The 57671-nt window shown below is 71.2% G+C and carries 46 protein-coding genes (2 of these 46 running past the window's edge); 25 read left to right on the top strand and 21 right to left on the bottom strand.

Annotated features, from left to right (window positions below; all coding sequences use genetic code 11):
* The 3 genes from OG456_RS23350 to OG456_RS23340 all read right to left on the bottom strand — a co-directional run.
* A protein-coding gene (locus OG456_RS23350; RefSeq protein ID WP_100594118.1) for a citrate synthase crosses the window boundary here: on the bottom strand, positions 1-646 show its 5' portion. The gene continues 644 nt to the left of window position 1, outside the view; only the first 646 of its 1290 coding nucleotides appear in the window; its start codon is at positions 644-646; its stop codon lies off the left edge, out of view.
* A 134-nt stretch (positions 647-780) separates the two neighbouring features.
* Positions 781-3084, bottom strand: coding sequence for an ATP-dependent RecD-like DNA helicase (locus OG456_RS23345; protein WP_266564046.1), 2304 nt, complete (start codon positions 3082-3084; stop codon positions 781-783).
* Between the two features lie 55 nt (positions 3085-3139).
* A complete protein-coding gene (locus tag OG456_RS23340) occupies positions 3140-3727 on the bottom strand; it encodes a hypothetical protein (protein ID WP_266564044.1) in 588 nt (195 codons plus the stop codon).
* 247 nt (positions 3728-3974) lie between these two features.
* Here OG456_RS23340 and OG456_RS23335 point away from each other — a divergent pair, with 247 nt between their 5' ends.
* The 6 genes from OG456_RS23335 (at position 3975) to OG456_RS23310 (ending at position 10608) form a co-directional block, all read left to right on the top strand.
* Positions 3975-5030: a LacI family DNA-binding transcriptional regulator gene (locus OG456_RS23335; RefSeq protein ID WP_266564042.1), complete on the top strand. Its 1056-nt coding sequence runs from the start codon at positions 3975-3977 to the stop codon at positions 5028-5030.
* Positions 5027-6616 carry a sugar ABC transporter ATP-binding protein gene (locus OG456_RS23330; protein WP_266564040.1) on the top strand — a complete coding sequence of 530 codons (1590 nt, stop codon included), beginning with the start codon at positions 5027-5029 and terminating at the stop codon, positions 6614-6616. Before OG456_RS23335 ends, OG456_RS23330 begins: the two co-directional genes overlap by 4 nt.
* A complete protein-coding gene (locus OG456_RS23325) occupies positions 6606-8552 on the top strand; it encodes a substrate-binding domain-containing protein (RefSeq protein ID WP_266564038.1) in 1947 nt (648 codons plus the stop codon). The genes OG456_RS23330 and OG456_RS23325 overlap by 11 nt, the downstream gene beginning before the upstream one ends.
* Positions 8553-8636: 84 nt before the next feature.
* Positions 8637-9536: a ribokinase gene (locus OG456_RS23320; protein WP_266564036.1), complete on the top strand. Its 900-nt coding sequence runs from the start codon at positions 8637-8639 to the stop codon at positions 9534-9536.
* A complete protein-coding gene (rbsD, locus tag OG456_RS23315) occupies positions 9533-9922 on the top strand; it encodes a D-ribose pyranase (RefSeq protein WP_266564035.1) in 390 nt (129 codons plus the stop codon). Before OG456_RS23320 ends, rbsD begins: the two co-directional genes overlap by 4 nt.
* Before the next feature lie 221 nt (positions 9923-10143).
* A complete protein-coding gene (locus OG456_RS23310) occupies positions 10144-10608 on the top strand; it encodes a DUF937 domain-containing protein (RefSeq protein ID WP_266564034.1) in 465 nt (154 codons plus the stop codon).
* 45 nt (positions 10609-10653) lie between these two features.
* Here OG456_RS23310 and OG456_RS23305 read toward each other — a convergent pair whose 3' ends face one another.
* From OG456_RS23305 to OG456_RS23295, 3 genes are read right to left on the bottom strand one after another with little or no spacing between them, the layout of a single operon-like run.
* A complete protein-coding gene (locus OG456_RS23305) occupies positions 10654-11451 on the bottom strand; it encodes a sugar phosphate isomerase/epimerase (protein WP_266569399.1) in 798 nt (265 codons plus the stop codon).
* 32 nt (positions 11452-11483) lie between these two features.
* Entirely contained in the window at positions 11484-12635 is a 1152-nt protein-coding gene (locus OG456_RS23300) for a dihydrodipicolinate synthase family protein (protein WP_266564033.1), read from the bottom strand.
* Positions 12632-13789, bottom strand: coding sequence for a Gfo/Idh/MocA family protein (locus OG456_RS23295; RefSeq protein WP_266564032.1), 1158 nt, complete (start codon positions 13787-13789; stop codon positions 12632-12634). The genes OG456_RS23300 and OG456_RS23295 overlap by 4 nt, the downstream gene beginning before the upstream one ends.
* A 165-nt stretch (positions 13790-13954) precedes the next feature.
* Between OG456_RS23295 and OG456_RS23290 the strand changes: the two genes are divergently transcribed.
* Entirely contained in the window at positions 13955-15013 is a 1059-nt protein-coding gene (locus tag OG456_RS23290; protein WP_266564031.1) for a LacI family DNA-binding transcriptional regulator, read from the top strand.
* 378 nt (positions 15014-15391) lie between these two features.
* A complete protein-coding gene (locus tag OG456_RS23285; RefSeq protein ID WP_266564030.1) occupies positions 15392-16192 on the top strand; it encodes a sugar phosphate isomerase/epimerase in 801 nt (266 codons plus the stop codon).
* Here OG456_RS23285 and aroA read toward each other — a convergent pair.
* Positions 16176-17426 (bottom strand): 3-phosphoshikimate 1-carboxyvinyltransferase, encoded by a 1251-nt coding sequence (aroA, locus tag OG456_RS23280; protein WP_266564029.1) that lies wholly within the window; start codon positions 17424-17426, stop codon positions 16176-16178. The two genes, OG456_RS23285 and aroA, sit on opposite strands and share 17 nt — an antisense overlap.
* Positions 17413-18348 carry an EamA family transporter gene (locus OG456_RS23275; RefSeq protein WP_266569398.1) on the bottom strand — a complete coding sequence of 312 codons (936 nt, stop codon included), beginning with the start codon at positions 18346-18348 and terminating at the stop codon, positions 17413-17415. Before OG456_RS23275 ends, aroA begins: the two co-directional genes overlap by 14 nt.
* Positions 18349-18469: 121 nt before the next feature.
* Here OG456_RS23275 and OG456_RS23270 point away from each other — a divergent pair, with 121 nt between their 5' ends.
* The 3 genes from OG456_RS23270 (at position 18470) to OG456_RS23260 (ending at position 22387) form a co-directional block, all read left to right on the top strand.
* Positions 18470-19456 carry a LysR family transcriptional regulator gene (locus tag OG456_RS23270; protein ID WP_266564028.1) on the top strand — a complete coding sequence of 329 codons (987 nt, stop codon included), beginning with the start codon at positions 18470-18472 and terminating at the stop codon, positions 19454-19456.
* Between the two features lie 369 nt (positions 19457-19825).
* Complete coding sequence (locus OG456_RS23265) at positions 19826-21643, top strand: glycoside hydrolase family 3 protein (protein ID WP_266564027.1); 1818 nt, start codon at positions 19826-19828, stop codon at positions 21641-21643.
* A 168-nt stretch (positions 21644-21811) separates the two neighbouring features.
* A complete protein-coding gene (locus OG456_RS23260) occupies positions 21812-22387 on the top strand; it encodes a hypothetical protein (protein ID WP_266569397.1) in 576 nt (191 codons plus the stop codon).
* A 9-nt stretch (positions 22388-22396) separates the two neighbouring features.
* On the opposite strand, the gene OG456_RS23255 is transcribed toward OG456_RS23260, so the two are convergent.
* The 7 genes from OG456_RS23255 to OG456_RS23225 all read right to left on the bottom strand — a co-directional run bounded on the left by OG456_RS23255 (position 22397) and on the right by OG456_RS23225 (position 33732).
* Positions 22397-23824, bottom strand: coding sequence for a S28 family serine protease (locus OG456_RS23255; RefSeq protein WP_266564026.1), 1428 nt, complete (start codon positions 23822-23824; stop codon positions 22397-22399).
* A 101-nt stretch (positions 23825-23925) separates the two neighbouring features.
* Positions 23926-24318, bottom strand: a complete 393-nt coding sequence (locus tag OG456_RS23250) for a hypothetical protein (RefSeq protein ID WP_266564025.1) — start codon at positions 24316-24318, stop codon at positions 23926-23928.
* Between the two features lie 95 nt (positions 24319-24413).
* The gene (locus OG456_RS23245; RefSeq protein WP_266564024.1) at positions 24414-28145 is read right to left on the bottom strand and encodes an ABC transporter ATP-binding protein; all 3732 of its coding nucleotides are present in this window, start codon (positions 28143-28145) and stop codon (positions 24414-24416) included.
* 134 nt (positions 28146-28279) lie between these two features.
* Positions 28280-29206, bottom strand: a complete 927-nt coding sequence (locus OG456_RS23240) for a serine hydrolase (RefSeq protein WP_266564023.1) — start codon at positions 29204-29206, stop codon at positions 28280-28282.
* 226 nt (positions 29207-29432) lie between these two features.
* Positions 29433-31106 carry a thiamine pyrophosphate-binding protein gene (locus OG456_RS23235; protein ID WP_266564022.1) on the bottom strand — a complete coding sequence of 558 codons (1674 nt, stop codon included), beginning with the start codon at positions 31104-31106 and terminating at the stop codon, positions 29433-29435.
* Positions 31107-31209: 103 nt separating this feature from the next.
* Positions 31210-32181: an agmatinase gene (gene speB / locus OG456_RS23230; RefSeq protein ID WP_266564021.1), complete on the bottom strand. Its 972-nt coding sequence runs from the start codon at positions 32179-32181 to the stop codon at positions 31210-31212.
* Positions 32182-32253: 72 nt separating this feature from the next.
* On the bottom strand, positions 32254-33732 hold the full coding sequence (locus OG456_RS23225; RefSeq protein ID WP_266564020.1) for a sodium:solute symporter: 1479 nt from the start codon (positions 33730-33732) through the stop codon (positions 32254-32256).
* A 178-nt stretch (positions 33733-33910) separates the two neighbouring features.
* Here OG456_RS23225 and OG456_RS23220 point away from each other — a divergent pair, with 178 nt between their 5' ends.
* Both OG456_RS23220 and OG456_RS23215 read left to right on the top strand, forming a co-directional pair.
* Complete coding sequence (locus OG456_RS23220; protein WP_266564019.1) at positions 33911-35419, top strand: PucR family transcriptional regulator; 1509 nt, start codon at positions 33911-33913, stop codon at positions 35417-35419.
* 62 nt (positions 35420-35481) lie between these two features.
* The gene (locus tag OG456_RS23215; protein ID WP_266564018.1) at positions 35482-36273 is read left to right on the top strand and encodes a phosphatase; all 792 of its coding nucleotides are present in this window, start codon (positions 35482-35484) and stop codon (positions 36271-36273) included.
* 102 nt (positions 36274-36375) lie between these two features.
* Here OG456_RS23215 and OG456_RS23210 read toward each other — a convergent pair whose 3' ends face one another.
* The 4 genes from OG456_RS23210 to OG456_RS23195 all read right to left on the bottom strand — a co-directional run bounded on the left by OG456_RS23210 (position 36376) and on the right by OG456_RS23195 (position 40183).
* A complete protein-coding gene (locus tag OG456_RS23210) occupies positions 36376-37374 on the bottom strand; it encodes a cation diffusion facilitator family transporter (RefSeq protein ID WP_266564017.1) in 999 nt (332 codons plus the stop codon).
* Positions 37375-37421: 47 nt separating this feature from the next.
* Complete coding sequence (locus OG456_RS23205) at positions 37422-38303, bottom strand: acyl-CoA thioesterase II (RefSeq protein ID WP_266564016.1); 882 nt, start codon at positions 38301-38303, stop codon at positions 37422-37424.
* Positions 38304-38339: 36 nt separating this feature from the next.
* Entirely contained in the window at positions 38340-39497 is a 1158-nt protein-coding gene (locus tag OG456_RS23200) for an acyl-CoA dehydrogenase family protein (RefSeq protein WP_100594312.1), read from the bottom strand.
* A gap of 92 nt (positions 39498-39589) precedes the next feature.
* Complete coding sequence (locus OG456_RS23195) at positions 39590-40183, bottom strand: TetR/AcrR family transcriptional regulator (RefSeq protein WP_266564015.1); 594 nt, start codon at positions 40181-40183, stop codon at positions 39590-39592.
* Positions 40184-40294: 111 nt separating this feature from the next.
* Between OG456_RS23195 and OG456_RS23190 the strand changes: the two genes are divergently transcribed.
* From OG456_RS23190 to OG456_RS23145, 10 genes are all read left to right on the top strand, one after another.
* Positions 40295-41917 carry a carboxyl transferase domain-containing protein gene (locus OG456_RS23190; RefSeq protein WP_266564014.1) on the top strand — a complete coding sequence of 541 codons (1623 nt, stop codon included), beginning with the start codon at positions 40295-40297 and terminating at the stop codon, positions 41915-41917.
* Positions 41918-41936: 19 nt separating this feature from the next.
* Entirely contained in the window at positions 41937-43874 is a 1938-nt protein-coding gene (locus OG456_RS23185; RefSeq protein ID WP_266569396.1) for an acetyl-CoA carboxylase biotin carboxylase subunit, read from the top strand.
* Complete coding sequence (locus OG456_RS23180; RefSeq protein ID WP_266564013.1) at positions 43871-44839, top strand: hydroxymethylglutaryl-CoA lyase; 969 nt, start codon at positions 43871-43873, stop codon at positions 44837-44839. Before OG456_RS23185 ends, OG456_RS23180 begins: the two co-directional genes overlap by 4 nt.
* A gap of 5 nt (positions 44840-44844) precedes the next feature.
* Positions 44845-46005, top strand: coding sequence for an acyl-CoA dehydrogenase family protein (locus tag OG456_RS23175; RefSeq protein WP_266564012.1), 1161 nt, complete (start codon positions 44845-44847; stop codon positions 46003-46005).
* Between the two features lie 104 nt (positions 46006-46109).
* On the top strand, positions 46110-47159 hold the full coding sequence (locus OG456_RS23170; RefSeq protein WP_266564011.1) for an ABC transporter substrate-binding protein: 1050 nt from the start codon (positions 46110-46112) through the stop codon (positions 47157-47159).
* 5 nt (positions 47160-47164) lie between these two features.
* The gene (locus tag OG456_RS23165; RefSeq protein ID WP_266564008.1) at positions 47165-48052 is read left to right on the top strand and encodes a siderophore-interacting protein; all 888 of its coding nucleotides are present in this window, start codon (positions 47165-47167) and stop codon (positions 48050-48052) included.
* Positions 48053-48204: 152 nt separating this feature from the next.
* Positions 48205-49656 carry a lysine decarboxylase DesA gene (desA, locus tag OG456_RS23160; protein ID WP_266564006.1) on the top strand — a complete coding sequence of 484 codons (1452 nt, stop codon included), beginning with the start codon at positions 48205-48207 and terminating at the stop codon, positions 49654-49656.
* Positions 49640-50920 (top strand): lysine N(6)-hydroxylase/L-ornithine N(5)-oxygenase family protein, encoded by a 1281-nt coding sequence (locus OG456_RS23155; RefSeq protein ID WP_266564004.1) that lies wholly within the window; start codon positions 49640-49642, stop codon positions 50918-50920. Before desA ends, OG456_RS23155 begins: the two co-directional genes overlap by 17 nt.
* Positions 50917-51477 carry a GNAT family N-acetyltransferase gene (locus OG456_RS23150; RefSeq protein WP_266564002.1) on the top strand — a complete coding sequence of 187 codons (561 nt, stop codon included), beginning with the start codon at positions 50917-50919 and terminating at the stop codon, positions 51475-51477. Before OG456_RS23155 ends, OG456_RS23150 begins: the two co-directional genes overlap by 4 nt.
* Entirely contained in the window at positions 51474-53246 is a 1773-nt protein-coding gene (locus OG456_RS23145; protein WP_266564000.1) for an IucA/IucC family siderophore biosynthesis protein, read from the top strand. The genes OG456_RS23150 and OG456_RS23145 overlap by 4 nt, the downstream gene beginning before the upstream one ends.
* A gap of 82 nt (positions 53247-53328) precedes the next feature.
* Here the strand turns inward: OG456_RS23145 and OG456_RS23140 are convergent, their stop codons facing one another.
* The gene (locus tag OG456_RS23140) at positions 53329-54948 is read right to left on the bottom strand and encodes a beta-N-acetylhexosaminidase (RefSeq protein ID WP_266563998.1); all 1620 of its coding nucleotides are present in this window, start codon (positions 54946-54948) and stop codon (positions 53329-53331) included.
* 318 nt (positions 54949-55266) lie between these two features.
* The gene (locus OG456_RS23135; protein WP_266569395.1) at positions 55267-56847 is read right to left on the bottom strand and encodes a metallophosphoesterase family protein; all 1581 of its coding nucleotides are present in this window, start codon (positions 56845-56847) and stop codon (positions 55267-55269) included.
* Positions 56848-57059: 212 nt separating this feature from the next.
* Between OG456_RS23135 and OG456_RS23130 the strand changes: the two genes are divergently transcribed.
* Both OG456_RS23130 and glmS read left to right on the top strand, forming a co-directional pair.
* Positions 57060-57317, top strand: a complete 258-nt coding sequence (locus OG456_RS23130) for a hypothetical protein (RefSeq protein ID WP_100594082.1) — start codon at positions 57060-57062, stop codon at positions 57315-57317.
* A 16-nt stretch (positions 57318-57333) separates the two neighbouring features.
* On the top strand, positions 57334-57671 hold the start of the coding sequence (gene glmS / locus OG456_RS23125; protein WP_266563995.1) for a glutamine--fructose-6-phosphate transaminase (isomerizing). Its footprint extends 1480 nt past the window's final position; 338 of the gene's 1818 nt are visible here — the first part of the coding sequence; the start codon lies at positions 57334-57336; the stop codon falls past the right edge of the window.

Here is a 57671-nt window from a genome sequence, read left to right as displayed (position 1 = left end):
CGACCGGGTCGAGGTCGTACTCCTGCGCCGGCACGGAGAACGTCATGCGCAGGAAGTTCTCGACGTAGCCGAGGTCGTTGCGCGGGTAGACGAACGGGTGACCGATCGACTTCTTGTACGCGTACGCCGCGATGGTCGGCAGCTTGGCGAGCAGCCGGATCGTCGACAGGTGGCGCTGCTGCTCATCGAACGGGTTGTGACTGTCCTGGTAGAACGTCGACAGCGCGCTGACCACGGAGGACAGCATCGCCATCGGGTGGGCGTCACGCGGGAAGCCGTCGAAGAAGCGCTTGACGTCCTCGTGGAGCAGCGTGTGCCCGGTGATCTCGTTCTTGAAAGTGGAGAGCTCGTCGACGGTCGGAAGCTCGCCGTTGATCAGCAGGTAGGCCACCTCGGTGAAGGTGGAACGCTCGGCCAGCTGCTCGATCGGGTAGCCGCGGTACCGGAGGATGCCCTGCTCACCGTCGAGATAGGTGATCGCGGATTTATAGGCGGCGGTGTTGCCGTATCCGCTGTCGAGGGTCACCAGACCGGTCTGGGCCCGGAGCTTCCCGATGTCGAAGCCCTTGTCACCGACGGTGCTGTCGATCACCGGGTAGGTGTACTCGCCATCGCCGTACCGCAGTACTACAGAGTTGTCGCTCACGTCATCCCTCACCGACGTAGTGCCTCTTCTTCGAGGTGCCCTGACTGTTCTCTACCATCCCCCACTTGGCCCAGCAGAGTGCACTCGGGGTCGACCATTGGGCCTATTCGCGGCACTGAGTGCCGCCAACCTGCTCATCCTGCCCCCTTCGCCCCGCTTCCGGAAAGCCCGTGTGACGTTTCCGACTCATTTGATCGATCGAAAGTTACCAAACCGAAGGATGTGCCCCCGGAGAGCCGGAAACGGAGCGCCGTACAACGCCTTCCCGCGGAGACCGTGCGCACCGCCTGGCCGAGCGCCTTGCGTGAACCGACGAGCACCACCAGCTTCTTGGCCCGCGTGACCGCCGTGTAGAGGAGGTTCCTCTGCAGCATCATCCAGGCGCCGGTCGTCACCGGGATCACGACGCACGGATACTCACTTCCCTGGGAGCGGTGGATCGTCACGGCATACGCGTGAGCCAGCTCGTCCAGCTCATCGAATTCGTATACAACTTCCTCGTCCTCGTCGGTGAGCACGGTCAGCCGCTGCTCGTCCGCGTCGAGGGAGGTGACGACGCCGACGGTGCCGTTGAACACGCCGTTCTCCCCCTTCTCGTAGTTGTTCCTGATCTGGGTGACTTTGTCGCCCACGCGGAAGACCCGGCCGCCGAAGCGCTTCTCGGGGAGGTCGGGGCGGGCGGGCGTGACGGCCTGCTGGAGCAGGCCGTTGAGGGTGCCGGCGCCGGCCGGGCCGCGGTGCATCGGGGCGAGAACCTGGATGTCGCGCCGCGGGTCGAGGCCGAACTTGGCGGGGATGCGGCGGGCGGCGACATCGACGGTGAGCCGGCCCGCCTCCTCCGTGTCCTCCTCCACGAACAGGAAGAAGTCCTTGAGGCCCTGGGTGAGCGGATGCTGACCCCCATTGATGCGGTGCGCGTTCGTGACGACGCCGGACTCCTGGGCCTGGCGGAAGATGCGGGTGAGGCGGACCGCGGGGACCGGGCCGCCCTCGCCGAGCAGGTCCCGCAGCACCTCGCCCGCGCCGACGCTCGGCAGCTGGTCGACGTCGCCCACGAACAGCAGATGGGCGCCCGGCGGCACGGCCTTGGCCAGCTTGTTGGCCAGCAGGAGGTCGAGCATCGACGCCTCGTCGACCACGACGAGGTCGGCGTCGAGCGGCCGGTCCCGGTCGTAGGCCGCGTCACCGCCCGGCTTGAGTTCGAGCAGGCGGTGGACCGTGGACGCCTCGGCGCCGGTCAGCTCGGCCAGGCGCTTGGCGGCGCGGCCCGTGGGGGCGGCGAGGACGACCTTCGCCCGCTTGGCGCGCGCCAGTTCGACGATCGAGCGGACCGTGAAGGACTTGCCGCAGCCGGGACCTCCGGTGAGGACGGCGACCTTCTTCGTCAGGGCGAGCTTCACCGCCTCCTCCTGCTCGGGCGCGAGCTCGGCCCCCGTGCGCCCCGCGAGCCAGGTCAAAGCCTTGTCCCACGCGACGTCCCGGAACCCCGGCATCCGGTCCTCGTCCGTGCGCAGGAGGCGCAACAGCTGGGCGGACAAGGAGAGTTCGGCGCGGTGGAAGGGGACGAGATAGACCGCGGTCACCAGCTCTTCCCCGCCGTCCGGGCCCGGCACCCGCTCCCGTACGACGCCCTCCTCCTCGCCCGCCAGCTCGTCCAGGCACTCGATGACCAGGCCCGTGTCGACCTGGAGGAGTTTGACCGCGTCGGAGATCAGCTGTTCCTCCGGCAGGAAGCAGTGGCCCTGGTCGGTGGACTGCGAAAGCGCGTACTGCAGGCCCGCCTTGACGCGCTCGGGGCTGTCGTGCGGGATGCCGACGGACTGCGCGATGCGGTCGGCGGTGAGGAAGCCGATGCCCCAGACGTCGGACGCGAGCCGGTAGGGCTGGTTCTTGACCACGGAGATCGACGCGTCGCCGTACTTCTTGTAGATGCGCACCGCGATCGACGTGGACACCTCCACGCTCTGGAGGAAGACCATCACTTCCTTGATGGCCTTCTGCTCCTCCCAGGCGTCGGCGATCTTCTTGGTGCGCTTGGGGCCGAGGCCCGGCACCTCGATCAGGCGCTTCGGCTCCTGCTCGATGATGTCCAGGGTGTCCAGGCCGAAGTGACGGGTGATCCGGTCGGCGAAGACCGGGCCGATGCCCTTGACCAGGCCGGATCCGAGATAGCGGCGGATGCCCTGGATGGTGGCGGGCAGGACCGTCGTGTAGTTCTCCACGGTGAACTGCTTGCCGTACTGCGGGTGGGAGCCCCAGCGGCCCTCCATGCGCAGCGACTCGCCGGCCTGCGCGCCAAGCAGCGCGCCGACGACGGTGAGCAGATCACCGCCGCCGCGGCCGGTGTCGACGCGGGCGACCGTGTACCCGCTCTCCTCGTTGGCGTACGTGATCCGCTCGAGGACCCCCTCGAGCACCGCCATCCCCGGGTTCGACATGAGGCGACCGTACCCGTGGGGTCGGACACCCGGGGAGCGGTACCCGGGTTACGGACTACAGGCCGCCGCCCATGGGTTCGATGTCCACCTTGACGGGCGTGCCCCAGACCCGCACCACCTCGTAGTCCGTGAACGCGTGGACCAGGCGGTACGCCGAGGCCGCGCGGGGCTCCCTGCGCTGGGCCGCGAGATAGTGCTCGGCCTCCCTGCGGTCGTGCCGCGGGGTGCCGCACAGCTGCCACACCTGCCCGTTCCACTTCTCGGGGAGCCAGCGCTGCTGGGGCTGCGGGCGGTCCTCCCGGACGCCGTACCGCGACATCGCCGGGGCGTCCGCGCTCTCCCCCTGCCGGGGTCTCGTGGGATATGTGCCATTGATCTCGGAGCGGCGGGCGACGCGGCGACGGGTCTCGCAGAGCAGGCACAGGTCCTGCGCGTTCTCGTCGACCGGGCCCGTGGGGTGCTCCGGGCAGCGCGTGGTGGGCGGGTCGCCGGTGACGGAGTCCTCGATGAGGTCGAGCGCGCGCTTCACGTCCGCGCGCATCTCGTGCAGCTTGCTGTCGGGGGTGTCGGTGCTGAGGCCCTCGCCGTGCTCGCCGAGGAGGCGCAGGGCCCGGCCGAGCGCGGTGAGCTGTGCGTGGTTCACGGGCGTGTGCCCCTTCCGTGCGGGTTCCGTGGCTGACTCCGCCAGCGTCTCACGCACCACTGACACGGCCGTCCGACACCGGCCGCGAGGGCGGCGTACATCACGATCCGGTCTCGATAAGCGGAACGGGGGTTGCCAACAGTCCGTGTAATCGATTCCAATTCTCCGTGTAATCGATTCCATGACGGTGTCGAACCAGGTTTCGGATCCGTTCCGGACCAAGCAGCCACAAGGAGGTGGTCCTGCGATGGCGAGCATCAAGGACGTCGCCGCGGCGGCGGGTGTCTCCGTCGCCACGGTCTCGCGGGTGCTGAACAGCCACCCGTCCGTGAGCCCGGACGCGCGCGCCCGCGTGCTCGGCGCGGTCGACTCGCTCGGCTACCGCCCGAACGCCGTGGCCCGCTCCCTGCGCACCGCCCAGACCCGCACGCTCGGCCTGGTCATCAGCGACGTACTCAACCCGTACTTCACCGAGCTGGCCCGCTCCGTCGAGGAGGAGGCCCGCGCGCTGGGCTACAGCGTCATCATCGGGAACGCGGACGAGCAGCCCGACATCCAGGACCACCACGTACGCACCCTCGTCGACCGGCGCATCGACGGCCTCCTGGTCTCCCCCACCGACGGCGGCTCGCCGCTGATGCTGGAAGCCGCGCGCGCCGGTACGCCGATGGTCTTCGTCGACCGCTGGATCCCGGGCGTGGACGTGCCCGTGGTCCGCTCCGACGGGCGCGCCGCGGTGCGCGACCTCGTGGCCCATCTGCACGCCCTCGGCCACCGCCGCCTCGCCATCATCGCGGGGCCCGCCGCCACCACGACCGGCAGCGAGCGCGTCGAGGCGTTCCGCGAGGCGCTCGCCGCGTACGGGATATCCCTGCCGGACGCCTACATCGGGCAGGGCGACTTCCAGGCGGACAGCGGCCGGCGCGCGACGGAGCGCTTCCTGGCCCTGTCCGAGCCGCCCGAGGTCGTGTTCGCCGCCGACAACCTGATGGCGCTCGGCGCGCTCGACGCGATCAGGGCCGCCGGGCTGCGCGTCCCGCACGACATCGGGCTCGCGGCCTTCGACGACATCCCCTGGTTCGTGCACACCGACCCGCCGGTCACGGCGATCGCCCAGCCGACCAAGGAGCTCGGCCGGGCCGCCGTACGGGCCCTGATCGACCGCATCGAGGGCAGGCCCCCGCAGTCGGTGACACTGCCGGCGCGCCTGGTCGTCCGGCGGTCCTGCGGCGAGACAAAGAGCCCGGCTCCGGCTCCCGCAGACACCCCCACCGCCACGACCTCAACGAGGAGGAACCCGTGAGCAACCCGGAAGAGCGGCAGGCCCAGGAGTCGGCCGGGCCGCCCGAGGAGCTGCTGCGCATCGAGGGGATACGCAAGACGTTCCCCGGCGTCGTCGCCCTCGACAGCGTCGACTTCGATCTGCGCCGCGGCGAGGTGCACGTGCTGCTCGGCGAGAACGGCGCGGGCAAGAGCACCCTCATCAAGATGCTCTCCGGCGCCTACCGGCCCGACGCGGGACGGATCGTCGTCGACGGCCGGGAGACCCGTATCCACGGGGCCCAGGACGCCGAGCGCCTCGGGATCGCCACCATCTACCAGGAGTTCAACCTCGTCCCCGATCTGACGGTCGCCGAGAACATCTTCCTGGGCCGCCAGCCGCGACGCCTCGGGATGATCGACCGGAAGAGGATGGAGGCCGACGCCGAGGAGCTGCTGCGGCGCGTCGGCCTGACGGTGTCGCCCCGGACCCGGGTGCGCGAACTGGGCATCGCCCGGCTCCAGATGGTCGAGATCGCGAAGGCCCTGAGCCTGGACGCGCGCGTCCTCATCATGGACGAGCCGACGGCCGTGCTCACCTCGGAGGAGGTGGACAAGCTCTTCGGGATCGTGCGCGCGCTGCGCGAGGACGGTGTCGGCGTCGTCTTCATCACCCACCACCTTGAGGAGATCGCCGCGCTCGGCGACCGCGTCACGGTCATCCGCGACGGCAAGAGCGTCGGCCAGGTCCCCGCGTCGACCCCCGAGGCCGAGCTCGTACGGCTCATGGTCGGCCGCAGCATCGAACAGCAGTACCCGCGCGAGCGGCCCGAACTCAACACCACGGACGCTCCGTTGCTGCGGGTCGAGGGCCTGACCCGCGACGGGGTCTTCCACGACGTGCACTTCGAGGTGCGGGCCGGCGAGGTCGTCGGCATCGCGGGCCTCGTAGGTGCGGGCCGCACCGAGGTCGTCCGTGCCGTCTTCGGCGCCGACCCGTACGACAAGGGCACCGTCGAGGTCGCGGGCGCACGGCTGCCGCGACACGACGTGAACGCGGCGATGGCCGCCGGCGTCGGGCTCGTGCCCGAGGACCGCAAGGGGCAGGGCCTCCTCCTGGACGCCTCCGTCGAGGAGAACCTGGGCCTGGTCACCCTGCGCTCGGCGACCCGCGCGGGCCTGGTGGACCGCAGGTCGCAGCGCGTCGCGGCCGCGCGCATGGCCGAGCAGCTCGGCGTGCGCATGGCCGGGCTCGGCCAGCATGTGCGGACCCTGTCCGGCGGCAACCAGCAGAAGGTCGTCATCGGCAAGTGGCTGCTCGCCGACATCAAGGTCCTCATCCTCGACGAGCCGACACGCGGCATCGACGTCGGCGCGAAGGTCGAGATCTACCAGCTCGTCAACGAACTCACCGCGGCCGGGCACGCCGTCCTGATGATCTCCAGCGATCTGCCGGAGGTCCTCGGGATGAGCGACCGGGTCCTCGTCATGGCGCAGGGCCGGATCGCGGGCGAGCTCGCGGCCGGCGAAGCGACCCAGGACTCCGTGATGGCGCTCGCCGTCAGCACCGCGGCATCCCCGGCAACCACCCCCGTACACAATGAAGTGGAGGGCTCCCGTGGCCACTGACACGCTCAAGAGCAGCACGGCCGGCGCGGGTGGCCTGCGCCGCGTCCTGCTCGACAACGGCGCGCTGAGCGCCCTGGTCGTCCTGGTGATAGCCATGTCGCTGCTGTCCGGCGACTTCCTGACCACGCAGAACCTGCTCAACGTCGGCGTGCAGGCCGCCGTGACCGCGATCCTCGCGTTCGGCGTCACCTTCGTCATCGTCTCGGCGGGCATCGACCTGTCGGTCGGCTCCGTGGCCGCCCTGTCGGCGACGGTCCTCGCGTGGGCCGCGACCAGCGAGGGCGTCCCGGTGTGGATCGCCGTGATCCTCGCCGTCGTCACCGGTATCGCCTGCGGATTCGTCAACGGCGCGCTGATCTCGTACGGCAAGCTCCCGCCGTTCATCGCGACGCTCGCGATGCTGTCGGTGGGGCGTGGTCTGTCGCTCGTCATCTCGCAGGGCAGCCCGATCCCGTTCCCGCAGTCCGTCTCGCGCATCGGTGACACGCTCGGCGGCTGGCTGCCGGTGCCGGTGCTCGTGATGGTCGTCATGGGGCTGATCACGGCGCTGATCCTGGGCCGTACGTTCATCGGCCGGTCCATGTTCGCGATCGGCGGCAACGAGGAGGCGGCGCGCCTGTCCGGGCTGCGCGTCAAGCGGCAGAAGGTCGTCATCTACGCCCTGTCGGGCCTGTTCGCCGCCGTCGCGGGCATCGTCCTCGCCTCGCGTCTGACCTCCGCGCAGCCGCAGGCCGCGCAGGGCTACGAACTGGACGCCATCGCCGCGGTCGTCATCGGCGGCGCCTCGCTGTCCGGCGGCGTCGGCAAGGCTTCGGGCACGTTCATCGGCGCGCTGATCCTCGCGGTGCTCAGGAACGGTCTCAACCTCCTTTCCGTGTCGGCGTTCTGGCAGCAGGTCGTCATCGGCGTCGTCATCGCGCTCGCCGTGCTCCTCGACACCGTGCGCCGCAAGGCGGGCGCGACCCCGACGGCCGCCGGCGCCACGTCCGGGCCGGGCGGCTCCAAGGGCAGACAGGCCGCCCAGTACGTGATCGCGGCCGTCGTCGCCGCGGCGATCATCGGCGGCATCTCCCTCTGGAACAACGGCTCTTCGGGTAAGTCGACCAAGCTCGGCCTGTCCGTCTCGACGCTGAACAACCCCTTCTTCGTGCAGATGAAGGCGGGCGCGCAGGCCGAGGCGAAGAAGGAGGGCGTCAAGCTCACGGTCACGGACGCCCAGAACGACGCGTCCCAGCAGGCCAACCAGCTCCAGAACTTCACCAGTGAGGGCATGAGCTCGGTCATCGTGAACCCCGTCGACTCCGACGCGGTCGGCCCGGCCGTGCGCGGCGCCAACAAGGCGGACATCCCCGTCGTCGCCGCCGACCGCGGCGTCAACAAGGCGAAGACGGCCACGCTCGTCGCCTCCGACAACGTCGCGGGCGGCCGGCAGGCGGCGAAGACACTCGCCGACAAGCTCGGCGGCACCGGCAAGATCGTGATCCTCCAGGGCACGGCCGGCACCTCCGCCAGCCGGGAGCGCGGGCAGGGCTTCGCCGAGGGCATCAAGGCGTACCCCGGCATCAAGGTCGTCGCCAAGCAGCCCGCGGACTTCGACCGCACCAAGGGCCTCGACGTCATGACGAACATGCTCCAGGCCAACGCGGGCGTCGACGGCGTCTTCGCCGAGAACGACGAGATGGCCCTCGGCGCGATCAAGGCGCTCGGCTCCAAGGCCGGCAAGTCCGTCGCCGTCGTCGGCTTCGACGGCACGCCGGACGGCCTGAAGGCCGTCGAGGCGGGCACGCTGTACGCGTCCGTCGCGCAGCAGCCGAAGGAGCTCGGCCGGATCGCCGTACAGAACGCGGTCAGGGCGGCGAAGGACAAGAAGGTCGCGGAGATGGTGAAGGTGCCGGTGAAGGTGGTCACCTCGAAGAACGTCGCGAGCTTCAAGTAGCCGTCGCGAGTTCCGGGTCACCGGCCGGGGCGCCCGACCGGCCCATCGAGAACGCCCAACCAGAACACGGAGAAAGTGACAGCGATGCACGACTACGACCTGTTGGTGGTGGGGTCGGCCAACGCCGACCTGGTGACCGTCGTCGAGCGCCGCCCGGGCGCCGGGGAGACCGTCCTCGGCTCGGACCTGGCCGTCCACCCGGGCGGCAAGGGCGCCAACCAGGCCGTCGCCGCCGCGCGCCTCGGGGCCCGTACGGCGCTGCTCGCGCGGGTCGGTGACGACGGGCACGGACGGCTGCTGCTCGACTCGATGGAGCAGGCGGGAGTCGACCCGGTCGGTGTCCTCGTCGGCGGGGCGCCCACCGGGGTCGCCCTGATCACGGTGGACCCGTCCGGGGACAACAGCATCGTCGTGGCACCGGGTGCCAACGCCCGGCTCACCCCGCAGGACGTCAAGGCCGCGGGCAGCCTCTTCCAGGCGTCGCAGGTGGTCTCGGCGCAGCTGGAGATCCCGCTCGACACGGTCGCCGAGGTCGTACGGGCGCTGGCACCGGGCAGCCGGTTCGTCCTCAACCCGTCCCCGCCCGCTCCCCTTCCCGCCGAGGTCCTCGCGGCCTGCGACCCGCTCATCGTCAACGAGCACGAGGCGCGGGTCGTGCTCGGCGCGGACGTCACCGGGGAGCCCGAGGACTGGGCGCGGGCGCTGCTCGCCCTCGGGCCGCGCTCCGTCGTGATCACGCTGGGCGCCGAGGGCGCGCTGGTGGCCGACGGCACGGGGACGCGCCGCGTGCCGTCCGTCAAGGTCACGGCCGTGGACACGACCGGTGCGGGGGACGCCTTCACGGCGGCCCTGGCGTGGCGGCTCGGCGCGGGCGAGAGCCTCGCCGACGCGGCGGCCTTCGCGGCCCGCGTCGGCGCGGCGGCAGTCACGAAGGAGGGCGCCCAGGCGTCCTACCCGACGACCGCCGAGGTCGCGGCGCTGTGAAGAAGGCCGGAATACTCCACCGCCACCTGGCCGGCGCGCTCGCCGAGCTGGGCCATGGCGACGGCGTGCTCGTGTGCGACGCGGGCATGCCGATCCCGGCGGGGCCGCGGGTCGTGGATCTGGCGTTCCGGGCCGGCGTCCCGTCGTTCGCCGAGGTCGTCGACGGGCTCCTGGACGAGCTGGTGGTGGAAGGCGGGACGGCCGCCGCGGAGATCCGGGCCGCGAACCCCGAGGCCGCGGGGCTGCTCGCGGAGCGCCTTCCCGCGCTCGCCTTCGTCCCGCACGAGGAACTGAAGGAGCTCTCGCGGGACGCGCGGCTCGTCGTCCGTACGGGAGAGGCGCGTCCGTACGCGAACGTGCTGCTGCGCTGCGGGGTCTTCTTCTAGTTCCAGGCAGGTCCTGCTTGTGGGCATGCAAAAGGGGGCCCGGTCGGCGGACCGGACCCCCTGACGCTTCCCCTCCCCATCAGAACCCCCGCGATCCCCCCGGATCCCCCTCCAGAAGTCCTGATGCCACATACGACCCGCAAACCGCGGAAAGGGTTGCACCGTCCGCCCGGAAACTTTTCGGGGTGCCGACGCAGTGGGGCAGACGTAGCGTTTCCGGCATGAGCGAAAACACCGGATCTGCCGAACCCTCCCTGAAGGAGGACGTACTCGACGAGCTCGGCGACGACCGGCTCGTCGAGATCGCCGACCTGCTCGGTACGGACGCGGCGGGTGCGCAGGACGTCGTGGGCAGCACCGTCTCCGAGCTCTCCGGAGGGCTCAGGGAGAAGGCGACGGCCGATCCCGCGCAGGCCGAGGAGGTCCGGCAGGCGCTCGCCGAGACACAGGAGCAGCAGCCGTTGCGGGGCGTGGCCACCCTCGGCGGGCTCGGCGGTCTGGCGGCCGGCGGGCTGATGTCCCGGCTCCTGACGAAGATGAGCAGGCCGGTCGCGAACGCCGTGGCGAAGAAGACGGGCCTGCCGCCCGCGACGGTGTCCCGGGTCGTCGAACTCCTGATCCCGGTGCTGCTGACGGTCTTCACCAAGCGGGCCGCGGGCAGGAAGGCGGGCGGCGGCCCCAGGTAGCCGCCCCTCCGCCGCTGCCCCGAAGCCGGCCGCTGCCGGGAGGCCTCAGCCGGCGTGCCGCACGAAGCGGTCCGCCGTCTCCGCGAGGACCTCGCGCCCGTCGCGTGCCCACAGCCCGTCGTTGAACAGTTCCACCTCGATGGGCCCCGCGTATCCGGCGTCCTCGACGAGGCCACGCCACGCGCGCATGTCGATCGCGCCGTCGCCGATCTGCCCCCGCCCGTTGAGGACGCCCTCGGGCAGCGGCGTGGTCCAGTCGGCCAGTTGGAAGGCGTGCAGCCGCCCACCCGCCCCGGCACGCGCGATCTGCGCGGGCGCTCGGTCGTCCCACCAGACGTGGTACGTGTCCACGCACACGCCGACCTGCTCGGCGGGGAAGCGCTCGGCCAGGTCGAGCGCCTGCGCCAGCGTCGACACGACGCAGCGGTCGGAGGCGTACATCGGGTGCAGCGGCTCGATGGCGAGCCGGACCCCACGCTCGGCGGCGTACGGGCCGAGCTCCGCGAGCGCGTCGGCGATCCGCTCCCGCGCGCCGTGCAGGTCCTTGCTGCCTTCGGGGAGGCCGCCGGAGACCAGGACGAGGGTGTCCGTGCCGAGGGCGGCCGCCTCGTCGACGGCCGCGCGGTTGTCGTCGAGGGCCCGCACGCGCGCGTGCACGTCGATCGCGGTGAGGAAGCCGCCCCGGCACAGCGTGGTGACGGCGAGCCCGGCCTCCCGCACGAGCTTCGCCGCGGCCTCGACCCCGTACGTCTGCACGGGCTCGCGCCACAGGCCGACGCCCGGCACCTCCAACTCGGCGCAGACCGCGACCAGTTCTTCGAGGCCGAGCTGCTTGACGGTCATCTGGTTGATGGAGAAGCGGTCGAGGGCGTGGCTCACTGGTCGACTCCGTACAGACTGAGCAGGGACTTCATCCGGGTCTCGGCAAGGGCGGGGTCCGGGAACAGGCCGAGGCCGTCGGCGAGTTCGTAGGCGCGCGCGAGGTGCGGGAGCGGGCGGGCCGACTGGAGGCCGCCGACCATCGTGAAGTGGGACTGGCGGCCCGCGAGCCAGGCGAGCAGGACGACGCCCGTCTTGTAGAAGCGGGTCGGCTTCTCGAAGAGGTGCCGCGACAACTCGACCGTCGGGTCGAGCAGTTCACGGAACTTGGCGGTGTCCCCCGTGTCGAGGACACGCACCGCCTCGGCCGCGAGCGGGCCCAGCGGGTCGAAGATGCCGAGGAGCGCGTGGCTGAAGCCCTGCTCGTCGCCCGCGATCAGCTCGGGGTAGTTGTAGTCGTCCCCCGTGTAGCAGCGCACGCCCTGCGGGAGGCGGCGGCGCAGCTCGACCTCGCGCCGGGCGTCCAGGAGCGAGACCTTGATGCCGTCGACCTTGTCGGGGTGCGCGGCGATGACGTCGAGGAAGGTCTCGGTGGCGGCGTCGAGGTCCGGCGAACCCCAGTAGCCGTCCAGGGCGGGGTCGAACATCGGGCCGAGCCAGTGCAGGATGACGGGCTCGGCGGCCTGGCGCAGCAGATGCCCGTAGACGTCGAGGTAGTCCTCGGGTCCGGACGCCGCGGCCGCCAGGGCCCGCGAGGCCATGAGGATCGCCTGCGCGCCCGTCCCCTCCACGAGCGCGAGCTGTTCCTCGTAGGCCGCGCGGACCTCGGCGAGCGTGGCGGTCCCGGTCAATTGGTCGGTGCCCACCCCGCACGCGATGGCGCCTCCGGCCGACCTTGCCTCGGCGGTCGAGCGCCGGATCAGCTCGGCCGCGCCCGCCCAGTCGAGGCCCATGCCGCGCTGGGCGGTGTCCATGGCCTCGGCGACGCCCAGGCCGTGCGCCCACAGATGACGGCGGAAGGCGAGCGTCGCGTCCCAGTCGACGGCGGCCACGTCGGGGCCGGCGTCGGCGAGCGGGTCGGCGACGACGTGCGCCGCCGAGAAGACGGTCCGCGAGACGAGCGGCGCGCCCGTGGTGAAGGAGGCCGGCTCGGCGCGCGGGGTGTAGTCGCGCAGCGAACCGCCGGGGCCGGGGAGTCGGATCGTCACAGCGAGATCTCCGGGACGTCCAGGCGGCGGCCCTCGGCCGACGACTTCAGGCCGAGCTCGGCGAGCTGGACACCGCGGGCGCCGGCGAACAGGTCCCAGCGGTAGGGCGCGTCGGCGTACACGTGCTTGAGGAACAGCTCCCACTGCGCCTTGAAGCCGTTGTCGAACTCCTGGTTGTCGGGGACCTCCTGCCACTGGTCACGGAAGGAGTACGTGGCCGGCAGGTCCGGATTCCATACGGGCTTCGGGGTCGAAGCGCGGTGCTGGACACGGCAGTTGCGCAGTCCGGCGACGGCGGAGCCCTCGGTGCCGTCCACCTGGAACTCGACGAGTTCGTCCCGGTTGACCCGCACCGACCAGGAGGAGTTGATCTGCGCGACCGCGCCGCCGTCGAGCTCGAAGATGCCGTACGCCGAGTCGTCGGCCGTCGCGTCGTAGGGCTTGCCGCCCTCGTCCCAGCGCTGCGGGATGTGCGTCGAGGCCAGCGCCTGGACGCTCGTCACGCGGCCGAACAGCTCGTGGAGCACGTACTCCCAGTGCGGGAACATGTCGACGACGATGCCACCGCCGTCCTCCGACCGGTAGTTCCAGCTCGGCCGCTGCGCCTCCTGCCAGTCACCCTCGAAGACCCAGTAGCCGAACTCGCCGCGCACGGAAAGGATCCGCCCGAAGAAGCCGCCGTCGATGAGGCGCTTGAGCTTGAGCAGGCCCGGCAGGAACAGCTTGTCCTGGACGACGCCGTGCTTGATGCCCTTCGCCTTCGCCAGCCGGGCCAGTTCGAGCGCGCCGTCGAGGCTCGTCGCCGAGGGCTTCTCCGTGTAGAGGTGCTTTCCGGCGGCGATGGCCTTCTTGAGCGCCTCCTCGCGGGCGGACGTGACCTGCGCGTCGAAGTAGATGTCGATCGTGTCGTCGGCGAGGACGGCGTCGAGGTCGGTGGAGACGTTCGCCGGGTCGAGGCCGTGCTGCTCGGCGAGCGCCAGCAGCGCGTGCTCGCGGCGGCCGACGAGCACCGGTTCCGGCCACAGCACCGTGCCGTCGCCCAGGTCGAGGCCGCCCTGTTCGCGCAGGGCGAGGAGAGAGCGGACGAGGTGCTGGCGGTAGCCCATGCGCCCCGTCACCCCGTTCATGGCGATGCGCACCGTCTTGCGTGTCACGAGAGTCCCTTCGTACAGACGCCGATGAAGAACACGCTCGCGTAGCAAGCGCTTTCTACACGTGAAGAAGCTAGCCTCTGCACAGCCGGTCGGACAAGACCGGGGGCTGATGAAACGGGATGCGAGGCCGGACGGGGGACCGGACGGCGACCGGAGGATGATGCGATGACCGTGACCCTGGCGGACGTGGCGGCCCGCGCCCAGGTCTCCCCCGCCACCGTGTCCCGCGTACTGAACGGCAACTACCCCGTGGCCACGGCCACGCGCGAGCGGGTGCTGCGCGCGGTGGACGACCTCGACTACGTGCTGAACGGGCCGGCCAGCGCCCTGGCCGCCGCCACCTCCGACCTGGTCGGCATCCTCGTGAACGACATCGCCGACCCGTTCTTCGGGATCATGGCCGGGGCCGTGCAGTCCGAGATCGTGGGGCCCGGCGGCCGCGCGGGCGGCGAGCGGCTCGCGGTCGTGTGCAACACCGGCGGGTCGCCCGAGCGCGAGCTGACCTATCTGACGCTCCTCCAGCGCCAGCGGGCGGCGGCCGTCGTCCTCACGGGCGGCGCCGTCGAGGACACCGAGCACGCCAAGGCGATCTCCGGGAAACTGCGGCGCCTCGCGGACGCCGGGACCCGGGTCGTCCTGTGCGGCCGGCCGCCCGTGCCGGACGCGGACGCGGTGGCGCTCGCCTTCGACAACCGCGGCGGCGGCAAGGCCCTCACGGACCACCTGCTCGACCTCGGCCACCGCAGGATCGGCTACATCGCGGGCCCCGAGGAACGGACGACGACCCGCCACCGCCTCGAAGGGCACCGCGCGGCGCTGGCGGCGCGGGGCGTGCCCGACGACGCCGGGTGGACCGTACACGGCCCGTACGACCGGCGGTCCGGCTATGAGGCGACGGTCGAACTCCTGCGCCGCGAACCGTCGTTGACGGCCGTGGTCGCCGCGAACGACACGGTGGCGCTCGGCGCGTGCGCCGCGCTGCGGGAGGCGGGCCTGAGCATTCCGGGCGACGTGTCGGTGGCCGGCTTCGACGACCTGCCGTTCAGCGTGGACGCGGTACCGGCTCTCACGACGGTCCGGCTGCCGCTGGCGGAGGCGGGGGCCCGCGCGGGCCGCATCGCCATGGGCCGCGAGGCGGCTCCCGCCGGAGGGATGGCAGTGGTGCAGGGGGAGTTGATGGTGCGGGGGTCGACCGGGGTGCCGTCCAAGGGCTCCGGCGGTTGAGCCAGGCGCCGCCCTCGGCTCGGGGATCCCTTCATGCGACGGACGCCATGACCTCCCGCGCACCGATGGGACAGCTGGGGTTCCGGCCGCCCATGGGTGTGCGGGGGCACGTGCGTTCCGGTGAGCCGCCGACCAGGGCCTAGGCGACCCGCCTGGAGCGGGCGGTGAATACGTGGCCAACGCACGGAATCGGCTTGGCGCAGCCGTGACCCGCTTGGCGGGCGCGTTGCCGAAGCTTGGGCCGTGGAGCGGATTGCGCCCGGCGCCGTCAGGTGTCGTCCCGTCATCGGAGCACGTCGCGCGGCTCCTTCACCCGGCCGCCGCACGCGCGCCCGGCGCGCCCTTGACCCCTGCCCGGGGCCCGGTAGCGTCCCCGCCATGAAACTGGCCTTCTCCACGCTCGGGGTTCCCGGGCTTCCCCTCGCCGACGTCGTCCGGCTCGCCGACGATCACGGGTATCACGGTGTCGAGCTGCGCGCCCATCCCGAGGAACCCGTACACCCGGGGCTCGGGCTCACCGAACGGGCCCGCGCCGCCGCAGAGTTCAAGGCCACCGGGGTCGAGATCCTCGGGCTCGCCGGGTACGCGCGGGTGGCGGCTCCCGGCGAGGACGAACCCGTGATCGCGGAGATCAGGTCACTCCTCGAACTCGCCCGCGACGTCGGAGCGCCCTACGTACGCGTCTTCCCGGGCGGCGGAACGGAGCAGAGCCGCGCCGAGGCCGACGCCACGGCCGCCCGGCGCCTGGGCACCGCCGCCGAGTACGCCGCGGACCTCGGCGTGCGCATCCTCCTGGAGACGCACGACTCGCACCGCACCGGAGCCGACGCGACCCGCGTGCTCGGCCCGGTCGGGCACCGGCAGGTCGGCGCCCTGTGGGACGTCATGCACACATGGCTCGGCGGCGAGCAGCCCGTTCAGTCGTACGCGGCGCTGTCCCCGCACCTGGGCTACGTACAGGTGAAGGACATCGCGGGCGCCGACGACAGAACGCCGCTCGCGCTGGGCGCGGGCGTGCTGCCGCTCACCGAGGTCGTGGACGTGCTGTGCCGCGAGGGCTGGGACGGGTGGCTGTGCTGGGAGTACGAGAAGCGCTGGTACCCGGACGCCGCCCCGCTGCCCGGGCTTCTGACGGCCGGGCGCGAGCATCTCGCCCAGCTGCTCAACGAGTCGGCGTAGACGGCTGTCCGAACACCTTCGCGAAGGCCTCGTGGAAGTCGGGGAACGTCTTCCGCACGCACCCCGGGTCGTCGAACGTGACGCCGCCCGGGATCCGCAGGCCCGTCACCGCGAAGGACATCGCGATGCGGTGATCCCCGTACGTGGTGATCTCCGCCGGAGCCGGGGTGCCCGGCTGGATCTCGATCCAGTCGGGTCCCGTCGCCACCGTCACCCCGAGCGCGCGCAGGTTCTGCGCGCAGGCGTCCAGGCGGTCGCACTCCTTGACGCGGGTGTTGTGGACGTCCTCGATGCGGACCGGGCCGCTCGCGTACGGCGCGATCGCGGCGAGGGTCGGCATCGTGTCGGAGATGTCCCGCATGTTGACGGTGATGCCGGACAGGCCTGCGGGGGCGGTGACCGTGGTGCGGTCCGCCGTCGTCGCCACCCCGGCGCCCATGCGCCGCAGTACGTCGACGAACCCCAGGTCGCCCTGGAGCGCGTCCTTCCCGAGCCCTTCGACGGTGACCTCGGCGCCGGTGACGGCCGCCGCCGCGAAGAAGTAGCTCGCGGTCGAGGCGTCGGGTTCGATCGCGTAGGTGGTGGCGCGGTAGCCGCCGGGCTCGACCGTGAACACACTGCCGTCGCGGCGGACTTCGGCCCCGAAGCTGCGCATCATCGCGAGGGCGATCCCGATGTACGGCGCCGAGACCAGGTCGGTGACCGTGATGCGCAGACCGGTCCTGGTCAGCGGGCCGAGCAGCAGGAGCGCGGTGAGGTACTGGGAGGACTGGCCCGCGTCGAGGGTGACGTCGCCGCCCCGGACCCCGCGCGCCGTGACCGTGAGCGGATGATGCCCCTCGGTCTCCTCGTGACGGAGGTCCACACCCAGGTCGCGCAGGGCCCTGGTGAGCGGCGCGAGGGGGCGGCGGCGCATCTGGGGCGAGGCGTCGAAGCGGTACGTGCCGTGCGCAGCGGCCGCCGTGAGCGTGGGCAGGAAGCGGGAGGTGGTCGCGCCGTCCCGGCAGTACACGTCGGCGTCCGTGGCGGCGGGGCCCGTCGGGCGGCCCTCGATGCGCCAGGCGTCCGGGCCGCGTTCCACGCCGTAGCCGAGCCGGAGCAGTCCTTCGGCGAAGCCCTCGGTGTCGTCGGAGCTGAGGGGGCGCACGAGGGTGGTGGTGCCCCGCGCGGCCGCGGCGAGGAACAGGGCCCTCGCCGTCACGGACTTGGAACCGGGGATCTCAACGACTGGCATGCGCTTCATGGTCCTCGACGGGCAGCGCGGGCGCCGGAGTGTCCACACGCTGGACGGCCCGGTTCTGGGGAGGGGGCGCGAGCGACGCGAGGGCGACACCGCCGACGAGCAGCGCGGCGGCGCACCAGCGCAGGGGGCTGACGCTCTCGCCGAGGAAGAGCACGGCGGACGACATCCCGAACACCGGGACGAGCAGCGTGAACGGGGCGACCGACGAGGCGGGGTGGCTGCGCAGCAGGAAGCTCCAGGCGCCGAAGCCGAAGAGCGTGGTGACCCAGGCGACGAACGCGATGATGCCCGCGCCGGTCCAGTCGAGCGACGCGAGCGCCTGTGTGTCGCGGTCCCAGCCCTCGAAGGTGAGGGAGAGCGCGAGCAGCGGCAGGACGGGGACGGCCGACGTCCACACCATGAAGGTGAACGGGGCGGACGGCGCCGCCTTACGGGTGAGGACGTTCGAGACGCCCCAGCCGACGGCGGCCACGACGACGAGCGTGAAGCCGAGCAGGGGGCCGCTCGCGCCCTCGTCGGCGGCGGCGACCCCGATCCCGGCGAGCGCGACGACCATGCCGGCCAGGCGGATCCGGCCGGGCCGTTCGCCGAGCGCGACGAAGGCGAACAGGGCGGTGAACACGGCCTGGATCTGCAGGACGAGGGAGGAGAGCCCGGCGGGCATCCCCTGGTTCATGCCGACGAAGAGGAGGCCGAACTTCATGACGCCGAGGGCCAGTCCGACACCGACCACCCACTTCCACGCCACCGTGGGCCGCCCCACGAAGAACACGGCGGGCAGTGCCGCGACGAGGAAGCGCAGGGCCGAGAAGAGCAACGGCGGGAAGTGGTCGAGGCCGACCTCGATGACGACGAAGTTGACGCCCCAGATGGCGGTGACGAGGACGGCGAGCGCGATGTGGGACGGGCGCATGGGGAGCGTAGGAACCATGCGTCGAGGATCACCGGGCACGACTGTGTAGCACCAGCGCGAATGTCTGCATGGTTGAATTCAGTAACGCTAATGAATACCCCAGGCCCACCGGGAGGCCGGCATGCTCGATCTCCAGCGGCTGCGCGCGCTGCACGCCGTCTCCGTGCACGGCACGGTCGGAGCCGCCGCGGCGGCGCTCGGCTACACGCCCTCCGCGGTCTCGCAGCAGATCTCCAAACTGGAGCGGGAGACGAGGACCGTACTCCTCGAACGGCACGGGCGGGGCGTCCGCCTCACCGACGAGGCCCTCGAACTCGCCCGTACGGCACAGGACTTGATGGTGATCGTCGAGCGCGCCGAGACCGATCTGGAGGAGCGGCGCGGGCTCCCGGCCGGGCGGCTGACGATCGCCGCGTTCGCCTCGGCGGCACGCGGTCTGCTGCCGTCCGTCCTCGCGGATCTCGCCGTACGGCATCCCGCGCTGGACGCCCGGCTCACGGAGGTCGACCCGCATCTGTCGGTCGATCTGGTCGCCAAGGGGGCCGTCGACCTGGCCGTCGCGCACGACTGGGACATCGCGCCGCTGCCGGCCCCCGCCGGCGTGGAGCAGGCCACCATCGGGGACGACCTGTGCGACCTGCTCGTGCCGGCCGGCCATCCGCTCGCGGGACGTGACGCGGTGCGCCGCGAGGAGCTCGGCGGCGAGCGGTGGGTGTCGCAGCCACCGGGGCGCGTGTGCCACGACTGGCTGGTGCGGACGCTGCGGGCGGCGGGCTTCGAGCCCGACATCAGGCACCAGGCCGAGGAGAACCCGACGCTGACCGCGCTCGTCGCGGCCGGGCTCGGCGTCGCACTGATCCCCCGGCTCGGCCGCGGTCCGCTGCCGGACGGCGTCGTCGCCGTGCCGCTCGACCCCATGCCCGTACGGCACTTGTACGCGCTGTGGCGGACAGGGGCGTCACGCAGGCCGGCCATCGCGGAGGCGGTACGGACACTGCGGGAGCGGTGGGCCGAGGCCACCCGGGAGCCGGAACAGATGGATCGGACCGATCGGACGGATCAGACACATCAGACGGATCAGACGGATCAGACGGCTCAGACCCGCTGACCGGTACTCAGGAGCGGTGCCGCCCCCCTGGTTTCACCGGCGCACCACTTTCCGGCAATCCTCGGGAAGCGGGGAACCCGCCCGCGTGCCGCTCCGTCAGAACGGCATGCTGCCGGAGAGTCTCCGCAGAGCGGTGTCGGCCTCGCTGCTGGCTGCGAATGCTGACCACCCTCTCCGCCGCCTGCGGCCGGCAGCACGCCGTCACCGGCGCACCCCCTTCCTTCGCGCCGGTGACGGCCCCTCCCCCCACCCTTCTGCCGCCCCGACTGCGCGCACCCTTGACTGGCAGAAACTTTCCGGATAATCGTGACCCTCGGAAGTTTCTTTCAGGGTATGGATCACCAGTTCTCCTCCGGAAGGAGTGCGCACGTGCACCACAGCCTGTCCAGACGCACCCTGCTCGCCGCCGCCACCGCGGGCGCCGCCGCGGTCACCCTGTCCGGCGCCCCGGCCCAGGCCGACGACACGTCACGCAAGGGCAAGGACGCGCGACTCAAGCAGCTCATCTCCCGGATGAGCCTCGAGGAGAAGGTCGGCCAGCTCTTCGTGATGCGGGTCTACGGCCACTCCGCCACCGACCCCGACCAGGCCGACATCGACGCCAACCTCGCCGAGATCGGCGTCCGCACCGCGGCCGAACTGATCGACAAGTACAAGCTCGGCGGCATCATCTACTTCACCTGGGCGCACAACACCCGTGACCCGCACCAGATCGCCGACCTGTCGAACGGCATCCAGCGCGCGGGCCTCGCCCAGCCGAGCCGTATCCCGCTGCTCATCTCCACCGACCAGGAACACGGCATCGTCTGTCGCGTCGGCGAGCCCGCGACGCTCTTCCCGGGCGCCATGGCCATCGGTGCGGGCGGCTCCCGCTCCGACGCCCGCACCCTGGGCCGGATCGCCGGCGCCGAACTGCGCGCGGTCGGCATCCGCCAGAACTACGCGCCCGACGCCGACGTGAACATCAACCCGGCCAACCCGGTCATCGGCGTGCGCTCCTTCGGCGCCGACCCCGAGGCCGTCGCGGGTTTGGTCGCCTCCGAGGTCAAGGGCTACCAGAGCGCCGACATCGCCTCCACGGCCAAGCACTTCCCCGGCCACGGCGACACCGCCACCGACAGCCACTTCGGCTTCCCGATCATCACGCACACGCGCGAGCAGTGGCAGAAGATCGACGCGCCGCCGTTCAAGGCCGCGATCGCCGCGGGCATCGACTCGATCATGACCGCGCACATCATGGTCCCCGACCTCGACGGCTCGGGCGACCCGGCGACGCTCTCGCACCCGATCATGACGGGCATCCTGCGCCAGGAACTCGGTTTCGAGGGCCTCATCGTCACCGACTCCCTCGGCATGCAGGGCGTACGCGACAAGTACGGCGACGACCGCGTGCCGGTGCTCGCCCTGAAGGCGGGCGTGGACCAGCTCCTCAACCCGCCCTCCCTGGAGGTGTCCTGGAACGCCGTCCTCGACGCCGTGAAGAACGGCGAGCTCACGGAGGAGCGCCTCGACGAGTCGATCCTGCGCGTCCTGCGCCTCAAGGAGAAGCTGGGCCTGTTCGACGAGCCGTACGTCACCGGCCGCGGCGTCGACAAGACCGTCGGCACCCGGGAGCACCTGGCTGCCGCCGACCGCATCGCCGAGGCCACCACGACGCTCCTGCTCAACAAGAACGGGCTGCTCCCGCTGTCGCGCCGCACCCACAGGAACGTCCTCGTGGTCGGCGCCGACCCGGCCTCGCCCTCCGGCACGACGGGCCCGCCGACGACGACACTCGGCCAGGCCCTGACCGAACTCGGCTTCACCGCCACGGTGTTGTCGACCGGGACGGCACCGAACCAGGCGAAGATCGACGAGGCGGTCGCCGCCGCCCAGGGCAAGGACGCGGTCCTGGTCGGCACGTACAACGTCACGGCGGGCAGCGCTCAGCAGCGGCTCGTGAACGCCCTGGCCGCCACCGGCGTCCCGGTCGTCGCGGTCGCGATCCGCAACCCGTACGACATCGCGCAGGTGCCCGGCGTCGGGGCCTCGCTCGCCTCGTACTCGTGGACCGACGTCGAACTGCGGGCCGCGGTCCGGGTGATCGCCGGCCGGGCCAGGCCGCGGGGCAAGCTGCCCGTGCCGGTGCAGCGGGCCGACGATCCGGCGCAGGTGCTGTACCCGATCGGCTACGGGTTGTCGTACTAGACGTACGCCGCACACCCGGCGCACCACCCCCAACTGGCCCAAACCCCCCTGTACGCCTGGCGTGCGCCCGCCCCGGCGGGTCACGCTGAGGTGTGTATCGGGGGGATTGCCATGCTTGCGTGGAACAGGGCGCGGTGGGTGGGGGCGGTGTGCGCGGCGTTGCTCGCCATGACGCTCGCGGCGTGTCAGGGGTCGCCGAATCCGGGGTCCGGCGGGCCTTCGCCGGGGGCCAGCCGGTCCCCGTCGGGGTACGGGGCGGTGTTCCTCGCCGTGGACGAGTGCAGCTCGCGGGGGCGCGACACGTTCACCGAGGTGCCGTGCAGGAGCGAGCGGGCGGTGGCGCGGGTCACCGCGCGCTACGAGGGAAAGGTGGCGGACGGGCCGACGTGCCCGGCCCGCACCGACTTCGTCCTGCACATCAGCGAAGACCGGCCCTCGCTCGTCGGGAGCGACGGAACCACCGCCGGGGAGATCCCGCAGGGCTACGCCTGCATGCGCAACCTGGAGCCGCCGCACCCCGGGGATCCGGGGGGCGGCGGCGGGCCCCGCACGATCGTCGGGGACTGCGTGTACGCGGCGGGCCGCGGCCAGGTCCGCGAGACCGCCTGCGACGGCTCCGGCCGGGAGAAACCCCGGTACCGGGTGGCCGCCGCGGCGGTCGACCGCGCCGAGTGCCCTGCGCTCACGGCGTTGTACGTGATGCTGGGCGGGTCCGAACCGGTGGGATGCGCGGTCCGGGTGTAGCCCCGGCGGTTACGGCCGCAGGGTCAGCTCGCGCTGGACGTCACGCTTGTCGAGCCTGGCGTCGTACGGGGCCAGCGGCTTGGCGGCCTGCGCGGCGGGGGCGGAGACCCCGGCCCACTTCAGGATCCGCTCCGTGGCGAACGTCTTGTCGTCGGCGTTCAGACCGGCGACGTTCGCCCCGTGGTTGGCGCCGGGGGCGGTGAGCACGTACGAGTCCGTCGAGCCCTTGCCGGGACGGAACCTCTCGGCGCCCCACGGGTCGTTGGAGCCGTAGACGTACAGCATCCGCGTCGCGTGGTGGCGCACCCAGGAGTCCACGTCGCGCATCGCCGACGGCTGGAACTTCATCGGGATGGAGCGCGGCACGAAGTTGCGCGGCGGCTGGTAGCCGTAGCGCGACAGGTTGCCCAGCCAGGGCTGCTTGATGTCGGGCGAGCCGAGCTGCGTACCCGCCTGGTAGTAGTACGGCGTGTACGTGGCGAGGCTCTGGTCCGCGTACGAGGACCAGCCGCCGACCGCGTCGACGTAGTCGAAGAGCGCCTGGTCCGTGACCGTCGCGGCGTCGGGCACCTCGGCGCACGCCGTCTGCGACGGCTGGTACTGCCAGAAGCCCCACACCAGGTCGAGGACGGTGGCCTCGTAGGCCTTGTCCAGCGAACCGACCGTGTCCAGCGTGTAGTTGTTGGCCTTCAGGTACTCCGCGTACTTCTTCTCCAGGGCGTCGCGGCGCACCAGCGTCTCGCGCTGCACGTTCTGCAGCGCCACGCGGCAGTCCTTCGGGCCGACCGTCTTGAAGAAGTCGTCGTACGCCGAGTCCTCCTTGTTCACGACGTCGTTCGGGGCGACGTACGCGACGACGCCGTCCATGTCGCGCGGGTAGAAGCGCTCGTAGTACGTGGCCGTCATGCCGCCCTTGGAGCCGCCGGTGGTCAGCCAGTTCTTGCCGTAGATCGGCTTGAGGGCCTCGTAGATGCCGTGCTGGTCACTGGCCGCCTGCCAGATGTCGAGCTTGGACCAGTCGGCCGGGGCGGGCCGGGAAGGGGTGAAGTAGCGGTACTCCACGGAGATCTGGTTGCCGTCGACGATGCGGGTCGGCTCGCTGCGGCTGGGCGTCGTGGACACGTTGTAGCCGCTGGTGAACATGACCGTCGGGCGGCTGACGTCCTTGTGCAGCACGGTGATGCGCTGCTGGAACGTGCCCTTGGACGGGTGCCGGTGGTCGACCGGCTGGGTGTAGTTGAGGACGAAGTAGCGGTAGCCGGTGTAGGGCTTCTCCTCCACCAGGCTCATGCCGGGTATGGCGAGGAGCCGGTCCTTGATATCGGTACTGGTGTCGGCGGCCGCCGGCCGGGCCTGAGCGGCGGTGGCCGCTGTGGCCGTACTCGCGGTGCCTATCAGCACCACGAGCGCCAGCAACCATCTCAGCGCATTGCGCATGCATACTCCCCTGTAGAACACAGATGCGCACCGGAACCTAGCGGAGGAACATCCGTTCTGTCAGGGGTTCTTGGTGTTCTGTGAGCGCACGGGGCACGCGTTCAGCAGAAGATCCAGCCCGAGCTCACCGACGCCCCTCCGACCGCGCCCCTCACCCACACGCAGCGGTGGCCCGTGTGGACGGTCACCGGTCCCGCGTGGTGGGTGTAGCGCCCGCTGTCCTGAACGGGCCTGCTGCCGCGCGCCTGCACGCTGACCGACATCTTCTGCCGTACGCCTTCGCGCTTGGGGAGGGTGACCGCGCAGAGGTAGTTGCCGCTGCGGTAGAGGACCGTCCTGCCGGTGGAGAACGGCAGGGTGCGCACCTTGTGGCCGGGACAGAGCGCCGCTGCCTGGGCCGTGCCCACGGCCGGCCCCGCGAGGGCCAGCAGCGCCGAGGAGGTCAGTACTGCTGCCGCGGCCGCCAGCCGTCTGCGTATGGCGCCCTCGCTCATGCCTCCACCCACCGTCGCCCCTCCAGTCACGTGTGCCACAGCGTACTGATGAACGGACGCCGCACACACACCCGGTGGTTGCACCGGTCCCGCCGTCAGAGCGAAGAGCTGATCTCCGCCTCGGGCTCGGGCTCGCCGGCGAAGGTCCGCCACAGCTCGGCGTACCGCCCGCCGAGCGCGAGGAGCTCGGCGTGCGTGCCGTCCTCCGCGACGCGCCCGTCGGCCATCACCACGACCCGGTCGGCGCGGGCCGCGGTGGTGAGGCGGTGCGCGACGACGAGGGTCGTGCGCTTGCCCGCAATCCGGTCCGTGGCCTGGTTGACCTGGGCCTCCGTAGCAAGGTCGAGCGCGGCGGTCGCCTCGTCGAGCAGCAGGATGTCGGGGTCGACGAGCTCGGCGCGGGCCAGGGCGATCAACTGCCGCTGCCCGGCCGACAGGTTGCGGCCGCGCTCCGCGACCTCATGGAGGTAGCCGCCCTCAAGGGTGGCGATCATCTCGTGCGCGCCGACCGCGCGGGCCGCCGACTCCACCTGGGCGTCGGTCGCGTCGGGACGGCCGTAGGCGATGGCGTCGCGCACGGTGCCCTGGAAGAGGTACGCCTCCTGCGGCACGACGCCGAGGCGGTGGCGGTAGCTCGTCAGGTCGAGGGCGCGCAGGTCGGTGCCATCGACGGTGACGCGGCCCGCCGTCGGGTCGTAGAAGCGGGCGACGAGCTTGACGAGGGTCGACTTGCCCGCGCCGGTCTCGCCGACGAAGGCGACGGTCTGCCCGGCGGGGATGCGCAGGGCCACGTCGCTGAGCGCCGCCTCGGAGCCGTCGGCGGCCCCGTACGCGAAGTCCACGTCCTCGAAGGCGATCTCGCCGCGCAGGGAGAGGACGTCGAGGGGTTCCTCGGCGTCCTTCGTGGACGTCGGCTCCTGGAGCAGCTCCTGGATGCGGCCGAGCGAGACGGTGGCCTGCTGGTAGCCGTCGAAGACCTGGGAGAGCTGCTGCACGGGCGCGAAGAACAGGTCGATGTAGAGGAGGTACGCGACGAGCGCGCCGGTCGTCAGGGTGCCCGCCTCGACCCGGCCCGCGCCCACCATCAGGACCGCGGCCGCGGCGACGGACGACAGGAACTGCACGAACGGGAAGTACACCGAGATCAGCCACTGGCCGCGGATACGGGCGCTGCGGTAGGCGCCGCTGCGCTCGGCGAACCGCTGGGCGCCCGAGCGCTCGCGCCGGAACGCCTGCACGATCCGCAGCCCGGCGACGGACTCCTGGAGGTCGGCGTTGACCACCGAGACACGCTCACGGGCGAGTTCGTACGCCTTGACGCTGGAGCGGCGGAAGAAGAACGTGCCGACGATCAGCGGCGGCAGCGTCGCGAAGACGACCAGGGCGAGCTGGACGTCGATGACGAGGAGCGCGCCCATGATGCCGAAGAACGTGACGACGGAGACGAACGCGGTGACGAGACCGGTCTGGAGGAACGTCGACAGGGCGTCCACGTCGGTCGTCATCCGGGTCATGATGCGCCCGGTCAGCTCCCGCTCGTAGTAGTCGAGCCCGAGCCGCTGGAGCTGGGAGAAGATCTTCAGGCGCAGCGAGTAGAGGACCCGCTCGCCGGTGCGTCCCGTCATGCGGGTCTCGCCGATCTGCGCGCACCACTGGACGAGGACGGTGACCAGGCCGAGCCCGGCGGCCGCCCACACGGCGCCGATCGCGAGCTGCGACACGCCCTCGTCGATGCCGTGCCGGATCAGCACGGGCAGCAGCAGGCCCATGCCGGCGTCGAGGGCGACGAGCACGAGGCTGATCAGCAAGGGCGCGCCGAATCCGCGCAGCAGGCGGCGCAGCCCGTACGACTCCTCGGCCGTCACCGCGCGCGCCTCGTCGATGTCCGGGGCGTCGGTCGCGGCCGGCAGGGCATCGACCTGCGCGAGCAGTTCCGGCGTCGCGGGCATCCCGGAGAGCGCTGTGTCCTTCGGCTCCCGGTCACCCGTCCACAGGGTGGGGGTGATGCCTCGCTCGGCGTCGAACTCGGCGTCCAGCTCGTCGCGTACGGAGGTGTCCTCGTCCCGGAGCGCGGGCGCGATGTGGCCCGGCGAGACCCCGCCGAGCTCGTCGGGGTCGGTGAGCAGGCGCCGGTAGAGGGCCGATCCGGCTTCCAGCTCCTCGTGGGTGCCGATCGCGGCGAGGCGCCCGCCGTCGAGGACGGCGATGCGGTCGGCGAGGCCGAGGGTGGAGCGGCGGTGGGCGATGAGGAGGGTGGTGCGGCCGGCCATGACGCCGCGCAGCGCCTCGTGGATCTCGTGTTCCACGCGCGCGTCGACGGCGGACGTGGCGTCGTCGAGGACGAGGAGGCGGGGGTCGGTGAGGATGGCGCGGGCGAGCGCGATGCGCTGGCGCTGGCCGCCGGAGAGCGTGAGGCCGTGCTCGCCGACGGTCGTGTCGTAGCCGTCGGGGAGCTCCGCGATGAAGCGGTCGGCCTGGGCGGCGCGGGCCGCGGTCTCGATCTGCTCGTCGCTCGCGTCGGGGGCGCCGTACGCGATGTTCGCGCGGATGGTGTCGGAGAAGAGGAAGGAGTCCTCGGGCACGAGCCCGATCGCGGCCCGCAACGAGTCGAGGGTCAGTTCGCGCACGTCGTGGCCGCCCACGAGGACGGCGCCGTGCGTGACGTCGTAGAAGCGCGGCAGGAGCAGCGAGACGGTCGACTTGCCGGAGCCGGAGGAGCCGACGACGGCGAGGGTCTGGCCGGCCGGGATCTCGAAGGACAGTCCGTCGAGGACGGTCCGGTCGGCGCCCTCGTACGAGAACGACACGTCGTCGAACTCGACGGTCGCGGGGGCGTCGGCGGGCAGTTCCTTCTTGCCGTCCTCGATGGACGGCTCCGTGTCGATCAGTTCGAGAACGCGCTCGACGCCGGCGCGGGCCTGCTGGCCGACGGTCAGGACCATGGCGAGCATACGGACGGGGCCGACGAGCTGGGCGAGGTAGCTGGAGAACGCGACGAACGTGCCGAGCGTGATCTGGCCGCGGACCGCGAGCCAGCCGCCGAGCGCGAGCATCGCGACCTGGCCGAGAGCCGGCACGGCCTGGAGCGCGGGGGTGAACTTGGAGTTCAGGCGGATGGTGCGCAGGCGGCCGGCGAACAGCCGCCGCCCGACCTCCCTGAGCTTCCCGGTCTCCTGGTCCTCCTGCCCGAAGCCCTTCACGACGCGTACGCCGGAGACGGCCCCGTCCACGACCCCGGCGACGGCGGCGGCCTGCGCCTGCGCGTACCAGGTGGCGGGGTGGAGGCGGGAGCGGCTGCGCTTGGCGATGAACCAGAGGGCGGGGGCGACGGCGAGCGCGACGAGGGTGAGCGGCAGGGACAGCCACGCCATGATCCCGAGGGAGATCAGGAAGAGCAGGACGTTCCCGATGGTCATCGGGAGCATGAAGAGCAGGCCCTGGATGAGCTGGAGGTCGCTGGTCGCCCGGCCGACGACCTGGCCGGTGGACAGCTCGTCCTGGCGCCGGCCGTCGAGCCGGGTGATCGTTCCGTACATCTCGTTGCGCAGGTCGTGCTGGACGTCGAGCGCGAGGCGGCCACCGTAGTAGCGGCGGATGTAGGTGAAGACGTAGACGACGAGGGCGGCGCCGATCAGAGCGCCCGCCCACGGGCCCATGGAGCGGGTGTGGTCCTGGACCACGTCATCGATGATCACCTTGGTGATCAGCGGCACCAGCGCCATGACGGCCATGCCGCCCAGAGACGCGCCGAGCGCGAGCACGACGTCCTTCGGGTACCGCCACGCGTACCCGGCGAGACGCCGACCCCAGCCCCGTTGCTCCGCCACGTGTCCGCCTCCTGTTGTCCTGACCTGCCGAGAGGCCCAACGCGGAGACCGGCGGATTTCATCCCGCCGCAACAAAACGGGGAGCAGACCGGGACCAAGGTCCGAGCCGCCCTGGTCCTCAGGTCCCGGGTCCGTCAGCTTTCGGGCACGGCGACGAACGCCTCCTTGGGGGTGGTGGTCGGCGTGTAGCGGGACGCCGCCGGGGCGGTAGGGATCAGGTCCTTGTGGATCGCCTTGGCCACGCCCTGGATCGTGTTCACGCCGTAACTCATCGTGCTGTTGCCGTGGGTGAGCACGGAGATCGTGTAGTCGTGGCCGCCCCCGTCGAACGCGCCGATGCTGTGCACACGCCAGCCGTGCGTGGAGCGCTCCAGCCAGCCGTTCTTGACGTGCACGGCGACGGACGAGGGCGCACCGGCCGGGGTGCCCCACCGCTGTGACGACACGACCTTCCCCATGAGCTTGAGGATGTAGGCGCGGGAGTTGTCACTGAGGACGGAGTTCTTGGCGGTGACCAGCGACAGCAGCTTCTGCTCGTCCTGGACGTTGATCTGGGTCAGCCCCCAGTAGCCGCCGGACCCCGGCACGGTCCGCGTCATCCCGGCGGCCTTCAGGAAGCCCTTCACCTTCGTCGTGCCGAGCTGCTTCCACAGCGATGTGGTGGCCGCGTTGTCCGACTTGGTGATCATGGCGGTGGCGAGGTTCGCCTCGCGCGTCGTCAGATACCGGTTGGTCTTCTTGGCATCCCAGAGCAGCGTGGCGAGAACGGTCACCTTCACGACACTGGCGGAGTCGTACGAGGACGTGGCCCGGAGCGAGCACGTGGTGTTCGTGGTCCGGTCGTAGAGCCCGACGGCGACGGTGCCCTTACGGGTCGCGAGGGCGGCGGTGATGTCCTTCTGAATCTTCGCGGCGAGGCCGGCCTTGCCGGAGGTACAGGTGACCTGCGGTGTGGTCGCGGCGGACGCGGGCGCGGCACCCGCGACCACGGGCACGAGCACCCCGGCGGCGACGACCGCCGGGAGCACGCGGGCAGCACGTATGGATATTCGGCGAGTCATGCGGTTCCCCCCAGATCGAAACGAGCACGCCTCCAGCGCACTCGTTTCAGATGACTCTCGAATGGGGGCGAAGGGTTGTACGAACCCCGACAGATCCGGGAGCGCGTCATGGAGCTGCTCGGCACCCCGTACGCAACCCCTGGCGGACCAGGGACCGGACACGCCGACGGCCCCCGGAAGACATCTCCCGGGGGCCGTCGCGTGATCGACCGATCTGCTGGTCGCCTCAGCCCAGATGCGTAGGCGCGAACATCTTCAGCAGTGCCGGGAGCACCACGACCGACGGGCCCGGTTCCGCGAGTGCCTTCTCCAGGTCGGCGCGCAGCGTCTCCGGGGACGTCCGTACGCCCGGGACCCCGAACGACTCCGCCAGTGCCACGAAGTCCGGGCGGGCGAGCTCCGTCGCCGTCGCCTCGCCGAACGCGTCCGTCATGTACTCGCGCAGGATGCCGTAGCCGCCGTCGTCCACGATCAGCCAGGTCACCGGCAGGTTGTACTGCTTCGCCGTGGCCAGTTCCGCGATCGAGTACATCGCGCCGCCGTCGCCCGAGACCGCGAGGACCGGCTTCGACGGGTCGGCCGCGGCGGCGCCGAGCGCGGCCGGGAAGCCGTAGCCGAGGCCGCCCGCGCCCTGCGCCGAGTGCAGCGCGCCCGGCCATGCCGACCAGGCCCAGTACGCCAGGATCGTCATGTCCCAGAAGGAGGGGGAGGAGGCCGGGAGTGCCGCCCTCACCGAACCCAGGATCTCGCGTTCGAAGGACAGGTCCTGGCCGTCGAGGCGTTCGCGGACCGCCGCGAGGAGCGTCGCGACCCGTTCGGACACCGACGGGTCCGGGCGTTCGGTGACCGTCTCCAGGAGCGCCGAGAGCGCCAGGCGCGCGTCGGCGTGGATGCCGAGCGCCGGGTGGTTGGACTCCAGCTTTCCGGCGTCCGCCTCGATCTGGATCACCCGGCCGCGCGGCGCGAACGTGTGGTAGTTCGAGGAGAGTTCGCCCAGGCCCGAGCCGATGACCAGCAGGACGTCCGCGTCCTCCAGGAGGTCCGTCGTGTGGCGGTCCTCCATCCACGACTGGAGCGAGAGCGGGTGCTCCCAGGGGAACGCGCCCTTGCCGCCGAAGGTGCACACGACCGGGGCGTTGACCTTCTCCGCGAGCGCGACCAGCTTGCCGCTCGCGTCCGACCGTACGACGCCGCCGCCCGCGATGATCACGGGACGCTCGGCGCGCGACAGCAAGTCGGCTGCCACAGCGGTCAGTTCGGGGCGGGGCACGAGGTCGCGCGGGGTCGCGTCCATCGCCGTGACGACCGGAAGGGTGGTCGCCGCGAGGAGTACGTCCTGCGGGATCTCCACCCAGACCGGCCCGTGCGGCGCGGTGAGGGCGGACTCCCAGGCGGCGGCGATCGCGGAGGGGATCTGCGACTGCGTCCGCACGGTGTGGACGGACTTGACCACGTCCCGGAACGAGGCCTGCTGGTCGCGGAGTTCGTGCAGATAGCCGTGGCGTCCGCCGCCGAGCCCGGCGACCGGGATCTGGCTGCCGATGGCCAGGACCGGCGCCGACGCGGCCGCCGCCTCCTGGAGCGCGGCCAGCGACATCAGCGCGCCGGGTCCGGTGGAGAGCAGGAGGGGCGCGACCTCACCGGTCACGCGCCCGTACGCGTCGGCCGCGAAGCCCGCGTTGTTCTCCACACGCAGGCCCACGTACCGCAGGTCCGAGCGGCGCAGCGCGTCGAACATGCCGAGCGCGTGCTGGCCGGGGAGGCCGAAGACGGTGGACGCGCCGAGGCCGTGCAGGGTCTCGACGACGAGGTCGCCGCCGTTGCGGCCGGCGGGCGGGTTCAGCGCGGCCGTCGTCTGCGCGGCGGTGGGCAGCAGTTCCAGGTCGTGGTCGTGGGTCATGGGTCCCTCGGGGCGTGGCGTGGTCGGTCGGGTGCGGCCCGGTGGCCGGGTTGTGCCCACACGTTCCTCCCCCGCGGAACGAGTGCCCACAACCCGACGGGGACTACTTCGCCGCGCGGCTCTGCGCGATCTGGCGGGACATGATCGTCGTCAGCTCGTACGCGGTGTGCGAGGCGGCGACGGCGGTGATCTCCGCGTGGTCGTAGGCCGGGGCGACCTCGACGACGTCGGCGGAGACGAGGTTGCAGGACGACAGGCCGCGCAGGATCTCCAGGAGCTCGCGCGAGGTCATGCCGCCGGCCTCGGGGGTGCCGGTGCCGGGCGCGTGGGCCGGGTCGAGGCAGTCGATGTCGATGGAGATGTACAGCGGGCGGTCGCCGATGCGCTGACGCAGCTGGTCGGCGACCTCGTCGGCGCCGCGGCGGTAGATGTCCGCCGAGGTGACGATGCCGAAGCCCATCTTCTCGTCGTCGGTGAGGTCCTGCTTGCCGTACAGCGGGCCGCGCGTGCCGACGTGGGAGAGGGCCTCGGTGTCGAGGATGCCCTCCTCGACGGCGCGACGGAACGGGGTGCCGTGCGTGTACTCGGCGCCGAAGTACGTGTCCCACGTGTCGAGGTGCGCGTCGAAGTGGAGCAGCGCGACCGGGCCGTGCTTCTTGGCGACCGAGCGCAGCAGCGGCAGCGCGATGGTGTGGTCGCCGCCGAGCGTCATCATGCGGGCGCCGGTGCCGAGGAGGTCGTCGGCCGCGGCCTCGATCGTCTCGACGGCCTCGTTGATGTTGAACGGGTTGGCCGCGATGTCACCGGCGTCCGCGACCTGCGCGAGGGCGAACGGGGAGGCGTCCTGCGCCGGGTTGTAGGGGCGCAGCAGCCGGGACGCCTCGCGGATCGCGTTGCCGCCGAAGCGGGCGCCCGGCCGGTACGAGACGCCCGTGTCGAAGGGCACGCCCACGACGGCCACGTCCGCGGTGCCCACCTCGTCGAGGCGGGGCAGCCGGGCGAAGGTGGCGGGACCGGCGTACCGCGGGACGCGGGAGGAGTCGACCGGACCGCGGGGCGTCTCGTTGCTGCTCATGCGAATTGCCTTCTTTCCTACGCTGCTTGGCGCCGCGCAGCCCTAGGCGGGGCTACGCGGCGCTTTCCGAATTTACTGGGTGGCGGTGGCCGGCTCCGCGTCCGTCTCCGCCTCGGCCCCGCGCCCGGCGAGCCGCTCGCGCCAGGCGGCGAGCACCGCGGCGTCGGTCGGCTTGGTGGCGAGGGAGACGATGACGAAGGCGGCGAGGGAGAGCAGGAGGCCGTAGTAGACGGGCTCGTTGGCGAGGATCCCGTAGCCCCACATCAGGCCGATGACGGAGAGTCCGCCGACGGAGACCGCGGCGAGGGCGCCGGCCACGGTGCCGCGCTTCCACAGCAGGCCGCCGAGGATCGGCACGAGGAGCCCGGCGACGAGCAGGTTGTAGGCGACGGTCAGGGCCTCGACGACGTTGTTGAGCGCGATGGCGATGCAGATCACCGCGACGCCCATGATCAGGATGAAGAGGCGGTTGCCCTTCACCTCGTCGTGGGGCCCGTCCTTGTCGCCGCCCGAGGGCTTGATGGCGCCCCGCAGCCGCGACCAGATGTCGTTGTTGGCGACGGTGGCGCAGGCGATCAGCGCGCCGGACGAGGTCGACATGACGGCGGCGAGCGCGGCGGCGAGCACCAGGCCGCGCACACCGATGGGGAGCTCGTCCTTGACGATGGTCGCGAACGCGGCGTCGGCGCTGGGCAGCTTCGGGTACATGACCTTCGCGGCGGTGCCGATGACGGCTCCGGCGACGGCGTAGACCAGGCAGTAGGTGCCCGCGACGGTGCCGCCGACACGGGCGACCTTGTCGCTGCGGGCCGTGAACACGCGCTGCCAGATGTCCTGGCCGATCAGCATGCCGAACGTGTAGATCAGGACGTACGTGAAGATCGTCTCGCCGCCGATGCCCAGCGGGTCGAAGTACTCGGTGGGCAGCTTGGCCTTCATCTCGCTGAAGCCGCCGGCCTTGATGACGGCGATCGGCAGCAGCAGGAGCAACACGCCGATGGTCTTCACCACGAACTGCACCATGTCGGTGAGGGTGATGGACCACATGCCGCCGAGCGTCGAGTACGCGACGACGATCGAGCCGCCGAGGATGATCGCGATGGTGCGGTTCATGTCGAACAGCACGTCGAAGATCGTGGCGTAGGCGATGGTCGAGGTGACGGCGAGCATCAGCGTGTACGCCCACATCACGACGCCGGAGATGAGTCCGGACCGGCCGCCGTAGCGCAGGTCGAGCATCTCGGAGACGGTGTAGACCTTCAGGCGGGCGATGCGCGCCGAGAAGAACACGGACAGCGCGAGCAGGCCGAGGCCGATGGTGAAGACCATCCACGCGCCGGACAGGCCGTACTGGTAGCCAAGGCCCACGCCGCCGATGGTGGAGGCGCCGCCGAGGACGATCGCGGCCATGGTGCCGGAGTACATCATCGGGCCGAGCCTGCGGCCCGCCACGAGGAACTCGCTCTTGGACTTGGCGCGGCGCATGCCCCACCAGCCCATGGCGAGCATGCCGGCGAGATAGACGACGATCACTGTGTAGTCGACGGCCATAGGGCCCTCCTTCGCGCACCTCGGTGGCGTGTCGTGCAGATGGGGGTGGGTGACCGGCCGTGGGGACATCCGCCCGTACCCGAGGCCTGCGGTCGGCACGACCTTAGGTGGCCTGAAAGCAACGCTGAAGTGTACTTTTTATCCACTCTCTCGCGACTGGATGGAGAAAACGTCCACCATGCCGGACGCAACCCGGCCCGCGGCGGGGCCGTCAGGCCCCTCTGTGCCCCCCGCACCGGCCGTTCCGCCGACCCCGCCGGTGCCGCTCACCGCGCTGCTCGCCCGCGAGGACCTGGGCCTGCGCCAGATCGCGGGCCCGCCCGTGGGCCCCGACACGGTGATCCACTGGGCGCACACGTCCGAGATGGCCGACCCGTACCCGTATCTGCTCGGCGGTGAGCTGCTGCTGACCGCCGGGGTGCACGCGACGGAGTCGGCGGGCACGGGTCCCTATTACGACGACTACGTGGCACGGATCGTCGCGGCGGGCGGGGCGGCGCTCGGCTTCGGGCTCGCGCCGGTGCACGACACGGTGCCGCGCGCCCTGGTCGAGGCCAGCGAGCGGCACGGGCTGCCGCTCTTCGAGGTGCCGCCCCACTCCACGTTCAGCGGGGTGACCCGCGCGGTGTGGCAGCTGATGGCCCAGGCGCGCCACGCGGAACTGCGCCGCGTCAGCGAGGCGCAGCAGGGCCTCGCCACGGCGGCGGCGCGCCCCTACCCGGTGCCCGCGGTGCTGCGGCAGCTGGCGCAGCGCACCGGCGGCTGGGCGGTGCTCACGGCGCCGGACGGCACGGAGGTCGGCCGGGCCGGCCCCGACCCGTCGGCCGAGGTGAGCGCGGCGATGGCGCAGCTGATGCGGATCGTGCGCCCCGGCGAGACCCGTCTCTTCCCCGCGCCCACGTCGGCGGCGGACACGGTGGGCGGCACGCAGCTGGCGGCGTACGCGCTGGGCGGCGGCCAGGGCTACGCGCTGGGGACGGCGGTCGGCCACCGCGACCCCGGCGACCACACCATCGCGGGGGTGGCGGTGGTCCTGCTCTCCCTGCTCACGGGCGAACACCAGACGACGGCCGAGGCGGCGCGTTCGGCGGCCCTGGTCCGGCTGCTGCTCGGCGAGGAGCCGGCCGCCGTCGCGGCGCTGCTCGGCGACGGCACGTGGCGGGTGGTGCACGCCGCACCCGACCGTCCGTCCCCTCCCCCCGTCTCGCTCGGCACTCCCCTCCTCGACGCGACCGACTCCCTCGTACGCGCCCTGCTCCCCGCGGACCAGGAGGTCGTCGCCCAGGAGGGCTGGGTGATGGGGGTGAGCGGCACGGCGCCCACGGACGACCTGGCGGCGGCGGACGCGCAGGCCTCGCGTGCCCTGACCCGGGCGAAGGCGACCCGCGCCGCGCTCGTGCACCATCACGCGGACGCGCGGGGACTCGCCTCGCTCCTCGACCCCGGGGAGGTGACGGCGCACGCCCGGACGCTCCTCGCCCCGATCGCGCACACGCCCGCGCTGACCGAGACACTGCGTACGTGGCTGTCCCTGCACGGGAGTTGGGACCGCACGGCCACCGCGCTCGCCGTCCACCGCAACACCGTGCGGCAGCGCATCGCGAAGTGCGCCACGCTCCTGGACACCGACCTGGACGACCCCGACGTGCGCATGGAGCTGTGGTTCGCCCTGCGCCACACAGAGTGACACCCGTCCCACCCTCCGGGACATCGGGGCTCCTCACAGCGCCCGACGGCACAATGGGGGGCATGCCGATACCCGGGATCCCCAGCCGCGCCGCGCTCGTCGACCATCTGATCCGCACCCGCATCGCGGGCGACGTGGCCACACCCCGCGACAACAACCTCTCCCACTACCGCAGGCTCGCGAACGGCGACCGCCACTACTGGCTCGGCCTGGAGCTCGGCGACCGCTGGACCGACGAGCAGGACGTCCTCGCGGTGATGGCGGAGCGCTGCGGCGTGAACGACGACCCCGAGTACCGCTTCGGCCAGGACACCATCGACCCTCAGCTCACGGTCGACGCCCTGGACCGGATGGGCGCCCGGCTGCGCAAGGCGGCGGCCGGCAACGAGCGCGTCCTGTTCGCGACGGGCCACCCGGGCGGCCTCCTCGACGTGCACCGCGCGACGGCCGCGGCGCTGCGCGCGGAGGGCTGCGAGATCGTCGTGATCCCCGAGGGCCTGTCGACGGACGAGGGCATGGTCTTCCAGTTCGCGGACGTGGCGGTCCTGGAGCGCGGCGCGACCCTTTGGCACACGCATTCCCCGGACCCCATGGCGCGGATCCTGGACGGCCTGGAGCGCGAGGGGCGCCCGCTGCCGAACCTCGTCGTCGCCGACCACGGCTGGGCGGGCTGCGCGGGCCAGCGGGGGATCGACTCGATCGGATACGCGGACTGCAACGACCCGGCGCTGTTCGTCGGCGAGGCGGAGGGCACCCTTCAGGTGACGGTGCCGCTCGACGACCACGTCACGAGCCCGCGCCACTACGACCCGATGACGGCCTATCTCCTCGACGCGGCCGGCCTCAGAGCCTGACTTTGAACCCCCGCCTGCGCCCCGCCGCCCGACACGCACCCTCGCACCGACCGCCGCTGCGCCCGCGCTTCGCGCGGACGACGGGGGTTCAGAGACAGGCTCTCAACCCCACGGGTTGAGCCCCTCCTCGCGCCGCTGCGCGAACCCGGGTGTCGGGTCGAGGTAGACCCGGGTCACGTTCGGGAACCGCTCGCGCAGCCGGGCGGCCGCCTCCTCGCAGGCCCACTCGATCTGCGCGGCGGTCGAGGTGTCGCGCAGGTCGACCTTCGCCGCGACGAGCGCCTCGCGCGGGCCCTGGACGAGGGTGGTCAGTTCGAGTACGGCCTCGATGTGCTCGACGCCGGCGAGCAGTTCGCGGATCTCCAGGCGGACCGCCTTGGGCAGCGGGCGCCCGATGAGGAGTTCGGCGTTGGACCGTCCGAGGACCCAGGCGACGTACAGGAGCAGCGCGCCGATGGACAGGGAGGCGATGGCGTCCCAGACGCCGGAGCCGGTGAGCTGACCGCCGAGCAGTCCGCCCGCGGCGAGGAGCAGGCCGACGAGGGCGGCCGAGTCCTCCATGACGACGGCCTTGACGGCCGTGTCGGGGGTGCGGCGCAGATAGTGGCCCACGGGCGCCCCCGTGCGGGCGGCCTCCCCGCGGACCTGCTTGATCCCGGTGCGCAGGGAGAAGCCTTCCAGGACGAAGGCGACGGCGAGGACGATGTACGAGATGAGCGGGTCGCCGAGGTCCTCGCCGGCCACCAGGGTGTGGATGCCGTCGTAGATCGAGAAGACGGCGCCGCCGACGAACGTGGCGACGGCGGCGAGCATGGCCCAGATGTAGCGCTCGGGCCCGTAGCCGAGGGGATGTTCCTCGTCCGCGGGCTTCTCGCTGCGCTTCAGCGCGGTGAGCAGCAGCACCTCGGTGACGGTGTCGGCGACCGAGTGGGCCGCCTCCGAGAGCATGGCGCTCGACCCGCTGATGATTCCGGCGACGGCCTTGGCGAGGGCGATCCCGAGATTGGCGGCGGCCGCCACGAGGACGGTGGTGACGCTCTCGCCCCCGCCGTCCTCCCCCGCGTCCCCTGCCGTCCCACTCTGCTCAGCGCTCGTGCCCATGCAGGTGACGGTATGTCCGATCCCCGCGTGCCGCGAACCACGCGGGCTCACCGCGGGACGCGGACGACGCCCTCCTGGATCACGGAGATGGCGAGCTGTCCGTCGCGCGTGTAGATGCGGGCCTGGCCGAGGCCGCGCCCGCCCGAGGCCGACGGCGACTCCTGGTCGTACAGGAGCCATTCGTCCGCGCGGAACGGCCGGTGGAACCACATCGCGTGGTCGAGCGAGGCGCCGACCACGTCGCCCACGGCCCATCCCCCGCGCCCGTGTGCGAGCAGCACGGAGTCGAGGAGCGTCATGTCCGAGACGTACGTGGCGAGGCAGACGTGCAGCAGCGGCTCGTCGATGACGCCGTGGAGCTTGCCGTTCGTACGGAACCAGACCTGCGAACGCGGCTCCTGCGGGGTACCCACGCTGCCGAACGGCGGCGCGTCCACGTACCGCAGGTCGACGGCCTCGCGCGCTTCGAGGAGCCGCTCGGCGACGCCGGGCTCGACGAACGCGTCGGCGTAGCGCGGCAGCATCTCGGCGGCGGTGGGCAGAGTCTCGGGGTCGGGCGCGGACGGCATGGCCGCCTGGTGCTCGAGCCCGTCCTCGTACGTCTGGAAGGACGCCGAGAGATGGAAGATCGGCTGCCCGTGCTGGACGGCGACGACGCGGCGCGTGGTGAAGGAGCGCCCGTCGCGGATCCGGTCGACCGTGTACACGATGGGCGCGCCCGGGTCACCGGGTCGCAGGAAGTACGCGTGCAGCGAGTGGGCGTGCCGGTCGCCGGGGACGGTGCGCCCGGCGGCGACGAGCGCCTGGGCGGCCACCTGCCCGCCGAAGACCCGGGGGACGACGGCGGAGCGGGACTGCCCGCGGAAGATGTCCTGCTCGATCTGCTCCAGGTCGAGCAGATCGAGCAGGGACTCCAGTGCCTGATTCATACAGCCAGTTCTACAGAAGGCGGAGGGACGGGCGGGTTACAGGCCCATGTCCTTCGCGATGATCGTCTTCATGATCTCGCTGGTGCCGCCGTAGATGCGGTTGACGCGGTTGTCCGCGTACAGGCGCGCGATCGGGTACTCGTTCATGAAGCCGTAGCCGCCGTGCAGCTGGAGGCAGCGGTCGATGACGCGGTGCGCGACCTCGGTGCAGAACAGCTTGGCGCTGGCGGCCTCGGCGGGGGTCAGCTCGCCCGCGTCGAGGGCCTCCAGGGCGCGGTCGGCGACGGCCTCGGCGGCGTCCACCTCGGCCTGGCAGGCGGCCAGTTCGAACTTGGTGTTCTGGAAGGAGGCGACGGGCTTGCCGAAGACGGCGCGCTCCTGGACGTACTCCTTGGCGAACCGGACGGCGGCCTTGGCCTGCGCGTAGGCGCCGAAGGCGATGCCCCAGCGCTCGGAGGCGAGGTTGTGGCCGAGGTAGTAGAAGCCCTTGTTCTCCTCGCCGAGGAGATCCTCGACGGGGACCTTCACGTCGACGAACGCCAGCTCGGCGGTGTCGGAGGTCTTCAGGCCGAGCTTGTCGAGCTTGCGGCCTATGGAGTAGCCCTCGGACTTCGTGTCCACCGCGAAGAGGGAGATGCCGTGACGGCGGTCCTCGGCGGTGGGCGCGTCGGTGCGGGCGCAGACGATCACCTTGTCGGCGTGGACGCCGCCGGTGATGAAGGTCTTGGCGCCGTTGAGGACGTAGTGCGTGCCGTCCTCGCTCAGCTTGGCGGTGGTCTTCATGCCCGCGAGGTCGGAGCCGGTGCCCGGCTCGGTCATCGCGAGGGCCCACATCTCCTCGCCGGAGACGAACTTCGGCAGGAAGCGCTTCTTCTGCTCGTCGGTGGCGAGCATCTTGATGTACGGGAGGCCGAGCAGCACGTGCACGCCGGAGCCGCCGAACTGGACACCCGCGCGCGAGGTCTCCTCGTACATCACCGCCTCGAACTTGTACGAGTCGATGCCGGCGCCGCCGAACTCCTCGGGCACGCGGATACCGAAGACGCCGAGCTCGGCGAGCTTGTAGTAGAAGTCGCGCGGGGCCTGCCCGGCCGCGAACCACTCGTCGTAGACGGGCACAACCTCGGCCTCGATGAAGGCACGGATGGTGTCCCGGAACGCCTCGTGGTCCTCGTTGTAAACGGTACGGCGCACGACCTGCTCCTTCGGAAACGGCATCACTGCACGACTAAGCGCTTGCTCAGCTTAGGTTACCCGCCAGTTTCTGGAGCGTCCAGAGACGCACATCACGCCTGGGCGGCCTCGAAGGCCCCGCGGGCCATGCGGTGCAGCAGGCCCGCCGTCGCCTCGCGGCCGGGCAGTCCGCCGGACCTGCCGAGGTGCGGGGTCGAGTTGAGCAGGCCGAACACCGCGTGCACGGCGGCCCTCGCGGGCTGCTCGACCAGGCCCGGATAGACCTCGCGCACCGCCTCGACCCACAGCTCGACGTACTGGCGCTGGAGCTGGCGCACCAGCTTGCGGTCACTGTCACGCAGGCGGTCCAGCTCGCGGTCGTGCAGGGTGATCAGGGGGCGGTCGTCGAGGGCGAAGTCGATGTGCCCCTCGATGAGCGAGTCGAGCAGCGCCTCGGGATCGCCGCCGCCGGACTCGGCGAGACGGCGCTTGCCGCCGGTCAGGAGCCGCCCGCTGATGCCGACGAGGAGCTCGGCGAGCATCGCGTCCTTGCCCGCGAAGTGGCGGTAGAGCCCGGGGCCGCTGATGCCGACCGCGGCACCTATCTCGTCGACGCCGACTCCGTGGAACCCGCGCTCGGCGAACAGGCGCGCGGCCTCCTTGAGGATCTGCTCGCGGCGGGTGGGGGCGTCGGTTCTGGTGGCCATGAAGGTAATTCTAGACAGCGACGTTAGCGGTCGTTAACCTGAGGGAAACGCGTTAACGCTCATTAACCGAGCGGGAGCCGAACGACGCGAGCCGAATGAGGGGACTGCGCGATGCAGGAGGCACCGGAGCTGACGAGCGCGGCGGACCCCGCCTCGGAGGCCTGGAAGGCCAACGAGGCGGCGCACGAGGCGCTGGCCGACGAGCTGCGCGGCAAGCTGGCCGCGGCCCGGCTCGGCGGCGGCGAGCGGGCCCGCGCCCGGCACACCGCGCGCGGCAAGCTGCTGCCGCGCGACCGCGTGGACGCGACGCTCGACCCGGGCTCCCCGTTCCTGGAGCTGGCGCCGCTCGCGGCCGACGGGATGTACGGGGACCAGGCCCCGGCCGCCGGGGTGATCGCCGGGATCGGGCGGGTCAGCGGCCGCGAGTGCGTGATCGTCGCCAATGACGCGACGGTCAAGGGCGGCACGTACTACCCGATGACGGTGAAGAAGCACCTGCGCGCCCAGGAGGTGGCCCTGGAGAACCGGCTGCCGTGCCTCTACCTGGTGGACTCGGGCGGCGCCTTCCTGCCGATGCAGGACGAGGTCTTCCCCGACCGCGAGCACTTCGGGCGGATCTTCTACAACCAGGCACGGATGTCGGGCGCCGGCATCCCCCAGATCGCGGCGGTCCTCGGCTCGTGCACGGCGGGCGGCGCGTACGTCCCGGCGATGAGCGACGAGGCCGTGATCGTGCGCAATCAGGGCACGATCTTCCTGGGCGGCCCGCCCCTGGTGAAGGCCGCCACCGGCGAGGTCGTCACCGCCGAGGAGCTAGGCGGCGGCGAGGTGCACTCCCGGGTCTCGGGCGTCACGGACCATCTCGCGGAGGACGACGCGCACGCGCTGCGGATCGTGCGGACGATCGTCTCGACGCTCCCGGAGCGCGGCCCGCTGCCCTGGTCGGTCACCCCGGCGATCGAGCCGAAGGTGGACCCCGCGGGGCTGTACGGCGCGGTGCCGGTCGACTCGCGCACCCCGTACGACGTGCGGGAGGTCATCGCGCGCGTGGTCGACGGCTCGCGGTTCGCCGAGTTCAAGGCGGAGTTCGGGCAGACCCTCATCACCGGCTTCGCCCGCATCCACGGCCACCCGGTCGGGATCGTCGCGAACAACGGCATCCTGTTCTCCGAGTCCGCCCAGAAGGGCGCGCACTTCATCGAGCTGTGCGACCAGCGCGGCATCCCGCTGGTGTTCCTGCAGAACATCTCGGGCTTCATGGTGGGGCGTGACTACGAGGCGGGCGGGATCGCCAAGCACGGCGCCAAGATGGTCACCGCCGTGGCCTGCACGCGCGTACCGAAGCTGACCGTCGTGATCGGCGGCTCGTACGGCGCGGGGAACTACTCGATGTGCGGCCGGGCCTACTCGCCGCGCTTCCTGTGGATGTGGCCGGGCGCCAAGATCTCCGTCATGGGCGGCGAGCAGGCCGCCTCCGTCCTCGCGACCGTCAAGCGCGACCAGCTGGAGGCGCGCGGCGAACAGTGGCCCGCCGAGGACGAGGACGCCTTCAAGGCGCCGATCCGGGCCCAGTACGAGGAGCAGGGGAACGCCTACTACGCGACGGCCCGGCTCTGGGACGACGGCGTGATCGACCCGCTGGAGACCCGGCAGGTCCTGGGCCTCGCCCTGACCGCCTGTGCCCACGCGCCACTGCCGGAGAAGTCCGGCGGCTTCGGCGTCTTCCGGATGTGAGGGGAGGGACCCCATGAGCATGTTCGACACCGTTCTTGTGGCCAACCGCGGCGAGATCGCCGTCCGCGTCATCCGTACGCTGCGGGCGCTCGGCATCCGCTCGGTGGCCGTGTACAGCGACGCGGACGCCGACGCCCGCCATGTGCGCGAGGCCGACACGGCGGTCCGGATCGGGCCGCCGCCCGCGGGCGAGAGCTACCTCCGCGTGGACCGGCTCCTCGAAGCGGCCGCGCGCACGGGCGCGCAGGCCGTCCACCCGGGCTACGGCTTCCTCGCCGAGAACGCCGCGTTCGCGCAGGCCTGCGCCGACGCCGGCCTCGTCTTCATCGGCCCCTCCGCCGACGCGATCTCCCTCATGGGCGACAAGATCCGCGCCAAGGAGACGGTGAAGGCGGCCGGGGTCCCGGTCGTGCCCGGCTCGTCCGGCAGCGGCCTGACCGATGCCCAACTGGCGGACGCGGCGCGGGAGATCGGCATGCCCGTGCTGCTCAAGCCGTCCGCGGGCGGCGGCGGCAAGGGCATGCGTCTGGTGCGTGACGAGGCGCTGCTCGGCGACGAGATCGCGGCCGCACGGCGCGAGGCCCGCGCCTCCTTCGGCGACGACACACTGCTCGTGGAGCGCTGGGTCGACCGCCCCCGGCACATCGAGATCCAGGTCCTGGCCGACGGCCACGGGCACGTGATCCACCTGGGCGAGCGCGAGTGCTCCCTCCAGCGCCGCCACCAGAAGATCATCGAGGAGGCGCCGAGCGTCCTCCTCGACGAGGCGACGCGCGCGGCGATGGGCGAGGCCGCGGTGCAGGCGGCCCGCTCGTGCGGGTACCGCGGCGCCGGCACGGTGGAGTTCATCGTGCCGGGCAACGACCCTTCGTCGTACTACTTCATGGAGATGAACACCCGCCTCCAGGTGGAGCACCCGGTCACGGAGCTGATCACGGGCGTCGACCTGGTGGAGTGGCAGCTGCGGGTCGCCGCCGGTGAGCAACTTCCGTACGCACAGGACGACATCGAGCTGACCGGGCACGCGGTCGAGGCGCGGATCTGCGCCGAGGACCCTTCGCGCGGCTTCCTGCCGTCGGGCGGCACGGTCGTCTCGCTGCGTGAGCCGCAGGGCGACGGGGTGCGCACCGACTCCGGCCTCAGCGAGGGCACGGAGGTCGGGAGCCTGTACGACCCGATGCTGTCGAAGGTCATCGCGTACGGGCCCGACCGGGCGACCGCCCTGCGCAAGCTGCGCGCCGCCCTAGCGGGGACGGTCACGCTGGGCGTGCCGACGAACGCCGGGTTCCTGCGGCGGCTGCTCGCGCACCCGGCGGTCATGGCGGGCGAGTTGGACACCGGGCTCGTGGAGCGCGAGGCCGACGGCCTGGTCCCCGGAGAGGTGCCGGAGGAGGTGTACGAGGCGGCCGCCGCGGTCCGCCGGGCGGCCTTGACGCCGTCGGGATCCGGCTGGACCGACCCGTTCGCGCAGCCGACCGGCTGGCGCCTGGGCGGCACGCCCGCACCGGTCGACTTCCACCTCAAGGCCGCGGGACACGAGCCCGTCACGCACCGCGCGCGCGGCACCCACACCGTCGGCGCCGACAGCGTCACCGTCCACCTGGACGGCCTGACCCACACCTTCCACCGGGCCGGTGACTGGCTGGGCCGCGAAGGCGACGCCTGGCACGTGCAGGACTTCGACCCGGTCGCCGCCTCGCTGACCGGCGCCGCGCACTCCGGCGCCGACTCCCTCACCGCGCCGATGCCCGGCACGGTCACCGTGGTGAAGGTGGCCGTGGGCGACGAAGTGATCGCGGGACAGAGCTTGTTGGTGGTCGAGGCGATGAAGATGGAGCACGTCATCTCCGCCCCGCACGCCGGCACCGTGGCCGAACTGGACGTCACACCGGGCACGACCGTCGCGATGGACCAGATCCTCGCGGTCGTCTCGCCGCACGAGGAGATGACGGCATGAGCAACCCCGTACCCGCCCTGCCCATGGTCGTGCCCTCCCAGGACCTGCCCGCGCGCGTGCGCATCCACGAGGTCGGCGCGCGCGACGGACTGCAGAACGAGAAGGCGACGGTCCCCACGGAGGTGAAGGCGGAGTTCGTGCACCGCCTCGCGGCCGCGGGCCTGACCACCATCGAGGCGACCAGCTTCGTGCACCCCAAGTGGGTGCCCCAACTGGCGGACGCGGAAGCCCTGTTCCCGCTCCTCCAGGACATCGAGCCCCGCCCGCACCTGCCCGTGCTCGTGCCGAACGAGCGGGGCCTGGACCGGGCCCTCGCGCTCGGGGCGCGCCGCGTCGCCGTGTTCGCCAGCGCCACGGAGTCGTTCGCCAAGGCCAATCTGAACCGGACGGTGGACGAGGCGCTCGCCATGTTCGAGCCGGTCGTGACCCGGGCCAAGGAGGGCCGGGCGCATGTGCGCGGCTATCTCTCCATGTGCTTCGGGGACCCCTGGGAGGGCGCCGTCCCGGTCCACCAGGTCGTCCGGGTCGCCAAGGCCCTGATGGACATGGGGTGCGACGAGCTGAGCCTCGGCGACACGATCGGCGTCGCGACGCCGGGCCACGTCCAGACGCTCCTGGCCGAGCTCAACGAGGAGGGCGTGCCGACGAACGCGATCGGCGTGCACTTCCACGACACGTACGGCCAGGCCCTGTCCAACACCCTCGCGGCGCTCCAGCACGGGGTGACCACCGTGGACGCCTCCGCGGGCGGCCTCGGCGGCTGCCCGTACGCGAAGAGCGCCACCGGAAATCTCGCCACCGAAGACCTCGTGTGGATGCTTTCGGGCCTCGGTATCGAGACCGGGGTCGACCTGGGCCGTCTCACCGCCACCAGCGCGTGGATGGCCGAACAGCTGGGCCGGCCCAGCCCGTCCCGCACCGTCCGCGCCCTCGTGAAGACGGCACAGCCCCTACAGGAGCAGTGAACAAGATGGACCACCGCCTGAGCAGCGAGCACGAAGAACTCCGCCGCACCGTCGAGGAGTTCGCGCACGACGTCGTCGCCCCGAAGATCGGCGACTTCTACGAGCGGCACGAGTTCCCGTACGAGATCGTGCGGGAGATGGGCCGCATGGGCCTGTTCGGGCTGCCCTTCCCGGAGGAGTACGGCGGGATGGGCGGCGACTATCTGGCCCTCGGGATCGCCCTGGAAGAGTTGGCGCGCGTCGACTCGTCCGTGGCGATCACGCTGGAGGCGGGCGTCTCGCTCGGCGCGATGCCCCTCCACCTGTTCGGGACCGAGGAGCAGAAGGCCGAATGGCTGCCGCGGCTGTGCTCCGGCGAGGTCCTCGGCGCGTTCGGCCTGACCGAGCCCGACGGCGGCTCGGACGCGGGCGCGACCCGTACGACGGCGAGGGTCGACGAGGCGACCGGCGAGTGGGTGATCAACGGCACGAAGTGCTTCATCACCAACTCCGGTACGGACATCACCGGTCTGGTCACGGTGACGGCGGTCACCGGCCGCTCCCCCGAGGGCAAGCCGCAGATCTCCTCGATCATCGTGCCGTCCGGCACGCCGGGCTTCACGGTGGCGGCGCCGTACTCGAAGGTCGGCTGGAACGCGTCGGACACGCGTGAGCTGCACTTCGACGACGTACGGGTCCCCGCGGCGAACCTGCTCGGCGAACAGGGCCGCGGATTCGCCCAGTTCCTACGGATCCTGGACGAGGGCCGCATCGCGATCGCCGCGCTGGCCACCGGTCTGGCGCAGGGCTGTGTGGACGAGTCGGTGAAGTACGCCAAGGAGCGGCACGCGTTCGGCCGCAACATCGGCTCGTACCAGGCGATCCAGTTCAAGATCGCCGACATGGAGATGAAGGCGCACACGTCCCGCCTCGCGTGGCGTGACGCGGCCTCGCGGCTGGTGAGCGGGGAGCCGTTCAAGAAGGAGGCGGCGCTCGCCAAGCTCTACTCGTCGACGATCGCGGTCGACAACGCGCGCGAGGCCACGCAGATCCACGGGGGCTACGGCTTCATGAACGAGTACCCGGTGGCCCGTATGTGGCGCGACTCGAAGATCCTCGAGATCGGCGAGGGCACGAGTGAGGTGCAGCGCATGCTGATCGCGCGGGAGCTGGGCCTGACGGGCTGAAAGAGCGGCGGCGAGGGGGCCCTCTGGACAACGACTTAGGTTAGGTTAACCTAAGTCAGAATCCGGCCAGCGGCCCTCCGCTCGTCACGAAAGCAGCCACTGTCATGCCCCATGCCCGTCTCACCACCCCTTCCCGTCGCGGCATCCTCGCCGCGGGCGGCGCCCTCGGCCTCGGAGCCGCGCTCGCCGCCTGCGGCAGCGATTCCAAAGACAGCGGCTCGGGCGCCAAGTCGGGCAGCGCCAAGTCCGGCCCCTGGTCCTTCAAGGACGACCGCGGCACGACGGCGAAGGCCGCCAAGGTCCCGGCGAACGTCGTCGCGTTCACCAGCGTCGCCGCCGCCCTGTGGGACTACGGCATCGAGTGCAAGGGCGTCTTCGGTCCGACGAAGACCTCGGACGGCAAGGCCGACGTCCAGGCCGGCGACATCGACGTCGACAAGGTGACGATCCTCGGCAACGAGTGGGGCCGCTTCAACATCGAGAAGTACGCGGGCCTCGCCCCGGACCTCCTCGTCACCACCGTGTACGACACCGCCGGAACCCTCTGGTCCGTCCCGCCGGAATCGAAGGACAAGATCCTCGAGCTGGCCCCGAGCGTCGGCATCTCCGTCTACGACCGCCAGATGACGCAGCCCCTGCAGCGCCTGCTCGCCCTCGCCGAGTCGCTCGGCGCCGACGTGAAGGCCGACAAGGTCGTCAAGGCCAAGAAGCGCTTCGAGGCCGCGGCCGCGCGCCTGCGCAAGGCAGCCAAGGCGCACCCCGGGATCAGGGTCCTCGTCGGTTCCGCGAGCCAGGACATCTTCTACGTCTCCGGCACGAACCTCTCCGCCGACCTGGAGTACTTCAAGTCGCTCGGCGTGAACTTCGTCGAGCCCTCGGAGAAGGCCAAGAAGGCGTCCGGCGGCTGGTTCGAGAACCTGAGCTGGGAGAACATCGACAAGTACCCGGCCGACGTCATCATGATGGACAACCGCACGGCCACCATTCAGCCCGCGGACCTCGACCGCGACAAGGCCACCTGGAAGAAGCTGCCCGCCGTCAAGGCCGGCCAGGTCATCCCGCGCGTCACCGAGCCCATCTACTCGTACGACAAGTGCGCCCCGATGCTCGATGGCCTCGCCGAGGCCATCGAGCAGGCGAAGAAGGTCGGCTGACACACATGACGACGACCGAGTCCCCCGCGATCGCACCCTTCCGATTCTTCGACCTCCAGGTAGCGCGGGCGCGGCGGCTCGGTCCGTCGCTGCGGCGCGTGACGTTCACGGGGCCCGACCTCGTGGACTTCCACGCCGGAGGCCGCGACCAGAGCCTGTCGCTGTTCCTGCCGCGGCCGGGCCAGGAGGCCCCCGTCCTGCCGGCCGCCGAGCCGGGCGACGACGGTCGCGCCTGGCACGCCGCGTACCGGGCGCTCCCGGACGACGTGCGGGCCGTGATGCGCTCGTACACGGTCAGCGGGCAGCGCCGCACGCCCGGCGAACCCGGCGAGGTCGACATCGACTTCGTCCTGCACCACGACGGCCCCGGCGGCGCGGGCCCCGCCTGCGTCTGGGCCGAGGCGGCGAAGGCCGGTGACCGCGTGACGGTGCTCGGCCCGGCGGTCGCCGACAACACGGCCGTACGCTGCCGCCCCCACGAGGGCGCCGACCACGTCCTGATGTGGGGCGACGAGACCGCCCTGCCCGCAGCCCTGGGCATCCTCGCCTGGCTGCCGCCGGAACTGTCCGCACATGTCTGGCTGGAGGTCCCGCACCGCGAGGACATCCCGGCGATCGAGACCTCGGGCGACGTCACCGTCACCTGGCTCGTGCGTGACGAGAACGCGCCGTCCGCGCTGGACGCGATCCGCGCGGCCGAACTGCCGGACGCTTCGAGTCCGTACGCCTGGCTCGCGGGCGAGTCCGGAACGATGAAGGAGCTGCGCCGCCACCTGGTGCGTGAACGCGCCTACGACAAGCGGTCGGTGACGTTCGTCGGTTACTGGCGCAAGGGGCTCAGCGAGGACGGTCTGCGCGTCGCCGAGGCCCAGGAGGCGGCCGCCGAGGGCTGACGGGCAGCACCATCCGGCCACTCACGAGGGGCGGGGTCGCAAGCGCAACTTAGGCTAGGCTAACCTAAGTCAAGCGCTGGGACCTCGCCCCTTCCCATGCCGCCCGTCTTCCCCGCTCACCCGCATTCCTGCCCCCACCCGGAGGACCGTTCATGCGCTCGCACCTGCTCAACGACACGACCGCGGAGCACTACCGCCGTTCCGTGACCGAGGGAATCGAGCGGGTGGCGGCCAAACTCGCCACCACCGACCGGCCGTTCACCGGGGTCACGGTCGACGAGCTCACGCCCCGCATCGACGCCGTCGACCTGGACAAGCCCCTCCTCGACACCACCGCCGCCCTGGACGAGCTCGAAGAGGTCTACCTCCGCGACGCGGTCTACTTCCACCACCCGCGCTACCTCGCCCACTTCAACTGCCCGGTCGTCATCCCGGCCGTGGTCGGCGAGGCCGTGCTCTCCGCGGTCAACTCCTCCCTCGACACCTGGGACCAGTCGGCCGGCGGCACCCTGATCGAGCGCAAGCTCATCGACTGGACCACGAGCCGCGTCGGCCTCGGCCCCGCCGCCGACGGCGTCTTCACCTCCGGCGGCTCCCAGTCCAACCTCCAGGCGCTGCTGCTCGCCCGCGACGAGACCAAGTCCGAGAACGCCGAACACCCCACGAAAATGCGGGTGTTCGCCTCCGGGGTCAGCCACTTCAGCGTCAAGAAGTCCGCGACGCTTCTCGGCCTCGGCCCCGACGCCGTGGTCACCATCCCCGTCGACCGGGACAAGCGGATGCAGACCGTCGCCCTCGCCCGGGAGCTGGCGCGCTGCCGCGAGGAGGGCCTCGTACCCATGGCGGTCGTCGCCACGGCAGGGACCACCGACTTCGGCTCCATCGACCCGCTCCCCGAGATCGCCGAGCTCTGCGCCCAGTACGGCACCTGGATGCACGTCGACGCCGCGTACGGCTGCGGGCTCCTCGCCTCCGTCAGGAACCGGCACCTCCTCGACGGCATCGAGCGCGCCGACTCCGTCACCGTCGACTACCACAAGTCGTTCTTCCAGCCCGTGAGTTCGAGCGCCGTCCTGGTCCGTGACGCCGCCACCCTGCGGCACGCCACGTACCACGCCGACTACCTCAACCCGCGCCGCATGGTCACCGAGCGCATCCCCAACCAGGTCGACAAGTCCCTCCAGACGACCCGCCGCTTCGACGCGCTCAAGTTGTGGATGACGCTGCGCGTGATGGGCGCCGACGGTGTCGGGCAGCTCTTCGACGAGGTGTGCGACCTGGCGGGCAGGGCCTGGGAGCTGCTCGCCGCGGACCCCCGGTTCGACGTCGTCGTCGAGCCGCAGCTGTCCACCCTCGTCTTCCGCCACATCCCGGCCGGCGTCACCGACCCCGCGGAGATCGACCGCGCCAACCTGTACGCCCGCAAGGCCCTGTTCGCGTCCGGCGACGCCATCGTCGCGGGCACCAAGGTGGGCGGCCGCCACTACTTGAAGTTCACCCTGCTCAACCCCGAGACCACCGACGACGACATCGTCGCGGTCCTCGATCTGATCGCCGGCCATGCCGAGCAGTACCTGGGAGAGAACCTTGTCGAAGCTTCCTGAGTCCCCTGATCCCCTCGACTTCATCGGGATCGGCCTCGGCCCCTTCAACCTCGGCCTGGCCGCCCTCACCGAGCCGATAGCCGAACTGAACGGTGTCTTCCTGGAGTCCAAGCCGGACTTCGAGTGGCACTCTGGGATGTTCCTCGAGGGCGCCCACCTCCAGACGCCGTTCATGTCGGACCTGGTCACGCTCGCCGACCCGACCTCCCCGTACTCCTTCCTGAACTACCTCAAGGAATCGGGGCGGCTGTACTCCTTCTACATCCGCGAGAACTTCTATCCCCTGCGGACCGAGTACAACGACTACTGCCGCTGGGCCGCCGCAAAACTCACCGGCATCCGCTTCGGCACGACCGTCACGCAGGTGTCCTACGACGAGGCCGCCGAGGTGTACGTCGTGAGCACCGAGGGCGGCGAGACCTACCGCGCGCCGCGCCTCGTCCTCGGCACCGGCGCCCCGCCGCACATCCCCGAGCCCTGCCGGGGCCTCGGCGGCGACGCGATCCACAACTCCCGCTATCTGCACCACAAGCAGGAGCTCCAGCAGAAGGACTCGATCACCCTCGTCGGCAGCGGCCAGTCCGCCGCGGAGATCTACTACGACCTCCTCGGCGAGATCGACGTCCACGGCTACCGCCTCAACTGGGTCACCCGCTCCCCGCGCTTCTTCCCCCTCGAGTACACGAAGCTGACGCTGGAGATGACCTCTCCCGAGTACGTGGACTATTTCCACGCGCTGCCCGAGGAGACCCGCTACCGCCTGGAGACCCGGCAGAAGAACCTCTTCAAGGGCATCGACGGCGACCTCATCAACGAGATCTTCGACCTGCTCTACCAGAAGAACCTGGCCGGGCCCGTCCCCACTCGACTGCTCACCAACTCGGCTCTGCGGAGCGCGAGTTACGAGAACGGCACGTACACGCTCGGCCTGTGCCAGGAGGAGCAGGGCAAGGACTTCGAGCTGCGCACCGACGGCCTGATCCTGGCCACGGGCTACACGTACGAGACGCCCGCCTTCCTGGAGCCGGTCCGCGACCGGCTCAACTGGGACAGCCGGGGCCGCTTCGACCTGGCCCGCAACTACTCCGTCGACACCACGGGCCGCGGCGTGTTCGTCCAGAACGCCGGCGTGCACACGCACTCGATCACCTCGCCCGACCTGGGCATGGGCGCGTACCGCAACGCGTACATCATCCGTGAGCTGCTCGGCACCGAGTACTACCCCGTAGAAAAGACCATCGCGTTCCAGGAGTTCGCCGCATGAGCACCCCCACCGGCTCCCCCACCGGCACCTTCAGCATCCGCCCCCTCGACCCCGTCACGGACGCCGAGCTGCTGCACCGCTGGGTCACCGACCCCAAGGCCGCGTTCTGGCTGATGCAGGACGCGAAACTGCAGGACGTGGAGCGCGAGTACATGGCGATAGCCGCCGCCGAGCACCACGACGCGTACATAGGCCTCCACGACGGACAACCCGCTTTCCTCATGGAGCGCTACGACCCGGCGCACGTCGAACTCGTCGGCCTGTACGAGCCCGAGCCCGGCGACGTCGGCATGCACTTCCTGACGGCGCCCAGCGACGTCCGCCACCCCGGCTTCACCCGCGCCGTGATCATCACGGTGATGGAGTTCCTGTTCGCCGACCCGGCGGCCCGACGCGTCGTCGTCGAGCCCGACGTGCGCAACAAGGCCGTGCACGCCCTGAACGAGGCCGTCGGCTTCGTCCCCGCGCGTGTCGTCCAGAAGCCCGAGAAGCAGGCGCTGCTCAGCTTCTGCACGCGCGAGCAGTTCCTCGCCGCCACGGGGGTGTCCGCCGTATGACGCTCTCCGACGCCGTCACCCACCTCTCCCCCGAGCGCTGGGCCGAGGCCAACCGCCTCCTCGTCCGCAAGGCACTCGCCGAGTTCACCCACGAGCGCCTCCTCACGCCGGAGTCCCTCGGCTACGACCGGTACTCGGTGCGCTCCGACGACGGCGCGACCGAGTACCGCTTCACCGCCCGCCGCCTGCGTCTCGACCACTGGCAGGTCTTCGCGGAGTCGATCTCGCGCCACCGCGACGGCGCCGAACTCCCGCTCAGCGCGATGGAGTTCCTCATCGAGCTGAAGACCTCGCTCGGCCTGAGCGACGCGATCCTGCCGGTCTACCTGGAGGAGATCTCCTCCACCCTCTCCAGCACCTGCTACAAGCTCGCCAAGACCCCGGTCAGCGCGGCCTCCCTCGCCCTCGACGGCTCCTTCCAGGAGATCGAGACGGGCATGACCGAGGGCCACCCCTGCTTCGTCGCCAACAACGGCAGGCTCGGCTTCGGCGTCCACGAGTACCTCTCGTACGCCCCCGAGACCGGGAGCCCGATCCGGCTGATCTGGCTGGCGGCGACGCAGGAGCGGGCCGCGTTCACGGCCGGTGTCGGGCTCGACCACGAGTCCCACCTGCGCGCCGAGCTGGGTGAGGAGACCCTCGCGCGGTTCGCGGCCACGCTCACGGACCAGGGCCTGGACCCGGACGACTACCTGCTCATCCCCGTCCACCCCTGGCAGTGGTGGAACAAGCTGTCGGTCACCTTCGCCGCCGAGGTCGCCCAGCGCCATCTGGTGCTCCTCGGCGAGGGCGACGACCAGTACCTCGCGCAGCAGTCGATCCGCACGTTCTTCAACGCGTCGCACCCGGAGCGGCACTACGTGAAGACGGCCCTGTCCGTCATCAACATGGGCTTCATGCGCGGCCTGTCCGCCTCGTACATGGAGGCCACGCCGGCCATCAACGACTGGCTCGCGCAGCTCATCGAGAACGACGAGGTCCTCAAGGCGACCGGCCTGACGATCATCCGCGAGCGCGCCGCCGTCGGCTACCGGCACCTGGAGTACGAGGCCGCGACCGACCGCTACTCCCCGTACCGCAAAATGCTCGCCGCCCTGTGGCGCGAGTCGCCCGTCCCGTCCCTGGCCGACGGGGAGCGCCTCGCCACGATGGCCTCGCTGCTCCATGTCGACGCCGACGGCCGCTCGTTCGCCGCGGCCCTCGTCGAGCGCTCGGGCCTGACGCCCGCCGAGTGGCTCCGCCCGTACCTGCGGTCGTACCTCACGCCGCTGCTGCACAGCTTCTACGCGTACGACCTCGTGTACATGCCGCACGGCGAGAACGTCATCCTGGTGCTCGGTGAGGACGGCACGGTCCAGCGGGCGATCTTCAAGGACATCGCCGAGGAGATCGCGGTCATGGACCCCGACGCGGTCCTCCCGCCGGGCGTCGACCGGATCCGGGTCGAGGTTCCCGACGACCAGAAACTGCTGTCCATCTTCACGGATGTCTTCGACTGCTTCTTCCGCTTCCTCGCGGCGAACCTGGTCACGGAAGGCGTGCTCGACGAGGACACGTTCTGGCAGGCGGTCGCCGACTGTGTCCGCGACTACCAGGAGTCGGCGCCCCAACTCGCGGACAAATTGCGGCAGTACGACATGTTCGCCCCGGAGTTCACACTGTCCTGCCTCAACCGGCTCCAGCTGCGCAACAACGAGCAGATGGTGGACCTCGCGGACCCGGCGGGGGCCCTTCAGCTGATCGGGACGCTGCCGAACCCGATCGCGTAGACGTCAGTGGGGCTCCGGCGACGCCGCAGTCCATAGCGACTGCGGCGCGGGTCCGGAGCCCCACTCGCCTGCCTGTCCGCCCTCAGCCCGCGGGCCAGGGCACCTGCGTCGACTTGTAGTAGCCGATGCCGAGCGCGTCCCAGCGCGGAGCCTGCGCCGCGAGCCGCACCTTGTACGTGTTCCAGTCGTGCGTGGCCTGCGGGGACCAGCCCAGTTCGGCGACACCGGGCAGCCTCGGGAAGGCCATGTACTCGACCTGCGCGGAGGTCGACAGGGTCTCCGACCACAGCGGCGCCTCGACCCCCTGGACGGCCGACGCCGGAACGCCCGGAAGGTAGCTGCCCGGGTTCCAGTCGTACGAGCGCTGCACCTCGACGTACCCGGCCCAGGCGAGGCCGAGCGGGGTGTCCTTGTTGTACTTCATGTCGAGGTAGAGACGGTCGGCCGGCGACATGACGATCCCCGTCCCCTTCTGCGCCGCCGCCGCGACCTGCGCCTTCTCGGCCGCGCTGGTCCCGTCGAGACCCCAGTACTGGGCGAGGGCGCCCTTCGCCGGAGTGGCGCCGGTCAGCTGGTGCCAGCCGATCACGGTCTTCCCGTACTTGGCGACGATCGGCTGCACCTTGTCCATGAACGTGACGTAGTCCTCATGGCTGGTCGAGTGCGCCTCGTCGCCGCCGATGTGGAGGTACTTGCCGGGCGTGATGGCGGCGAGCTCACGGATCACGTCGTCGACGAAGTCGTACGTGCGGTCCTTGTTGACGCACAGCGAGCTGAAGCCGACGTTCGTGCCGGTGTAGAGCGGCGGCGCGACACCGTCGCAGTTCAGCTCCGCGTACGAGGCGAGCGCCGCGTTCGTGTGGCCCGGCATGTCGATCTCGGGGATGACCTCCAGATACCGCGAGGCGGCGTACCGGACGATCTCCTTGTACTGGGCCTTGGTGAAGTAACCGCCCTGCCCGCCGCCGACCTGCGTGGACCCGCCGTACGTGGCGAGCTTCGGCCAGGACTCGATGGCGATGCGCCACCCCTGGTCGTCACTCAGGTGCAGATGCAGCTTGTTGACCTTGTACAGGGCGAGTTCGTCGATGTAGCGCTTGACCTTGTCGACCCCGAAGAAGTGCCGGGAGACGTCGAGCATGGCGCCGCGGTAGCCGTACCGGGGGCTGTCCTCGATAGTGCCGCCCGCGACGAGCCACGGCCCGGTCTGCCTGCTGCTCTTCTCCACCTTGGCGGGCAGCTGCTGGCGCAGGGTCTGCACGCCGTGGAAGAGACCGGCGGCCTTGTGGGCGGTGATGGTGACGGAGCCGCGGCCGGACACGAGCCGGTACCCCTCGTCCCCCAAGTCCTTTGCCCTGCCGCTGAGTTCGAGACGGATGCCGTCGTGCCCGCCCTGGCCCGCGAACGGCAGCCGGTAACCGGTGGAGGGCCTGAGCACGCCCGCGAGGTAGTCGGCGATGCGCCGCGCCTCCTTCGAGTCCCGCTCGACGCGGATCCGCGTCTTCGAGGTGATCTCGTACGCCGGTCCGCCCGCGGCCACCGAGGCCGGAGCGGGCACCACCTGGCCCAGCGGGGTCGCGGCGGCGGATCCCGCATCCGGTGACGGGGCGGCGCCGACGGCGGACACCCCCGCGGCCGCGACGAGCAGCAGCGACCCGAACAGCCGGGCGGTCCTGCGGCGCTGCTTCTGTTGCTGTCTCACAAACGGTCCCTTCGACGAGCGACTAGGTCGTGGATCGCGGGGGGTTTTCACATCTGTGCAGCCGAACAGTCACCATGGGTACCGTCCGCCCCATGAGCGGGTCAAGGGTGTAGACCAATTCGCACCGGGGCGGACGGCAGAAACCCTGGTGAACCGGCCGTTCCGTCAGCCGTGTTGGCGGCGCCCGCGGGTGCTGGGCGAGCCGCACCGGGCCGGGGCGCCCACGGACGAGGAGTTCAGCGCGGCGAAGAGTGCCGTGCCGAGGAGGACGCAGCGCAGGGCCCGCCCCTTCCCGAAGGGGCGGGCCCTGCCGTGGCCTCAGCCCCGCCGCACCTTGCGCGCGATGACGAAGCGGTCGATCTCCTCACCGGTCTCCGCGAGGCCCCGCACCGTCAGCTTCGCCGTGCGGCCCGCCGGCGCCGGCTCCACGTCGACGCGCAGGAACGAGTAGTTCGTGTAGCGCACGCGCGACCAGTCGACGGTGATGTTCTTCTTGCTGCCGTCGGGCTGGACGACGAAGGACGTGAAGGGATCGATCTCCTTCTCGTGCCCCTCGTACGTGTCCTCGACCGGGAACGCGTACAGGCTCCGGCCCGCGGCGCCCGCGGTGACGTAGACGATGCCGTCGGTCTCGGGGTACGCCGTGCCGCCGATCGGCAGCTCCTTGGCGACCCGGTCGCCCTTGAGCACGTCGGTGCGCTCGTAGACGTGGTTGTGCCCGTTGATGACCAGGTCGACGGTGTACTTCTCGAACAGCGGCACCCACTCCTTGCGCACGCCGCCCTCGGAGGCGTGGCTCGTGGCGGTGCAGTACGCGCAGTGGTGGAAGAAGACCACGATGAAGTCGATGTCGCGGTCGGCGCGGAACTTCTTCAGCTGGCGCTCGAACCACGAGGTCTGTGTGCCGCCGGACAGGCCGAGGTTGGCCGGGATCTCCCAGGACACGTCGTTGGCGTCGAGCGAGATGACCGCCGTGTTGCCGTGCACGAAGGAGTAGACGCCGGGCAGGTTCTTCGCGTCGGGGCCGTTGTCCGGCAGGGTGAAGCGGGCCTGCTGGCTGCCGTAGCCGTGCGGCGCGTACCAGGCCTCCATGTCGTGGTTGCCGTACGCGACCATCCACGGCACCTGCTTGGCGACGGACTCCGTCTGGGCGAGGAACTGGTCCCAGGTGCGGGCGTCGAACGTGTCGCCGGTCTGGCCCGAACCCGACGGGTCGGCATAGGCGATGTCTCCGGCGTGCAGGTGGAACGCCGGGTTCTGCGCCAGGATCAGGCTGTCGTTGGCCAGCGCGTGATAGCTGACGCCCTGGTCGCCGAAGGCCGTGAAGGTGAACGGCTCGCGGTGCGAGGGCGCCGTCCTGAAGGTGCCGAGCGTGCCGGCCAGGTGCGCGGCCGCCGGGTCGAAGCCGTCGTGGCCGACGCCGTAGTAGTAGGTGGTGCCGGGACGCAGCCGGGTCAGCTGGGCGTGGAGGTAGTACTGGGTGTGGTCGGCACCGGTGCCGACCCCGGCCGGGGTGTAGAGGGACCGGACCTCGGCCTCGATCTTCCGCGACAGGTCCCAGGGGTGGACGCCGACGCGGATGTACGGGTTCTTGACGGCGACCGGGACCTGCCAGGAGACGGTCATCTCGGTACGGGCGTCCGTGCCGTAGGCGAGGTGGCGGGCGAAGGGCGCGACGAGCGCGCCGTCGACCTTCTGGGCGGCGGGCACATGGCCGGGGGTCCGCCCGGTCTGCGTGGGGACGGCGGCGCTCGCGGCGCCCGGCACGAAGGCGCCGCCCGCTATCGCGCCCAGGGTGACGGCGCCGCCGCGCATCATCGTGCGGCGGGAGAACTTGCTGCGCAGGTACTCGTGCTGCTCGGCCAGGCTCCGGTCGGCGAGCTGCTCGGGTACGCCCATACGGGGAATGTCCATGACCCAAAAAGTTGCTCGGGTCACTCATCCCGGCCGGATACGGCATGTGAACGCAACGGGAACAAGCGGCATGGCGCCCTTCAAGCCTTGACCACAGTTGTCCCAAGAACCCCGGCACCCACGCCGGATGACGCACCCCTGCCCGAAATCGGGCAGAATTCTTGCGAACCGTCTCCTCTTCCTCCAGGATCATCCAGGTGCACGACGAACTTGTTGATCATCTGACGCGCAGTTCGCCCCTGAACCGGGGCGAGGCACTGCGGGTGATCCAGGACGTGCTCGCCTACTTCGACGAGACGACCGAGGTGTTCGTCCGTCGCCGCCACCGCGAGCTCCAGGGTCAGGGCCTGGTGAACGCGGAGATCTTCGAACGGATCTCGGCGGACCTGAAGTACCGCGCGGTCGCGCCGCCCGAGCTGTCCCTGCGGCAGCTGCGGCGCATCGTCTACGGCTAGAGGGGATCAGTCACATATGTGCGGAATTGTCGGTTACATCGGTAAGCGTGACGTGGCACCGCTGCTGCTCGAAGGGCTGCAGCGCCTGGAGTACCGCGGCTACGACTCCGCGGGCGTCGTCATCACCAGCCCGAAGGCCAGCGGCCTGAAAATGGTGAAGGCCAAGGGCCGCGTGCGCGACCTGGAGGCCAAGGTGCCCGCCCGCTTCAAGGGCACCACGGGCATCGCCCACACCCGCTGGGCCACCCACGGCGCACCGTCCGACGAGAACGCGCACCCCCACATGTCCGCGGACAACAAGGTCGCCGTCGTCCACAACGGCATCGTCGACAACGCCGGCGACCTGCGCGCCAA

This window comes from Streptomyces sp. NBC_01446 (assembly GCF_026340095.1).
Classification (GTDB): domain Bacteria; phylum Actinomycetota; class Actinomycetes; order Streptomycetales; family Streptomycetaceae; genus Streptomyces; species Streptomyces aureus.
This window is presented reverse-complemented; position numbering and strand designations above follow the sequence as displayed.

What these genes read in the sequence shown, in the direction of transcription:
- OG456_RS23220 (WP_266564019.1), top strand. Translation starts at nt 33,911, where the DNA reads ATGCCGGACGCAACCCGGCCCGCGGCGGGGCCGTCAGGCCCCTCTGTG.
- OG456_RS23145 (WP_266564000.1), top strand. Translation starts at nt 51,474, where the DNA reads ATGACGCTCTCCGACGCCGTCACCCACCTCTCCCCCGAGCGCTGGGCC.
- OG456_RS23170 (WP_266564011.1), top strand. Translation starts at nt 46,110, where the DNA reads ATGCCCCATGCCCGTCTCACCACCCCTTCCCGTCGCGGCATCCTCGCC.
- OG456_RS23345 (WP_266564046.1), bottom strand. Translation starts at nt 3,084, where the DNA reads ATGTCGAACCCGGGGATGGCGGTGCTCGAGGGGGTCCTCGAGCGGATC.
- OG456_RS23195 (WP_266564015.1), bottom strand. Translation starts at nt 40,183, where the DNA reads ATGGCCACCAGAACCGACGCCCCCACCCGCCGCGAGCAGATCCTCAAG.
- OG456_RS23275 (WP_266569398.1), bottom strand. Translation starts at nt 18,348, where the DNA reads ATGCGCCCGTCCCACATCGCGCTCGCCGTCCTCGTCACCGCCATCTGG.
- OG456_RS23240 (WP_266564023.1), bottom strand. Translation starts at nt 29,206, where the DNA reads ATGACTCGCCGAATATCCATACGTGCTGCCCGCGTGCTCCCGGCGGTC.
- OG456_RS23180 (WP_266564013.1), top strand. Translation starts at nt 43,871, where the DNA reads ATGAGCAACCCCGTACCCGCCCTGCCCATGGTCGTGCCCTCCCAGGAC.
- OG456_RS23185 (WP_266569396.1), top strand. Translation starts at nt 41,937, where the DNA reads ATGTTCGACACCGTTCTTGTGGCCAACCGCGGCGAGATCGCCGTCCGC.
- OG456_RS23305 (WP_266569399.1), bottom strand. Translation starts at nt 11,451, where the DNA reads ATGACCGTCAAGCAGCTCGGCCTCGAAGAACTGGTCGCGGTCTGCGCC.
- OG456_RS23225 (WP_266564020.1), bottom strand. Translation starts at nt 33,732, where the DNA reads ATGGCCGTCGACTACACAGTGATCGTCGTCTATCTCGCCGGCATGCTC.
- OG456_RS23135 (WP_266569395.1), bottom strand. Translation starts at nt 56,847, where the DNA reads ATGGGCGTACCCGAGCAGCTCGCCGACCGGAGCCTGGCCGAGCAGCAC.
- speB (WP_266564021.1), bottom strand. Translation starts at nt 32,181, where the DNA reads ATGAGCAGCAACGAGACGCCCCGCGGTCCGGTCGACTCCTCCCGCGTC.
- OG456_RS23175 (WP_266564012.1), top strand. Translation starts at nt 44,845, where the DNA reads ATGGACCACCGCCTGAGCAGCGAGCACGAAGAACTCCGCCGCACCGTC.
- OG456_RS23210 (WP_266564017.1), bottom strand. Translation starts at nt 37,374, where the DNA reads ATGGGCACGAGCGCTGAGCAGAGTGGGACGGCAGGGGACGCGGGGGAG.
- OG456_RS23285 (WP_266564030.1), top strand. Translation starts at nt 15,392, where the DNA reads ATGAAACTGGCCTTCTCCACGCTCGGGGTTCCCGGGCTTCCCCTCGCC.
- OG456_RS23250 (WP_266564025.1), bottom strand. Translation starts at nt 24,318, where the DNA reads ATGAGCGAGGGCGCCATACGCAGACGGCTGGCGGCCGCGGCAGCAGTA.
- OG456_RS23235 (WP_266564022.1), bottom strand. Translation starts at nt 31,106, where the DNA reads ATGACCCACGACCACGACCTGGAACTGCTGCCCACCGCCGCGCAGACG.
- OG456_RS23270 (WP_266564028.1), top strand. Translation starts at nt 18,470, where the DNA reads ATGCTCGATCTCCAGCGGCTGCGCGCGCTGCACGCCGTCTCCGTGCAC.
- desA (WP_266564006.1), top strand. Translation starts at nt 48,205, where the DNA reads ATGCGCTCGCACCTGCTCAACGACACGACCGCGGAGCACTACCGCCGT.
- OG456_RS23205 (WP_266564016.1), bottom strand. Translation starts at nt 38,303, where the DNA reads ATGAATCAGGCACTGGAGTCCCTGCTCGATCTGCTCGACCTGGAGCAG.
- OG456_RS23165 (WP_266564008.1), top strand. Translation starts at nt 47,165, where the DNA reads ATGACGACGACCGAGTCCCCCGCGATCGCACCCTTCCGATTCTTCGAC.
- OG456_RS23150 (WP_266564002.1), top strand. Translation starts at nt 50,917, where the DNA reads ATGAGCACCCCCACCGGCTCCCCCACCGGCACCTTCAGCATCCGCCCC.
- OG456_RS23215 (WP_266564018.1), top strand. Translation starts at nt 35,482, where the DNA reads ATGCCGATACCCGGGATCCCCAGCCGCGCCGCGCTCGTCGACCATCTG.
- OG456_RS23190 (WP_266564014.1), top strand. Translation starts at nt 40,295, where the DNA reads ATGCAGGAGGCACCGGAGCTGACGAGCGCGGCGGACCCCGCCTCGGAG.
- OG456_RS23310 (WP_266564034.1), top strand. Translation starts at nt 10,144, where the DNA reads ATGAGCGAAAACACCGGATCTGCCGAACCCTCCCTGAAGGAGGACGTA.
- OG456_RS23320 (WP_266564036.1), top strand. Translation starts at nt 8,637, where the DNA reads ATGCACGACTACGACCTGTTGGTGGTGGGGTCGGCCAACGCCGACCTG.
- OG456_RS23290 (WP_266564031.1), top strand. Translation starts at nt 13,955, where the DNA reads ATGACCGTGACCCTGGCGGACGTGGCGGCCCGCGCCCAGGTCTCCCCC.
- OG456_RS23260 (WP_266569397.1), top strand. Translation starts at nt 21,812, where the DNA reads ATGACGCTCGCGGCGTGTCAGGGGTCGCCGAATCCGGGGTCCGGCGGG.
- OG456_RS23335 (WP_266564042.1), top strand. Translation starts at nt 3,975, where the DNA reads ATGGCGAGCATCAAGGACGTCGCCGCGGCGGCGGGTGTCTCCGTCGCC.
- OG456_RS23255 (WP_266564026.1), bottom strand. Translation starts at nt 23,824, where the DNA reads ATGCGCAATGCGCTGAGATGGTTGCTGGCGCTCGTGGTGCTGATAGGC.
- aroA (WP_266564029.1), bottom strand. Translation starts at nt 17,426, where the DNA reads ATGCCAGTCGTTGAGATCCCCGGTTCCAAGTCCGTGACGGCGAGGGCC.